Source organism: Streptomyces megasporus, assembly GCF_000718985.1.
GTDB lineage: Bacteria > Actinomycetota > Actinomycetes > Streptomycetales > Streptomycetaceae > Streptomyces > Streptomyces megasporus.
This window is the reverse complement of the sequence record NZ_JODL01000038.1, coordinates 1-56,761: the sequence shown is the minus strand read 5'-3', so window position 1 is coordinate 56,761 and position 56,761 is coordinate 1. Positions and strand designations below refer to the sequence as shown.

Sequence of the window (56,761 nt, the reverse complement as noted above, 5' to 3'; positions counted from 1 at the left end):
CGGCACCCCGGTGTACGACGCCCCCGACCGGGGCCTGGACCACGGCGCGTACGTGCCGCTGGTCGAGATGTACCCGGACGCCGACATCCCCGTGCTCCAGCTCTCGATGCCCACCCTCGACCCCGAGGAACTGCTGCGGCTGGGCCGCAGGCTGGCTCCGCTGCGCGACGAGGGCGTGCTCATCATCGGCAGCGGCTTCTTCACCCACAACCTGCGCGGTCTGACCTGGGGCGCGGCGCCCGACCAGGCCCCGGGCTGGTCGAAGGAGTTCGACGCGTGGGGTGGCGAGGCCCTGGCCCGGGCGGACCTCGACTCCCTGCTGGACTTCGAACACCGGGCTCCGGCGGGCCGGATCGCCCACCCCCGCAGCGACCACTTCGCGCCGCTGTTCGTCACCCTGGGCGCGGGCGAGGACGACCTGGACACCCAGCGCACCGTCATCGACGGGTTCTGGGCCGGGCTGGCCAAGCGCTCGGTCCAGCTCGGCTGACCCCTCCCCGTCCACCGGCCCCTCCCGTCCGCCGGCCTCCTCCGCGACGTCCCCGAGCCGTCCGGAGAAGGCCGGCGCCGTTCAGGAGACGGGCAGCACCACCAGGCGGTCGGGAGCCGCCGGATCGTGGGCGATGGAGTCCCCGGGCAGATGCCAGTGCAGCGCGAAGCGCGCGCCGGCCCGATAGGCCTCCAGCCCGGCGCGGCAGTACGCGACCATGTCGTCGGGCAGCCCGCCCAGCGGGAACCAGCCCAGCTCCGAGCACTTGTCGGGCTCGGCGTTGACCGGCTCTCGCCCCTGCCCCAACCACGCCTCGAAGAACCACCCCATCCGCGGCGCGCCCCGCGGGGAGCGGTGCTGCATCACCAGGGCGACCCTCAACTCCTCCGGCTCCAGCCGCAATCCGATCTCCTCTCGCGTCTCCCGCAGCATCGCCTCCCGCACGTCCTCGCCGTCCTCGGCGTGCCCGGACGGCGCGTGCAACAGCCCGTCGGCGTAACCGGTGCCACGGCGGCGCGCGAGCAGCACCTCGTCGCCGCGCCGCAGGACGAGGTGGACGTCGACGACCTCGCTGTGCCGCCGGTCCTTCCCGGGAATCCTCATGACGGGGATCATCGCACCGGCCACCGACACCCGCCCCCGTCCGTCGAAGCCCCCTTCCTGTGCCTCCGCTCAACGCCTCCTCAAGAGCGCCTTAAAGATCGCCTCCCGGCGCCGGGAGGCGCCGTACCGCCCGGTCGGCGTGGCTAACGTGCCGGTGACCGGAGCTCGTTCGCGAGGCGGGTGCCGCCGGTTCCCTCAACCCCCCGCCGCCCGCCCGCAGTTGGAGGAGAACCCACGATGACCACTCGCCGCAGGACCGCAGCCGCCCTCGTCGCGGTCGGCGCCGCCGCCCTCGCCCTGACCGTGGCGACCGCCCCGCCCGTCGCGGCGCACGGCTCGATGACCGACCCGGTCAGCCGGGTGGCCGCCTGCCACGCGGAGGGACCGGAGAGCCCGACGTCGGCGGCGTGCAAGGCGCTCGTCGCCGCCGGCGGGACCCAGCCGCTGTACGACTGGAACGAGGTCAACATCGGCGACGCCGCCGGACGCCACCGGCAGATCATTCCGGACGGGAAGCTGTGCAGCGCGGGCCGCGAGAAGTACAAGGGCCTGGACCTGCCGCGTGCCGACTGGCCCGCCACCCCGATGTCCGCCGGCGACCGCACCTTCCGCTACCGGGCCACCGCCCCGCACAAGGGCACGTTCGAGCTCTACATCACCAAGGAGGGCTACGACCCGGCCAAGCCGTTGGCCTGGGCGGACCTGGAGCCGGAGCCGTTCGCGAAGGCCACCGACCCCACCCTGGAGGACGGCTCCTACGTGTTCTCCGGCACGGTGCCCGAGCGGTCCGGCCGCCACCTGGTCTACGCCGTCTGGCAGCGCTCGGACAGCCCGGAGGCGTTCTACGGCTGCTCCGACGTCGTCTTCGGCGGCGCGGGCGGCGACGGCGGCGCGGCCCCCGCCGCCCCGACCGAGGAGCAGATCTCCGAGAGCGCGGAGAAGTCCACCGTGAGCCACGACGGGCACGGCGGCGACGAGCCCGGCGAGAAGGAGGCCGCTGCCCGGTCCGTCCACACCGGCGCCGAGGACGGCGCTCCGGCCGGGGCGGAGCGGGCCGGGCAGGACGACGAGCGGGCCGAACGCCGGGAGGCCGCCGCGCCCGGCGACGCCCCGGTGGACGGCGCCACGCCGAACGGCGCCGCCCGCGCCGCCGAAGAGGGCGTCGCCCTCGCCGACACCGGCGGGGACGACGCCACCACCGCCGTCGCGTTGGGCGGCGCCGCGGCCGTCGTGCTGGGCGGGGCCGTGGTGCTGACGACCGCCCGCCGTCGTGCCGCGGGCGGCCGGCACCGCGCCTGACCGGGCGCGCCCCGACCGCGCCGCCGTCGCCCTCTCCTTCCTCCGGGGCGACGGCGGCGCCGCGCGTCCGGCCCCACTGCGCCAAGGCCGTCGATCGGCCCGACGTGCCGCTGGAGGCGTTGGAGGAGCACGACGGCCCTCGGTACGCCGAGAGGCTCCACGGGTGGGGCCGAGCGGTCACTCGACGGGGTGTCAGGAGAAGTAGGACAGGCAGTTCACCCGGCGGGCGTTCGCCGGGTCGAGGGCGTTGGCCGTCAGATGGAAGGTCAGCCGGTCGACCAATGCGATGGTCAGGTGTTCGGAGAGGTCGGCCGCGCACACGTCCTGGAGGAGGATGTTGCGGACGCCCGGCCCGTCGAGGAACTGGGTGCGCCACGGCGTGACGACCTGGTCGTACCGGGTGGCGATCACGGTGTACTCCACTCCGGGCACGGTGTCGCCGCCCGCGTTGAGCCGACGCAGGAAGTCCGAGCCGGCCACCTGGTCCCGCAGGGCGGGGGTGTGCGTGCCCAGCAGGTGCTCCGCCCCGGGGAAGTGGTCCAGCAGCCGGGTGAGTCCGAGCAGGTCGGTGCCGTGGTTGCTGGGCGCGATGCCGACCAGGGCGTTCACCTTCCCGGCCCCGCCGAGGAACTTCAGGTAGTACCGCGGCATCATCCCGCCCTGGGAGTGGCCGACGATGTCGACCTCGTCGGCCCCGGTCGCCTCCAGCACCCGATCGACGTACGTCGACAGCTCCCGGGCCGACTCCTCGATCGGGCCCAACCCGTGGAAGAAGGGCACGCCCGGGAGCCTGCCGTAGTCGAGGGAGAAGACGCACCAACCGCGCGCGACCAGGTACGGGGCCAGCCCGAGCCAGTTGTCGACGGAGTTGCCGAAGGTGCCGTGCACCAACACCACCGGGCGGGGGTGCCGATCGGAGGGCGTGCAGGAGTAGTCGTTCCAGCCGCCACCGGCGGTGGCGGCAGCCGTGGTGCCCGTGGTGGCCGTGATGGCTGTGGTGCTCGTGGTGGCCGTGACGGCGGCCGTGGGGGGTGCGGCCTGGGCTGTCGTGGGAATCAGCGCGGCGGTCGCGGCGAGCGCCAGCGCCGGGATCAGACAGAGCAATCTCGACGGCAATCTTGACAACAGTCTTGACGGCAGTCTTCGTGCACGTTGCCTGGACGACTTCATGAGGCCTCCTCGCCTCGCACTGTTGCGTTCATGTCAACATACTGGCGGGTAGCACAACGGGCCAGACTCCGTGCGGCACTTCCCCGCCGCACGGGGCTCGGACCGCTCTCAGGCCGTCGGCGCCGGCAGGTCCACCAGCCCGGCCAGCGCGGTGCGGTGGCGGCCCGGGGTGCCCAGGGCGATCTGGTCGGCCTTGGCCCTCTTCAGGTACAGGTGCGCGGGGTGCTCCCAGGTCATCCCGATGCCGCCGTGGAGCTGGACGCACTCCTCGGCCGCCCGCACCGCCGACTCCCCGCAGTGGGAGGCGGCCACCGCGACGGCCACGGGGGCGTCCGGGTCGCCCGTGGCGAGGGCGTCGGCGGCGTACCGGGCGGCGGCCCGCGCGCCCACCACGTCCAGCCACAGGTCGGCGAGCCGGTGCTTGAGGGCCTGGAAGGAGCCGAGCGGACGCCCGAACTGCCGCCTGTCCCCGAGGTACGCGACCGTGCTCTCCAGACACCACTCGGCGATCCCGAGCTGTTCGGAGGCGAGCAGTCCGGCGCCGGTGAGCAGCGCGCGCTCCACCGCCGCCGGTGCCTCCTCGGGCCCGGCCAGCCGCCGGGCGGCGGTGCCGGCGAAGGTGACGTCGGCCAGGGGCCGGGTGAGGTCCAGGGAGGTGCGCGGGACGACGGACAGCGCCGCGGCGCTCGCCTCGACGGCGTACAGCCCCGGTCCGTCCCTCCCCTCGGCGGGGACGAGGAGCACGTCGGCGACCGCGGCGTCCGCCACGGAGGTGACCGTGCCGTTCAGGGTGCCCGCGCCGTCGGCCCGCACGGACGTGGGGAAGGCGCCCGTGCCCGGGGCGGTGGACAAGGGCACCGCCAGGGTGGCGGTGCGCTCACCGGAGGCGAGGTCGGCGAGCAGCCCCGCCGTCTCGTCCTCCCCCGGCAGGGCGAGGAGGGCGGCGGTGGCCAGGACGGCGCTGCCGAGGTACGGCGTGGGCGCGGCGGCCCGGCCCAGCTCCTCCGCCACCACCGCGGCCTCGCGCGCCGAGGCCCCGGCTCCCCCGGCCTCCTCGGGCACGAGCAGGGAGGCCGCGCCCAGGTCGCGGGCGAGGGTCCGCCACAGTTTCCGGTCGTACGGTTCGGAGGTCTCGCAGCGGGCCAGCACGCTCTCGTGCGGGCAGCGGTCGGCCAGCAGCGCGCGGACGCTGGAGCGCAGCTCCTCCTCGATCTCCGAGTAGAGAAGGTCGGTCATCGGGCGAGCTCCTTCCAGGGGACGTCCTTGTCGACGCGCGGCTCGGCGGGCAGTCCCAGCACCCGCTCGGCGATGATGTTGCGCAGGATCTCCGAGGTGCCGCCCTCGATGGAGTTGCCCTTGGCGCGCAGGTAGCGGTAGCCGGCCTCGCGGCCGGTGAAGTCCACGGTCTCCGGGCGGCGCATGGCCCAGTCGTCGTAGGCCAGCCCCTCCTCGCCCAGCAGTTCGACCTCCAGACCGCTGAGCTCCTGTGCCAGCCGGGCGAAGGCGAGCTTCATGCCCGCGCCCTCGGGTCCGGGGTGGCCCGCGGCGAGCTGCTGCCGCAGCCGTTCGCCGGTGAGCCGGACGACCTCGGCGCCCACCCAGCCGGAGAGCAGTCGCCGGTGGAGGTCGTGGGTGCGCAGTTCGGGGCGCTCGCGCCAGGTGGCGGCGACCTTGCCGATCATCCCGCCCTCGCGCGGCATGCGCTGTCCGCCGATGGAGACGCGCTCGTTGTTGAGCGTGGTCTGGGCGACCTTCCAGCCCTCCCCGACCCCGCCCAGGCGGTGGGCGTCGGGGATGCGCACGTCGGTGAGGAAGACCTCGTTGAACTCCGCCTCGCCGGTGAGCTGGCGCAGCGGCCGCACCTCGACGCCGGGGTCGGTCATGTCGCAGACGAAGTAGGTGATGCCCCGGTGCTTGGGGACGTCCGGGTCGGTGCGGGCGATCAGGATGGCCCAGCGGGCGTTGTGGGCGCTGGAGGTCCACACCTTCTGTCCGTTGACGATCCAGTCGCTCCCCTCCCCGCCCTCGCGCACCGCGCGGGTGGCCAGCGCGGCCAGGTCGGACCCGGCCCCGGGCTCGCTGAAGAGCTGGCACCACACCTCCTCGCCGGTCCACAGCGGGCGCAGGAAGCGCTTCTTCTGCTCCTCGGTGCCGAACCGCAGGATCGTGGGGGCGGCCATGCCCAGGCCGATGCCGTTGCGGCGGGGGTCGTTGTCGGGGGCGCCTGCGGCGGCCAGTTCGGCGTCGACGACGGCCTGGAGGGAGCGGGGCGCGTCGAGTCCGCCGAGGCCGTGGGGGAAGTGCACCCAGGCGAGCCCCGCGTCGTAGCGGGCGCGCAGGAAGGCCGACCGGCCGCAGGCGGCGGGGTCCGCTTCGGCGAGCAGCGCCCGGGTGCGGCGGCGCAGCTCGTCCGGGTCGGTCACGGGGGCGTTCGCAGGGGGCACGGGATCTCCTTCACGGACCACGACTAAGCGCTTGCTCATCCTCGCGGCATACCGACCGGTACGTCAACGGTTCCCGCGACGCTTCCGCCCGGCCGACCGCGGGCGACGCCGAAGACCGGCGATTTCACCGATGCGGAGCGGCTCCCTCCGACACCACGATGACGGCTGTTCGACCCCCTCCAGGCAACCCCCTACACACCGGGAGAAGACACCCTCATGGAGCCGCAGCAGCACGACGCCGCCCGGACCGCGGGACGGCCCGAACGCGCTTCCCGCCCCACGTCCCGACACCGTCTGGCGAAGCTGGGCGTGGCACTGACCCTGGTCCTCGGCGGCGCGGGCGCCGCCCTGCCCACCGCCCACGCCTCCCAGAACGCCCCCACCGCCGCCTCGGCCGCGGCGGAGAACCCCTACGAGCGCGGGCCGGCCCCCACGGAGCGGAGCATCGAGGCCCTCCGCGGCCCCTACTCGGTCTCCGAGCAGCGCGTCTCGTCCCTGTCGGTGATCGGCTTCGGCGGCGGGACGATCTACTACCCGACCACCACCAGCGACGGCACCTTCGGCGCCGTGGCCGTCTCGCCGGGCTTCACCGCCGACCAGTCCAGCATGGCCTGGCTCGGCCCGCGTCTGGCCTCCCAGGGCTTCGTGGTCTTCACCATCGACACCAACACCCGGATGGACCAGCCCGCCAGCCGGGGCGACCAACTGCTGGCCGCGCTGGACTACCTCACCCAGCGCAGTTCGGTCCGCGGCCGGATCGACAGCAGCCGGCTGGCGGTCATGGGGCACTCCATGGGCGGCGGCGGCAGCCTGGAGGCCGCCAAGGACCGGCCGTCGCTGAAGGCCGCGATCCCGCTCACCCCCTGGAACCTGGACAAGACCTGGCGCGAGATCACCGTGCCGACGTTCATCGTCGGCGCCGACGGCGACACCATCGCCCCGGTGAGCTCCCACGCCGAGCCGTTCTACGAGAGCCTGCCCTCCTCCACGAACCGGGCGTACATGGAGCTGAACAACGCCACGCACTTCGCGCCGAACGTCTCCAACACCGAGATCGCGAAGTACAGCATCTCCTGGTTGAAGCGCTTCGTGGACGACGACACCCGCTACGAGCAGTTCCTCTGCCCGCTGCCGCGGCCGAACCTCCAGATCGAGGAGTTCCGCGGCAACTGCCCGCACTGACGCGGACACCCGGGGCGCGGGACGGGCCCCGGAACGGGTGGCGGTCGCCGTCGGCGACCGCCACCCGCGCGCAGGGGGCCGACCGCGCGTCACCGACCGCGCGGAATGTGACGTGGGACAAAGAAATTGGCACCTCCGCTTTCGGCAAGGCAGGGTAGGAGGGCTGACGCGCAGCGGGACACCCACGATGAGAAGGAGCCCCATGAGAATCGGGATCGTCGGAGCCACCGGTCAGGTCGGCGGTGCGATGCGCCGGATCCTGGCCGAGCGCAACTTCCCGGTGGAGCAGCTCCGGCTGTTCGCCTCGGCCCGCTCGGCGGGACGGACCGTGCCCTGGAAGGACGGCGAGGTCACCATCGAGGACGCCGCCACGGCCGACTACACGGGGCTGGACATCGTGCTGTTCTCCGCGGGCGGCGCGACCTCCCGCGAGCTTGCGCCGAAGGTGGCCGCCGCCGGGCCCGTCGTGATCGACAACTCCTCGGCCTGGCGGATGGACCCCGAGGTCCCGCTGGTCGTCTCCGAGGTGAACCCGCAGGCCGTCGCCGAGCGTCCCAAGGGCATCATCGCCAACCCGAACTGCACCACCATGGCGGCGATGCCGGTGCTGCGTCCGCTGCACGCCGAGGCCGGACTGACGGCCCTGGTGGTCTCCACCTACCAGGCGGTCTCCGGCAGCGGCCTGGCCGGCGTCGCCGAGCTGGACGAGCAGGTCCGCAAGGCGGTCGAGGGCGACGCCACCCGCCTCGCCGTCGACGGCGCGGCCGTGGACTTCCCCGAGCCGGCCACGTACGTGCGCCCCATCGCCTTCAACGTGCTGCCGATGGCCGGCTCCGTCGTCGACGACGGCCGGAACGAGACCGACGAGGAGCAGAAGCTCCGCAACGAGAGCCGCAAGATCCTCGACATCCCGGAGCTGAGGGTCTCGGGCACCTGTGTGCGCGTCCCGGTCTTCACCGGTCACTCGCTCCAGATCAACGCCCGCTTCGAGCGTCCGATCACCCCGCGGCGCGCCCGGGAACTGCTGGAGGGAGCCCCGGGCGTGGTCCTCTCCGACGTCCCGACCCCGCAGCAGGCCGCCGGCCAGGACCCGACCTATGTGGGCCGGATCCGCGCGGACGAGACCGTGGAGCACGGCCTGTCCCTGTTCTGCTCGAGCGACAACCTCCGCAAGGGCGCGGCCCTCAACGCCGTCCAGATCGCGGAGCTGGTCGCGGCCGAGTCCCGCTGAGGACGCTCCGCCGTCCCCTTCCGCCGCCTCGGTGCCCGCCCCGTCCGGGGCGGGCACCGAGGCGGTGTCGAATCCCCGGCAGGAGACCTGCCGGGGATTCTCGGTGCGGGATCGTCGGGGGCTTCCGTCAGCCGAGTCGGACGCCGTGGGCCCGCAGCGCCTCGGTCACCGGCTGGTGGAAGGTCGTGCCGCCGGTGCGGCAGTTGCCGGAACCGCCGGAGGTGAGCCCGTGGGCCGTCTCCCCCGAGAACAGCGGGCCGCCGCTGTCGCCGGGCTCGGCGCAGACGGTCGTCTGGATCAGGTCGTGGACCGTGCCCTGGGGGTAGGTGACGGAGACGCCCGTCGCCACGACCTCTCCGGTGCGGACCCCCGTGGTGCTGCCGCTGCGCCACACCCGCTGGCCGACGATGGGATCGGCCGCCCGGGTGATGGCCTGGCTGGTGCCGTTGTGGAGGTTCACCCGGCTCGGGTGGTCCACTCGGGCGGTGTAGCGCACCAGGGAGTGGTCGTCCCCGGGGAAGCTGCTCGCCACGGTGATGCCGATGTTCCTCCCGCCGCGGCTCGTGGACCAGCCGTCGAGGAGTTCGCCGCAGTGGCCCGCGGTGAGGAAGTACGGCAGGCCGTTCCGGGTGACGTTGAGACCGAGGGTGCAGCGCGCGTTGTCACCGCGCCAGATGGCGTCGCCGCCCGCGACGAAGGGCCTGAACTCGCCCTTGACGCGCTTCAGCACGGCCTTGCCGTCCTGCGCGGCGACCTGCTTCCTCAACGCGCTCAGGGCCTCGCCCTCCACCGAGGAGTCCGCGGAGACGACGACCTTGTTGAGCCGGTGGTCGACGGCGCGTGCGGTGCCGGGGAGGGAGGTGGCGGCGAGGTCCTTCTGCACGGTGCCGAGCCGGGCCAGGGAGTACCGGACGATCCGGGGTTCGGCTCCGGCCTTCCGCGCCTTCTCCGCCGCCTGCTCGCCGAGAACGTTGACCACCAGTTTTCCCGCTCCGGCGTCGTAGTAGGCGCCCGCCATGTCGTCCTTGAGGTCGCCCTCGAGGGACGTGGCCAGCTCGGTGGCGGCGGCGGCCGTGAGGGGTGCCGACGCGGCTCCGGCCGAGGGGGCCGGGTCCGCGCTCGCCGGGACGAGGGCGCCGCACAGGAACGCCGCCGCGCCCGCGCCCGCGGCTGCCGCGCGCCATGCGAATGTCCGTTGGTGCTTCAACTCTGTGCCTCCCGTGGGGGATGGGGCCGCCCGAACCAGGACGGCCCCGGAGGAAAGTCCGGCTCGGTCATCCTTCCTCGCCCGACAGGGCCGCACACACGGAGTCACGTTCCGTGCGCGCCGAGTGAACGTGCCGGTATCGGCCCATCATCCCCGGAGTTCCGCTTACCGGCACGCCGAGCCCGCCCCCGCCCCACCGTGCGCGACGGTCGCGCGGCACGATGAAAACCCCCGCCCGGCGGTTGCCGGACGGGGGTTCGCGCGCTCCGGGGTCGCCCCCGGACCACAGGGACCGGTGAGGATCAGTAGACGCTCACGCCGTAGGCGTTCAGCGCCTCGACGACCGGCTGGAAGAAGGTCGTGCCGCCGGTGCGGCAGTTGCCGGAGCCGCCGGAGGTCAGGCCGTAGGCGGTGGTGCCGTAGTACAGCGGGCCGCCGCTGTCGCCGGGCTCGGCGCAGACGTTGGTCTGGATCATGCCGTAGACGATGTCGCCGCCACCGTAGTTGACGGTGGCGTTCAGGCCGGTGACGCGACCGCTGTGGGTGCCGGTGGTGCTGCCGCGGCGGTAGACGGTCTGGCCCACGGACGGGTTGGCGGCGCGGGTGATGTCCTGGTTGCCGACCTGGCCGGGACGGCTGATGGAGCTGGTGTAACGGACGATGCCGTAGTCGTTGTTCGGGAAGCTGGACCCGGCCGTCGTGCCGAGGGTGGTGGAGCCGTTGGTCCAGGTGGAGGTGCCGTTGGTGCAGTGGCCGGCGGTCAGGAAGTAGTCGACGCCGCTGCTGCTGCGGACGTTGAAGCCCAGCGAGCAGCGCCCGCCGCCGCTGTAGATGGCGTCGCCGCCGGAGATCAGCTTGTTGAACTTGCCCGGGGTGCGCTCGATGCGGATCGCCTCCGCACCGGCCCCGGCCTCCCTCTTGATCTTGGCTATCTCGGCCTTGCTGACCGTGCTGTCCACCGTGACGACCAGGGTGTTGGTCTCCTGGTCGGTGTACCAGGCGGTGCCGGCGACGTCCGCGGTCTTCATCGCCTTGTTCGCCATGGAGACCTGGGCGGCCGGCGACGGGGCGGGCTCGGCGCTCGCCGAGGCGGGGATGGTCAGGGCCGCGGCGGCCACGATCCCGGAGGCCGCGGCGAGGAGACGGATGCGACCGCGTCTGGCCGGACCGGTGTGGGGGGAGGTGCGCTTGATCCTCACTGGTTTCTTCCTCCTGTGAAGGAAACGGGGGGGACCCGCGTTGTGGGGTGCGGGCACGCGCGGCGCCGCCGGGAACTCGCTGTTCGACGCGTTCCTGACAAGCGCTGTGGGGAGTATTCACACGCTGGATCACGGCGCGCAAGAGGTCCGGCGACAAAATGTGGCGCTGAGCGCACCGGTCGCCCCACATATCGGACACCGACCGTCCCCCGCCCTCGTCAACTGCATCCGCAGTCACAACCGCAATTTCCGCAACATCCGTCCTCACCGCAGCAGTTACAGCACTCGCAGCAATTGCAGCAGTCGCCGCAGCCCGAACAGTCGCAGGAGTGACACAGACCCTCGCGTTTGCGCTCCTTCCAGGGGTCGTCGTACTCCTCGCGGCAGCAAACCTGACCGGTGCAGAACAGCACCGACCACACGGCACATCCGGCCAACAACCCCCGGCGACGGCGCGGTGGTTCGGGACGCGGCGGACCCGGTGGGTACGGCGTCCCCGGCAACGGCGCTCCGGGATGCGGCGCTCCGGTGCGGGGCGGGGTGACGCGTCCCTCGGCGAACGACCGCCGCACCGCGTGCCGCACCTCGTGGTCGAGCAGCGCGCGCACCAGGGCCGCGCCCTCCGCGTCCGCGAACTCCACGTCCCGCAGGGCCAGTCGGATGCCGCGCGCCGCGTCGTCGCACAGCCGCCGCACCTCGGGCAGCGGTGTGCCGGTGACGGCTATCGGGTTCCAGGCGCCCGACCGCTCGTCGGCGGCCAGGTCCTCCACCGCGTCCAACAGGTGCGCCAGACGGCCGAAGAACCGACCGGCCTCGGCCAGCGGCGCCGCGTTGCCCGGCCGACCGGCCAGGACGGCGGTGTGGGCGAAGGCCGCGGCGGTCGCGGTCTCGGTGGGCTCGGTGACCGCGAGCAGCGAACCGCCCGGCCCCACGGCCGCCTCGATCGACGGCTGTCGCTCCACGGCCTCGGTCAACACCGTGGTGTCGAAGCCGAGTTCGGCCCCGGTGCGCGCGCCCGCCCGGTCCCAGCCGGCCGCCACCCTGCGCGCCGCCGCCGCCATCGGGCGCCGCGCCAACACCCCGTCCCCGTCGGCGACGTGGTCGCGCACCTTCGCCGAGGCCAACACCAGGGAGACCGTCGCGGCCAGTCGGGCCCCCTCGCCCCGGGCCACGGAGGCGGTGCGCATCCCGCGCAGCGGGCACGGACCCGCGGTGCGCCGCAGACCGTCGAACCCGTCGTTACCGCGCTCGATCTGAGCCTCGGTCAACACCGACACCACGAGTCCGTCGTAGTTGGTGGCGATCCGGGCGAACTGGCCGTGGTCGCCGCGCAACGCCAGGCAGAGACCGCACAGATGGGCCGTCCACGCGGCTCTCGTCCCCTCGTCCAGCCGGTGTCGACACGGCCTGATGATGCCGAACAAGCTCCCCCCGTTCTCTTGTCGCATGAGTGTTCGCCACGATAGCGGGCAACTTCACCCGTATGCCCTCGGTGACCACCCGACCGGCGAGACCGCCGGCCCCGCCCCGCGTCACCCCCCGCGTGCGGCTTCGATGCCCGCTCCGGCACCGCGCTCCCACGCGCCTTGTGCACCAGTACCGTCACGAATCCCGTGCGGAATGGGTAACTGTTTGGCGCGTTGTCAGCATCATGGACGACCATAGGGGTGCGGGCCCCGCGGCGGAGGCACTGCCAAACACGGTGGACCGTGCTTGTGAGAGGAGGCGTCCATGGGATCGGTGCGCAAGGCGAGTGCCTGGCTGGGCCTCGTCGACGACAGCGAGATGCGCTACTACGACGACGAGTATGCCGAGGGCTCCGAGTCCGAGGACGTCCGTGACACCTGGGCCACCGACCCGCGGGTGCGGGTCACCGCGGAGACCGCCCACGGCCAGGGAGCCCGGATCGCCACGATCACCCCGGACGGCTTCGGGGACGCCCGGACCATCGGCGAACTGTTCCGGGACGGCGTCCCGGTCATCATGAACCTCACGGCCATGGAGCCCGCCGACGCCAAGCGGGTCGTCGACTTCGCCGCCGGCCTGATCTTCGGCCTGCGCGGTTCGATCGACCGCGTGGCCACGCGCGTCTTCCTGCTGACCCCCTCCGACTACGAGGTGGTCAGCGGCGTGGACCAGCGCACCGTCGGGGACGGCTTCTTCAACCAGAGCTGAGCACCCCGGCCGGAGCGGACGGCCCGGCGGGCGGGGCCCGAGGGGAGGCTCATCGGAAGGCGTCCAGGCCGGTGAGCGCCTTGCCCAGCACGAGTTGGTGCATCTCCACGGTGCCCTCGTAGGTCAGCACCGACTCCAGGTTCGTGGCGTGCCGCATGACCGGGTACTCCAGGGAGATCCCGTTGGCGCCCAGGATCGTCCGCGCGGTACGGCAGATCTCGATCGCCTCCCGCACGTTGTTGAGCTTGCCGAAGCTGACCTGTTCGGGACGGAGCCGCCCCGCGTCCATCCTCCGCCGCGCACCTCCGGCAGGACGGCGTCGGCGGGCAACCGCACCCCGTCCAGGACGAGTTCGCTGGTGACCGAGGCCCGCAGCGACAGCTTGTGCTTGATCGGCGGCGCGGAGAAGCCCGGGGTGTCGGTCGGCACCACGAAGCCGCGGACGCCATCCGCGGCAGCCACCGCTGCTTCTGCTCCTTCGATCCGTAGCGGTGGATCGCGTACATCGCCAGCGAACCCTGGACGGAGACCAGCGAGCGGATGCCGGAGTCGGCGGCCTCCAACTCCAGGCAGGCCAGCCCGTACTGAACGGCGGACGCGCCCGCACAGCCGTAGCCCTCCAGGGACATGCCCAGGGCGCCGATCGAGCCGAGTTCGCGGGCCAGTTCGCGGATGCCGGGCACCTCGCCACGCTCGTACCACTCGGCGACGTGCGGCAGCACCCGGTCGGCGGCCCAGGAGCGGACAGTGTCGCGCACCGCCAGGTCCTCCGGTTCGAGCAGGTCGTCCAGGCCGAGCGGGTCGGCGGGGTCGAAGGGCGGGGCGGAGCTGGGCATGAGGGCCTCCGGCAGAGCGGTCTTCGCGGTGCGATCTCCGGGTGTCCGCCCGACGTTACGGACGGGCGACGCCGCCGGACAAGAGGGGGCCGTCCTGCCGCCCGGACGGCTCGGCGGTGTTCTCCGTGACGTGCTCGGTGGCGTGCTCTGCGGCGTCCGCGCCGGGCTTCCGGGCCTCCTGCCCGGGGACGTCCTCCCCGTCCCCCGCCGAGGGCTCCACCGTGCGCGGCAGCCGCAGCGCGGCCAGCGCGCCGAGCAGCAGCAGCCCGGCGCTGACCAGCAGCGACACATGGAGGCCGTGGACGAACGACTCCCGCGCCGCCACGCGCAGCGCCTCCCCGGCCGGGCCGCCGAGCCGCTCGGCGATCTCGTACGCCTCCCCCAGCGAGTGCGCGGCGTCCCTCCCGGCGCTCTCCGGCACCCCCGCCACCTGCCGCACCCCCGGGGCGTAGACGGCGTTCATGACGGTGCCCAGGACGGCGATGCCGCACCCCGCGCCGAGCTGGTAGGCGGTCTCGCCGATCGCGGCGGCACCGCCCGCCTGGCGGGCCGGCGCCTCGTTGAGCATCGACTCGTAGGAGCCGAACAGCGTCGTCTCCAGACCGAAGCCGAGCAGGACGAATCCGCCGGCCAGCAGGAGGGGGCGGTCCTGCTCGCCGACCCCGGTCAGCAGCAGCACCGCGGCGGCGGTGAGCACGAAGCCCAGGGCGACCATGGTGCGCGGCCCCAGCAGGCGCAGCAGGCGGGCGCCGGCCAGCCCCGCGGCGATCGCGGCGAGGCTGAGCGGCAGCAGCCGCAGGCCGGTCCGCAGGGGGCTGAGCCCCAGGACGAGCTGGAGGTACTGGGCGGCGATCAGTGCCAGGCCCACCAGCGCCAGCACGGTCAGCACGATGCAGGCAACGGCCGTACCGAAACCGGGCCGGGTCAGGCTGCCGCAGTCCACCAGGGGGTGACGGCGACGGCGCTGGCGGCGCACGAAGAGCGCGAGCAGCGCCACCCCCAGCACGACGGGCCCCACCGTCCCGATGTGGACCACCTCGCCCTCGCCGGCCCGTTTGACGCCGAGGATCAGCGCGCCCAGCCCGGCGGCGGCCACGAGGGCGCCCAGCACGTCCCAGGGGCCGTCCCGCTCCCCGGTGGACTCCGGCAGCAGCCACCGTCCGACGGGGATGCACAGCAGCATCAGCGGGACGTTGACCAGGAAGATCGAGCCCCACCAGAAGTGCTCCAACAGGGCGCCGCCGACCAGTGGCCCGACGGCGGCGCCGACGGCGGCGACCGCGCTCCACACGCCGATGGCCAGCGCCCGCTCGCGACGGTCGGGGAAGACCTGCCGCAGGATCGACAGGGTGGCGGGCATGATCATGGCGCCGCCGACGCCCTGGAGCGCCCGCGCCGCGATCAGCGTCCCGGGGCCGCTCGCGTACGCGGCCAAGGCCGAGGCGAGGCCGAAGGCGGCGTATCCCCCCAGCAGCACCCGGCGCCGCCCCACCCGGTCCCCGAGGGTGCCGAAGAGGATGAGCAGGGACGCGCAGACGAGCGGGTAGGCGTCGACGATCCACAGCAGTTCGGCGGCCCCGGGCCGCAGCGTCTCGGAGACGGCGGGGACGGCGACGTGCAGCACGGTGGCGTCCATCGCCACGAGCAGCAGGCTGGCGCAGAGGACGACGAGCACGGTCCACCGGTTGGCGGGGCCCGTCAGGCCGGACGGAACGCTCCCACGCCCTTTCCGCGCCCTCCTCCGCGTCCGCTCCGCCGCCCTTCGCGGCCTCTGTCGGGGGACGTCCGCCGCCCTGGTGGCTCCGGCCGTGGTCGTCCCGGACATGTACGCACCTCCTGTTGCGCTCGCACCCGTCGCCACCGTGGGGAACGCCGGGACGCGGGGACGGCGTCCGGCCCGGTGCGAGGGGCGAGTGACCCGTTAGCGTACGCGAGTCCTCCGCGCGCTCGCGTGGCCCGCCTCACCTTGACATCATCCCCACATCCGTGCGGGCGCCCGGTCCCGCGGGGGCGGAGAGGTGTGGCCGCGCGGTCCGTGAAGCGCCCCGGGCGGACTCGCGCGAACCGACCGGTTAATGAACGGTTGACTGCGCCCGTCCGCAAGGGAAAAAGAACACGGCAGACCACTCCAATAGCTTCCGGGAGATCTTCGGACGGAAAAGCGGCAGGCCTCTTCGCCACCGGGTTCACCACCGGGAAAAACAGGTCGTGGAAGTCTTGGGCGGAGAAGTTTCCACATCACATAGGCATTACGAATGTCGGTGCCCGGTGCTATGCCGCCCGTCACCGCCTGTAATCTCGATGGAGTGCGTACCGACCGGATCTTCGCCCGCCTGGAACAGGAGCCAGCGCGGCCGCTCGCTCCCCCACCGGGGATGAGCGGCACCCGCAAGGCGCTCTTCTTCACCACGCTGGGGCTCTACGCGGTCATCGTGGCGGCGGTGCTGACCACCTCCCGGCTCGTCCGGCTGGACTGGCAGGTCATGCTCTTCCGCCCTTACAAACAGTGGCCGGAGATACACGCCTTCCTCGACTACTTCGTGGTGCTGGGCCAGCGCGGCCCCACCGCGGTGTTGGTCGCCGCCTGGCTCGGCTGGCGCTCCTGGCGGCAACGAACCCTGCGTCCCCTGCTGGCCCTGGGCACCTCCCTGCTGCTGCTGAACGTGACCGTGGGCGCGGCGAAACTCGGCATGGGCCGCGAGGGGCCGCACTACGCCAACCGCATCGGCGCGAACGAGATGTTCCTGACCGGTGACATATTTCCCTCCGGCCACACCGCCAACGCCGTGGTCACCTGGGGCATCCTGGCCTATCTGGCCACCACGCCGCGGGCACGGCGTTGGCTGTCCGTCGTCGCCGCCGTCTTCGCGCTCGGGGTCGGGGTCACCACCGTCTTCATCGGCACCCACTGGGTCAGCGACGTGCTCCTCGGTTGGACCGCCGGGCTGTTGATCCTGTTGGCGCTGCCCTGGTTCGAGCCGCTCATCACCCGTGTCGAGGCGTATCTGCTGAGTCGCTGGTACCGGTTGCGGGAAGGCTCCGCGCCCGTGTCCGTCCGGCTGTGGCCCTCGGCCGTCGGCCCGACCCGGACCGGGCGGCCCGGCGCCCGGCCGCCGCTCCCGTCCCCCGAACCCGTGCTCTCCGCCCGCTCCTCCGACCGGTCGGGCCGTGCCGGGGACCCCCGCACGCACCACCCCTCCCACGCGGCCCGGCACGCGGCCCGTTCGGAGCGCTCGCCCGTCACCCCCGGCGGCAGCCGCAGACCCCCCGGGGAACGCACGGTGTCCCGCACCGCGCCGCTCGGGCCGCGGAAGTGACCTCGGGACCGGCACCCGGCACCCGGCACCCGGTATCCGGCGCCCGCGAACCGACGCCCGTACGGCGTCGGTTGGACGCCGGGAGCGGCGGAGTCGGTACGCACCCTTCTCCCCCGCGCCACGACGGCCCCCGCCCCCTCCCCTCGTTCCGATCCGGGAGGCGGGCGGGGGCCGTCGGCGTTCGCGTCAGCCCTTCCAACTGCGGATCACGGTGCCGTTCTCGACGGTGAAGTTCAGCCGCCCGGAGAGGTACTCCATGGTGATCACCGCGTCCGGCGGGAGGGCCCGCACGGTGGTCCAACCACGTTCGCGGGCCTGCCGTTCGGCGGTGCGGACGTCGAGCCCGACGTAGGTCTCGGGGTCGTCGTCCGGCGTGTTCGGGGTCGCTGGTACCGGTGCCATGACAGCACCGTACGCCGCCGGTGGAGCAGCCGGAAGTTCCGGCTCGATCGTGGTGTCGTCACGCTTGTGTCACAACTCTCCGGAGTCCCTCGCCCGTTGCCGACGTCACTCGTAAGTGCCCTGTCCGTCACGCGGACTCGACGCCCGGAGCCCCTTCCCCTCGTTTATCCAAGGGAGTTCGGGAGAATCCGCGATCACCCGTCCGACGCCTCGCCGGAAATCCGGTGGCGGGAATTCCGGCGAGTTTCCCCAATTCCCTTTCCGAACACGGAGGTTTGCGCGGGGAACCTCGCGGTACCCGATGTCGGAGAGGAGCCCATGACAGAGAAGACGAACGACGACAGCACACACGCGGTGGAGGACGAACGGCGTCCCCTCTCGCCCGGCGAGGTGCTGCGCACGGCCCGGGCGGAGTTCACCGACCTGACGGGCCTGAGCGCGGAGAGCGTGTCCCGGTTCGAGAGGACCGGGGACGGCTGGGCCCTGGAGGTGGAGGTCCTGGAACTCGAGCGGGTGCCGGACACGATGAGCCTGATGGCCACGTACGAGGTGACCCTCGACGGAGAGGGCCTGCTCACCGGATACCGCCGCCTCCGCCGCTACGAACGCGGTCGGGCCGATTCGTCCCACCGCGGCTGAGAGCCGACACCGGAGAGGAGTGGCTCCCCCATGACCACTGCAGTTCCCGCCCAACGGTCCACCGGGGGTGGAGGCGGCAGCAGCGGCCTCTACGACGTCCTGGAACTCATCCTGGACCGAGGACTGGTGATCGACGCGTTCGTCCGCGTCTCGCTGGTCGGCATCGAGATCCTGAAGATCGACGTACGGGTCGTGGTCGCGAGCGTCGACACGTACCTGAGGTTCGCCGAGGCGTGCAACCGCCTCGACCTGGAGTCCGGCCCCAGGAAGTCGCCCGGTCTGCCGGAGGTGTTGGAGAACGCCACCGAGAGCGGCGCGAACAGCAAGACCAAGGGCGCGCTGGCCGGGGCCGCCGAGACCCTGTCCGACGCCTTCCGCCAGGGCCGTTCCTCCGACGAGGAGGAGGAGGCCGAGCCCCGCAGGCGTCGCGCCGCCGGCCGTCGCAAGGAGGAGAGCGAGTGAGCGTCTACGTCTACGGGATAGCGCGCTCCGACCACCCGGCCCTGCCGGAGAAGGCCCCCGGAGTCGGCGAACCGCCGCGCGAGGTGCGGGTGCTCCGCGAGGGAGACCTCGCGGCGTTGATCAGCGACTGTCCCGAGGACCTGCGTCCCAAGCGGCGCGATCTCATGGCCCACCAGCACGTGCTGACCGAGGCGGGCGGCAAGGGAAGCGTCCTGCCGCTGCGTTTCGGCAGCCTGTCCGAGGACGACGAGACCGTGCGTCGGGTGCTCGCCGACAACGCCGAGCACTACGCGCGGCAATTGGAGGAGCTGGACGGCCGGTCCGAGTACAACGTGAAGGCCGTGCACCGGGAGGAGGAGGTGCTGCGCGTGGTCCTGGCCGAGAACGACGAGGCCCGGTCCCTGGCGGAGCGCAACCGCGCCTCCGGTGGCGGCACCTACGAGGACAAGCTGCGGCTGGGCGAACTCCTGGCGAACGCCGTGCGCGAGCGCGAGACCGAGGACGCCCGGTCGGTCGAGGACGCCCTGGCCCCCCTGGCCCGGCGGAGCGTCCCCGGCCCGGAGGGGTCCGGTTGGCTGGCGAACCTCTCCTTCCTGCTCGACCGCCACGCCTCCGACGACTTCCTGGCGGCCGTCGAGAAGCTGGGCCGGGAGAACCCGCACCTGGACATCCGGGTGACGGGACCGCTGCCGCCGTACAGCTTCGTCGACCAGCCGCCCGCCAAGGCCGCCGCCGGGCAGGCCGCTTTGTGAGGGAGTGAGCGGCCGTGGGTTTGATCGGCGACCTCCTGCTGCTGCCCGCCGCACCGTTCCGCAGCGCCGGATGGGTGCTGCGGCAGGTGGTGGCCGAGGCGGAGCGGCAGTACTACGACCCGTCGGCGGTCCAGCGCGAACTCCACGAGTTGTCGCGGCAATTGGACGACGGACTGATCGACGAGGAGGAGTTCGACCGCCGGGAGGACGAACTGCTCGACCGGCTGCAGGCCATTCGGGAGCGGTACCAGGGAGACCAAGGAGAACAGTGAGATGACGAACCGGTCGGTACTGGCGCTGGCCTTCACCACGGGGTATGCGCTGGGCCGCGTGACGAAGGTCAGACTGCCCCTCGGCGTGGGCGCCGTGGCGCTGGGGAAGCGGCTCGGAGTGGATCCGGAGCGGCTCGGCGAACGGATCAAGGAGAAGAGTCCCGACCTCGCCGGGGTGCCCGACCGACTGCGCGACAACGTCAAGGGGCTCGGCGAGGCCACGGCCGGTGGGCTGGGCTCGCTGACCGGCGGGCTGCGAGACCGCGCCGAGGGCGTGCGCGAGCGGCTCGGCGGAGCGTCCGGGAAGAGCGGCGGGGACGCCGACGCGGACGGCTCGGACGCGGGGAAGTCCGGTGAGAAGGCCGGTGGAAAGGCCGACGGAACGTCCGAGGAAGCCGGAGGGGCTGCGAAGAAGAGCACGGCGCGGCGCTCCCCGGCCAAGAAGGCCACCTCCGGGAAGACCGCCGCCGGAGCCGGAAAGGCCGCCGAGAAGACCGCCGGCACCGCCAAGAAGACCGCCGGCACCGCCGGAAAGTCGACCGGCGCGGCGGCGAAGAAGGCTTCCGCCGGGAAGACGGGCTCGGCGGGAAGGGGGTCCTCCGGGAAGTCGACCGGCGCCTCCGGACGCACGGGAGGCTCCCGCCGTGACTGACGGCACCGACGGACTCGCGAGGGCCGTCGCCGACGGTCCATCCGCCGGCCGCCTCCGGGAGGCGGCCGGCGGCTACGTCCGGGCACAGGGCCGGCGTCTGCTGGCCGCCACCGGACGCAGGCTGGGCGAGACCTCGGCCCGGCTCGACGACACGGAGGGCGGCCCCGGTGCCCACGCCGACGACGCCGCCGTCGTCGGGTTCGTCCTGAAGGAGACCGCGAAGGGCGCCGTGAAGGACACCGTGAAGGGAGCCGTGCGGGACGCCGCCAGGGGTGCCGCCAGGGGTGCCGCCAGGGGTGCCGCCAGGCGGACCGGCGCCGGCTTGGTCGTCCGCGTCGTCCGCCGGCGCGGCAGCGGCGCGGACAGGGCCGTCACGATCGGCGAGTCGATCGACGTCGGCGCCCCGCTGCCCGACACCTACGACCGGTGGGCCCTGCTCCACGAGTCCGACGGGCCCGTTCCGCACTGGCGTCCCAGGATCCTGTGGACCACGCGCGGCTGGCACACCCGCATCACCGAGGAGATCGAGGACGAACGCATCGTCTGGTCCGCGCGCGGGACCGGGGGGACGGCCGAGGGCGTGGCCACCTTCCACGAGCTGGCCGACAACCTGACCCGGGTGCTGCTGGTCCTGGAGTACCGGCCCCGGGGACTGCGCGGGAAGGCCGGGCGCCTCTGGTCCGCTCCGGCCCGCCACGTACGGTACGACCTGCGGCACTTCCGGCGCTCCGTGATGCTGGACGGCGGAAGCCGCGCCGCCGGGGCCGCGTCGGGCCCCGCGCGCTGACGCCCCGTCCCCGCCTCCCCTCCCCCGACGCTTCTCCCCGGCGTCCCTTCTCCAACGCCCCCTCAGCGCCCCTCGCCGTCCCGGCTCCCGCTCCCGCGCCGGCCCGCTTCCGCCGCACGGGCCAGACGGGCCGCCAACTCCGCCACCCGGTCGTTGAGTTCGTCGGGCTCGCGCACCTCGAAGTCGAAGCCCGCCGTCACGATGTGGAAGACCAGCGTCTCCAGGCTGTGCGCCCCGGTCCGCAGCAGACAGGTGTGCTCGTCGACCGGTTCCAGCATCCCGGCCGTGGGCGCGATCCGCTCGGCGGCCCGCTCGACCGGCGCGTGCAGCAGCACCGTGGCCTCGTGGGCGTACACCGCCGTGGAGACGCGCCGGGAGACATAGGCCGCCCAGTCCTGGGCGGGCGGCTCGCGCGGGACGAAACGCGGGCCGTGCGGCGGGGTGAGGGTGACGCGGTCGACGCGGAACGTGCGCCAGTCGGCGCGGTCGACGTCCCAGGCCACCAGGTACCAGCGGTGGCTGTTGTGGACCAGCCGGTACGGCTCGGCGGTGCGTCGGGAGGTCGTCCCGTCGTGCCCTCGGTAGGCGAAGCGCAGTTGTCGGTGGTCGCGGCAGGCGCTCGCCAGCTCGGTGACGGTCCCCACGTCCACCGTGGGGCCGCGGCGGTCGCCGAGCGAGGCCGTGAAGGCGGCGAGGGCGTTCACCTGGCCGCGCAGCCGGTGCGGGAGCACCTGTTCCAGCTTCGCCAGGGCCCGCACCGAGGACTCCTCGATGCCCTCCACCGCGTTGCCCGCCGCCGCGCGCAGCCCGACGGCGACGGCCACCGCCTCGTCGTCGTCCAGCAACAGGGGCGGCAGCCGGGCGCCGACGCCCAGCCGGTAGCCGCCGGCCGTTCCGGTGGTGGAGTGCACGGGATAGCCCAGCGTCCGCAGCCGGTCGATGTCGCGCCGCACGGTCCGCGGGGTGACCCCCAGACGGTCGGCCAGTTCGGCGCCGGACCACTCCGGGTGGGCCTGGAGCAGGGACAGCAGACGCAGCAGACGGGCCGAGGTCTCCAACATGCCGCCGAGTCTGCCGGCGCGCGGTCGGCCGGCGCGCGGACGACCGCTTCCGCGACGGCGCGGTGGAACGCCGTCGCGGAAGCGGTCGGAGGCCGTCAGGCCGGTGGGGCGTCAGGCCGGTGGGGCGTCCCGCTCCACCCGCACCGACAGGTCGTTGGCGCCGGTGTAGTGGGGACGGGCCCACCACTCCCCGTCCTCGCCCGCCTCCTTGCCGGCGACGGGCTGCGCCGGATAGCGCAGGATCTTCTGCTTGTCGGCGATGTCGTCGAGGATGCGGGCGACGCGCACCGGCTCGGCGTCCGCGTCGGGGCGCAGCCACAGGTCCCACTCGTCCCCCGCCTCCCGCTCGCGGACCAGGCCGTCGTACGCCAGCCGCGCCGTGAAACCGGGCTCGTCGGTCGGGGTGACCTCCCCGGCGACGACCGGTCCCGCGGCGCCTCGGGGACGGGCCTCCAGGCGAGCGGTGGGGGCGAGCTCGGCCCCGTACAGCCGCCCCCGCAGGGTCACGCCGCCGTCCGCCGGCCAGATCTCGTGCACCTCGGCGTGCGGCCAGCGCAGCCAGGAACGCACCGAGAGGACCGCGCGCTCATTCATCCCGCCCCACCCCACAACACCCAGGCCGCCAGCCGTGCACGGCCATCGAACCAGATCGCGAAGTGTGACTGGAGTACTAGGCCGCCTGGGCCGCCTGGAACGTCCGACAGCGGCACCAGCGGCAGCCGCACCGACTCCTCCGGGTCGGAGTTGCGCAGCCGCAGCAGCAGAGCGGCGTCCCACCTCTCGGCCGCACCGGGCAGGGCGACGTCGAAGCTGAGGCCGCCCGCGCTGTCCGCGGTGCAGTCGGCGCTCGGCGCGGTGGCCAGGGGGGTGTCGGGCGCGCCGGCGGGTCTGTGGGTGGTCGCGGTCATGCGGTCCTTCCTCCTCTCGTGACGCCTTGACGGGCGCGGACCAGGGTGTCCTTGGTGACGTACGCCCCGCCGAGCAGGGCTCCTCGGGCGCGGTGCAGCGAGGAGCGCACCCGCCCGATGCGGCTCCGTCCGCCGCGTGCGACGAGCTCGGTGAAGAGCGAGGAGTACATCTCGCCGATCCGCGCGGGGTCGTAGCGGGCGGCGTCCGCGATCGCGGCACGGCCCATCCGCAGGCGCAGCTCGTCGTCGTTGATCAGCTCCAGCAGGGCGCCGGCGATGGCGTCGACGTCCCCGGTGGGCACCAGTCGGCCGTCCACCCCGTCGGCGATGATCTCGCCCGGCCCGTGCGGGCAGGCGGTGGCCACCACGGGCAGGCCGCAGCGCATCGCCTCGACGATCGTCATGCCGAAGGACTCCAGGCTGGAGGTGACGGCGGCGATCGAGCCCTTGACCCACTCGGCCTCGATGGGGTGGGCCGGTCCCATGAGGAACGCGTGGTTGTACAGCCCGAGTTCCTCCACCAGCGCCCGCAGCTTGGCCTCCTCGCGACCGCCTCCGTAGAGCCGCAGCCGCCAGTCGGGCCGTTCCTTCACGACCTTGGCGAAGGCCCTCAGCAGCACGTCGTATCGTTTGGCCGGGGCCAGCCGTCCGGCGGCGATCACCCACTTGCCGGTGCCGTCGGAGGGCTCGACCTCCGGGGCGGGCACGCCGTTGGGCACCGCCTGCACCCGTACGCCGGGCAGTCGCATCGTGCGCCGGTAGTCGCGGGCGTCGGCCTCGGTGACGGTGGTGAGCGCGTCCAGGCGCGGGTAGACGCTCCGCAGGGTCATCCGCAGGGGGCGCGGGTGGGTGGAGAGCGTCAGGTGCTCCTGCCCGACCCGCACCGGGCCGGGGCGGGTGTGCAGGGCGATCATCGTGTTGAGACCGGGGCGGGTGCCGACGACGACGTCCGCGTCGGTCTCGGCCAGGTACTCGACGATCCGCCGGTCGGTGAGCGCGCTGTACTTGCGGTGGTTGCCGTCGGCCCGCGGGAACAGCCGGGCCGGACGGGCGTGGTCGGGGTCGTCGCCGTCGTAGTCCGGGCTGTGCTTGCGCAGGTCCACCAGATGGCGGAGTCGCACCCCCGGGTCGAGGTCGAAGACGGGACGGTCACGGTGCCGGAAGATCGACACGATCTCCACGTCGTGCTGCTCCGCGAGCGCGCACGCGAGGTTGAACGTGGTGCGGATCGTCCCACCGATGCCGTACCCGTGATGCAGCAGGAAAGAGATATGCATCCGTCTCCATGTCCCACGGAATCGCGCGGACAAGCCGTTGCCTTGAGGTGCGTTCTGATGTCGCGTTCCCCTGAAAAGACCACCGAAGCCCTCCGGGGGTTGGGCCGGTTCACCGCTCTGTTCCCAAATATTTCGGCCATTGTTGTTGACTTTCGGGAACCGAGCGGGGAGTCCGGCCATCAGGGCTGGTCGGGAGCCTCGGTGGGCGGTCGAGCGGCTCGGGCGCGTTTCCGCTCTTCTTTCGCCTGCGCGCCACCTCCCACCCGCGGCGGAACGCCGGGGCGGACGGTGGCGCCCTGTCAACTGTCGGTGCGCGGTCGACGGCGCCGCGGGGGCGGCGACCGGCGGCGCCGTCCGCCGTGGGCCCGGGCCGCCCCGTCGACCGGGGTCGGGGAAGCTCCGGGTCCCTCGGGGCGGAGTCCGGGAGAGGGACCCGGGACGGCGGGTCCGGTCCGGGGGCGAAGGCGGGTGTGCGGCACCGCTCCACGCTAGGCGCGCGGCACCGTCCGGCCGCCGCAACCGCGCCCGGGCGGGTGCCGCTCCCACCCGGTCGGACGACCGTGTCGCGGCACGCCCGGCCGTCGTCGCCCGGTGTTCCCCTCACTTTCGGGCGGACGGGGGAACGAACCGGCGCGCGCCCCGCCACGCGCATCCGCCCGTGCCCCCGGACTCCCCCCCGGCGCGTGACCACGGTCCGCGGTCGCCCGTTGTGCAGGTGAATCAGAACCGAACGCCAGGAGTTCGCCCGTGTCCCCCATGCTCGATGTCAGCGACGACGTCCGCGCCGAGATCGGCGACGAGGAAGCCGCCCGGCTGCTCGCCGGCGACGGCGCCCCCGGCAGCTACGACTGCACCTCCTGCCGGGCTCCCGGCAACACCGAGCAGGAGCGCACCAGCACGGTGCTCTTCGTCGGCGAGGAGACGGCCGTGCTCGCCTTCGCTCACGCGAGCTGCATCCCGTCCCAGGTCGTCCCGGTCTCCGAGGACCAGCTCAAGGACGCCGTGCGCACCATCACCGCCGACCGGGCCGGCGAGGCCGAGGCGCCCTCCCCCGCCCCGCTCCACGGCGTCCCCGGCCGGTCCGTCGCCGACCTCGAACCCGCCGCCGCGCGCCAGGCCGTCCTCGGGGTGACCTGCGGGCAGGTCCTCGTCGACGACCAGCTCCACCCCGCCCTCGTCGTCGAGCCCACCGCCCCGATCGCCCGACCCGGGTCCGAAGGGTCCGGGGACGAGTTCCTGCCGCTCCTCATCGAGCAGGGCTTCATGCCGGTGAACGACGTCGCCCGGGCGCCCTTCTCCGTCACCGGCTGGTCCGTCCTGCTCGCCATGGGCCGGCTCCACGCCATCCTCCAGCCCGGCGTCGCGGGCGGGCAGCCGACCTCCTGGTGGCAGGCGCACCAGCCGCTGCCGGTCACCGACGACTGGCGGACGGCGGCGAACAGGACCCACACCGTCTTCGTCTACGCCGCCCCGGTCGGCGCCATCGGTCAGCAGCCGCGCGAGGACCTGCTCCGCGAGGCGTTGGAGAAGGCCGCCGCGGGCGGCCTCCTGGTGGCCGCCGCCATGCCGCTGGCGGGCACCTGAGCGTCCGGCGCGTCCGTTTCCCCCGCCCGGGCCCGCATCCGCCGGGCGGCGTGATCGTTGGCAGTGATGTGCAGCCTTACGAACCTTCCCGCACCCACAACGCGCACCTCAACCGCGGCCAGATCCCGGGGATGCGCGCCCCGTACGAGCCGATGTCGAGCCGTTCGGCCACCCCGATCTACGACTCCCTCTACGCCGAGTACCGGCGCCTGTTCCGGGCCCTGCCCGGGGACCGGACCGGTGAGGAGGAGTTCCGCTTCACGGGCTTCGGCACCGGGACGGCCCACTGGAACGGCGGGCGGCGGGTCGGCGACCTCCTCCCCGCCGTCCTGCCGCCCGTCCAGCGGGACGGTCGGCCCTACGACCGGTGATGCCGTGCCCCCGCCTCCGGGGGGCACGGTCGTAGGCGGCCGTACCGGGCTCTCCCCGGTACGGCCGCCCGTCCCGCCGGCGCTCCGCGCGCCTACTTCTTGCGTCCGCGCTTCTCGCGCACCCGCACCGAGAGGTGGATCGGCGTCCCCTCGAAGCCGAACTCCTCGCGCAGCCGCCGCTCGATGAAGCGACGGTAGCCCGCCTCCAGGAAGCCGGAGGCGAAGAGGACGAAGCGCGGCGGGCGGGTGCCCGCCTGGGTGCCGAAGAGAATCCTCGGCTGCTTGCCGCCCCGGATCGGGTGGGGGTGGGCGGCGACCAGCTCCCCGAGGAAGGAGTTCAACCGCCCGGTCGGCACGCGGGTCTCCCAGCCGGCCAGGGCGGTCTCGACCGCCGGCACCAGCTTCTCCACGTGACGTCCGGTGCGTGCCGAGACGTTCACCCGCGGCGCCCACTTCACCTGGCCCAGATCGGTCTCGATCTCGCGCTCCAGGTAGTGGCGGCGCTCCTCGTCGAGGGTGTCCCACTTGTTGTACGCGATGACCAGCGCGCGTCCGGCGTCGACCGCCATCGAGACGATGCGGGTGTCCTGCACGCTGATCGGCTCGCTGACGTCGATGAGGACGATCGCGACCTCGGCCTTCTCCAGGGCGGCGGCGGTGCGCAGCGAGGCGTAGTAGTCCGCGCCCTCGGTGAGGTGGACACGGCGGCGGATGCCGGCGGTGTCGACGAACTTCCACGTCTTCCCGCCGAGCTCCACCAGTTCGTCCACGGGGTCGCGGGTGGTGCCCGCCAGGGCGTCGACGACCACCCGCTCCTCGCCCGCGATCTTGTTCAGCAGGGAGGACTTGCCGACGTTGGGCCGGCCGATCAGCGCCACCCGGCGCGGGCCGCCGAGCGCGGCGCCGAAGGTCTGCGGCGGGGCCTCGGGCAGCACCTTGAGCACCTCGTCCAGCAGGTCGCCGGTGCCCCGGCCGTGCAGCGCGGAGACCGGGTAGGGCTCGCCGAGGCCCAGCGACCACAGCATCGTGGCGTCGGCCTCGCCGGAGGGGCCGTCCACCTTGTTGGCGCACAGCACCACGGGCTTGCCCGTCCTGCGCAGCAGCTTGACCACGGCCTCGTCGGTGTCGGTCGCCCCGACCGTGGCGTCCACGACGAGGACCACCGCGTCGGCGGCCTCGATCGCGAACTCGGCCTGGGCCGCCACGGAGGCGTCGATGCCGAGGACGTCCTGCTCCCAACCGCCGGTGTCCACCACCTTGAAGCGGCGCCCCGCCCACTCGGCCTCGTAGGTGACCCGGTCCCGGGTGACGCCCGGACGGTCCTCCACGACCGCCTCGCGACGGCCGATGATGCGGTTCACCAACGTCGACTTGCCGACGTTGGGGCGGCCGACGACGGCGAGCACCGGCAGCGGGCCGTGCGCGGCGTCCCCGAGCGCTCCCTCGACCTCCTCGGCGGCGAATCCCTCCTGCGCGGCGAGCTCCATGAACTCCGCGTACTCGGCGTCACCGAGCTCACCGTGCCCGTGCTCGTCGCCGACGTGGGTCTGCTCGTTCATGAAGTCCTGTCCTCGTGTACGTGTCGTCCGTGCCCGCATGTCGGGCCTCGTGTGGTCTTCCCGCACGGTTCTCGTGGCGCCGCGGTGGTGCGGGACGGATCGGGCGCGAGGGTCCAGTGTCGCCCAATCGCGTCCCGTCGCCCAATCGCCGCCTAACCGCGTCCGGTGAGGCGGCGGGCGTCGGCCAGGTGGGCGGTCAGCCGCTCGCGGATGCGCGCGGTCGCCTCGTCCAGCGCCGCCCTCGTCCGTCTGCCGCTGCCGTCGCCGGCCTGGAACGCCTCGCCGAACACCACGTCGATCCGGCTCCGCAGCGGCGGCAGCGCGGATATCGCCCGGCTCCGGGACCCGGTGGTCCCCAGGACCGCCACGGGCACGACGGGCGCCCCCGAGCGCAGGGCGAAGTACGCCAGGCCCGAGCGCAACGAGGCGAAGTCGCCCTCGCCCCGGGTGCCCTCGGGGAAGATCCCCAGCACGCCGCCGCGCTCCAGCACGCCCAGCGCCCGGGTGATCGCGGTGCGGTCGGCCACCTCCCGGTCCACCCCGATCTGGCCTATGCCGTGCAGGAAGGGGTCGAGCGGGCCGACGAACGCCTCCTTCTTGATCAGGAAGTGGACCGGTCGCGGCGCGGTGCCCATCAGCACCGGTCCGTCCACGATGTGCGCGTGGTTGACGGCGAGGACGACCGGACCGGCGGCCGGGACCCGCCAGGCGCCGAGCACCCGGGGACGCCACAGCCCCCGTATCACCGCGATCCCGATGCGGCGTCCGGCCGCGGCGCCACGCGCGCCGGGCGCCCCGGGCACGGCGGACCGACCCGGGGCGCCGCCCCGCATGGAGTCCGCTCCGCTCACCTGGCCTGCTGCTTCTCTTCGATCAGGGTGACCACGCACTCCACGACCTGCTCCAGGGTCAGGTCGGTGGTGTCCACCTCGACGGCGTCGTCCGCCTTCTTCAGCGGGGAGGTCTTGCGGGTGGAGTCGGCCGCGTCCCGCTTCAGCAGCGCCTCGCGGGTCGCGTCCAGGTCCACCCGGCCGCCGTCCCGGCCCTTCAGCTCGCCGCCGCGGCGGGCCGCGCGGGCCTCGGGCGAGGCGGTGAGGAAGACCTTCAGGTCGGCGTCGGGCAGCACGGTGGTGCCGATGTCCCGTCCCTCGACGACGATGCCGGTCGGCGCGGCGGCGGCGATGGCGCGCTGGAGCTCGGTGATCCGGGTGCGCACCTCGGGCACGGCGCTGACCGCGCTGACCGCGTCGGTGACCTCCTGGGTGCGGATCGGGCCGGAGGCGTCCGCGCCGTCCACGGTGATGGTCGGGTCGGCCGGGTCGGTGCCGGAGAGGATCTCGGGCCGGTCCGCGGCGGCGGCCACGGCGGCGGCGTCCCGGACGTCGATGTCGTGGTTCAGCATCCACCACGTGATCGCGCGGTACTGCGCCCCGGTGTCCAGGTAGTTCAGGCCCAGTTTCGCCGCCACGGCGCGGGAGGTGCTGGACTTGCCCGTGCCTGAGGGGCCGTCGATGGCGACGATGACGGGGGCCGGGGCGTCCGGGGACACGGAGGTCGCCTGCCGGGAGGTTGCTGCCACGGTGTCGGGCACCTTTCTCGAACTGCTCGGAGCACGGGTCGTGAAGGGGCACGGGACGCCGGCGCGGGCTCGCCGGTCGGATGCCTTCCCGCCCCCGCACCAGGCTACCGGGGACCCGGACCCCCTACTGCTGCCGGATGGTCCAGCCCCGCTCCCGCAGCGCCGCCGCCAGGACGGGGGCCACGCTCGGCTCGACCATGAGCTGGACGTGGCCCGCCTGCTGGGCGGTGGCGTGCTCGATCCGCACGTCCTCGATGTTGACCCCGGCCCGTCCGGCGTCGGCGAAGATGCGGGCCAGCTCGCCCGGACGGTCGCTGATGAGGACGGCCACGGTCTCGTAGACGGCGGGGGTCTGCCCGTGCTTGCCCGGAATCCGGGCGCGGCCGTTGTTGCCGCGGCGCAGCACGTCCTCGATGCCCGCCGCCCCGCCGGCGCGCTCGGTCTCGTCGGCGGACTGCAGGGCGCGCAGCGCCCGTACGGTCGTCTCCAGGTCGTCGGCGACGGCGGCCAGGATGTCGGCGACCGGTCCGGGGTTGGCGGAGAGGATGTCGATCCACATGGCCGGGTCGGAGGCGGCGATCCGCGTCACGTCGCGGATGCCCTGGCCGCACAGCCGCACCGCCGTCTCGTCGGCGGCCTCCAGCCGGGCGGCCACCAGGCTGGAGAGCAGTTGCGGGGTGTGCGAGACCAGGGCGACGGCCCGGTCGTGGGCGTCGGCGTCCATCACCACGGGGACGGCCCCGCACACCGCGACGAGTTCCAGGGCGAGGTTGAGCACCTCGGTGTCGGTCTCGGCGGTCGGGGTGAGGACCCAGGGGCGGCCCTCGAAGAGGTCGGCGCCGGCTGCCAGCGGGCCGGAGCGCTCGCGTCCGGCCATCGGGTGCGTGCCCAGGTAGGTGGTCGGGTCGCAGCCCAGCGCCTCGACCTCCCGCCGGGGGCCGCCCTTGACGCTGCCGACGTCGATGCAGGCCCGCGCGGCCTTCCGCCGCTGCACGTCGGCGACGGCGGCGGAGATGTACGCGGGCGGCACGGCGACCACGGCGAGGTCCACCGGCCCCTCGACGGGGTCCTCGGTGCCGGCGCCCAGCGCGGCCGCGGTGCGGACCCGCTCGGTGTCCTGGTCCTCCAGGTGCACTCGCACCCCGCGCCCGGCCAGGGCCAGCGCGACGGACGTGCCGATGAGTCCGGTGCCGATGACGAGCGCTGTGTTCACTGGGCGATGTCCTTGCGCAGAGCGGCGGCGGCGCCCAGGTAGACGTGGGCGATCTCGGCCTTGGTCAGATCGGTCTCGGCGTGGGCGAGGACGCGGACCACGCGCGGCATGGCGCCCGCGACGTCCAGCTCCTGCGCGCAGATCAGCGGCACGTCCACGATGCCGAGCTTGCGGGCCGCGACGGCCGGGAAGTCGCTGTGCAGGTCGGGGGTGGCGGTGAACCAGACGCTGATCAGGTCGTCGGCCGTCAGGGAGTTGCGTTCCAGGAGGGCGGTGACCAGCTCCGCCACCTTCTCCCGCATGTGCTCGGCCTCGTCCCGCTCCAACTGCACGGCGCCCCGCACCGCTCGTACCGCCACCTGCTCACTCCCCGCGTCCGTGCTGTCTCTGTCGCTGTCTCTGTCGTCGCTGTGGCCGCTGTCGTGCCGCTGCCCCGACCAGCCTATGCGCGTCCGTTCCCGACACGCTGCCGCCGCCCGTCCTGCGAGACGGGCGGCCGTGTCGCCGGGGCGTCCGGCCGGGTGGCGGTGACATGCCGGAATCACGGTGGACGGCCCGGCGAAGGAGCAGTTCCCCTGGGAGCCGGAGCGGTTCTGCGCACTGGGGCCGCGGGCCAACCCCACCGTCCTGGAGTGCCTCCACCACCGCGTCGAGGAGGGTGGGCAGGTGGGCGCACACCTCGCCGGCGCGCATCAGGTGGATACCGGTGAGCGGCGCCCGGAAGGTGTACAGCAGCGGTTTGAGTTCCCCGGTCCTCCCGTACAGCCGCCACTGGGTGCTGGCGAAGCCCCGGTAGTGGTGGGCGTGGTGCCGGGTGAGCACGGCCGGCGCGAGGGCGACCGACTCGGCGTGCGTGTCGGTGGTGCGCACCACCAGCGGGGACAGGAACTGCTCCAGGACGTAGCCGTTGCGGCGGAGCATCAGTCGGGCGAACTTCCGCAGGTCGTGGGTGACCAGGTCCATCTCGACGCAGTCGCGTTCCCACATCCGCGAGTCGGTCTCCTCGTCCGCCCGCAGCCCGATCAGGTCCCTCCCCCACGGGCAGCAGGTGGGCCCCGCGCAGGTCGATGTCGGAGTCGCGGGAGGGGAAGCCGTACAGGTGCGCCCCGGAGACGGTCGCGAAGACCGTCGGCCGACGCTCCTCGGCGAGGACGGGACGCAGGTCGGGGAGGCCGACGGTGCTCGGTTCGATCACGCCGCCCGTTCTGCTGGGCGGCCGACGGCCCCGGCCGGGGGATTCCCCTGGCCGGGGCCGTCGGGGGCGGCTCGGTCCGGCGCGGTCGGCCTAGAGACCGACCTCCTGCATCAGCATGCCGACCTCGGTGTTGGTCAGGCGGCGCAGCCAGCCGGACTTCTGGTCGCCCAGCGCGATGGGACCGAAGCGGGTGCGGACCAGCTTGTCGACCGGGAAGCCGACCTCCGCGAGCATGCGGCGGACGATGTGCTTGCGCCCCTCGTGGAGGGAGACCTCGACGAGGTAGTTCTTGCCGGTGTTCTCCACGACCTTGAAGTGGTCGGCGCGGGCGTAGCCGTCCTCCAGCCGCACGCCCTCCTTGAGCCGCTTGCCCAGGTCCCGCGGGATGGGGCCCTGGATGGCGGCCAGGTAGGTCTTCGTCACGCCGTAGCGGGGGTGGGTGAGCCGGTGGGCCAGCTCACCGTGGTTGGTGAGCAGGATCAGGCCCTCGGTCTCGGTGTCCAGGCGGCCGACGTGGAACAGTCGGGTCTCGCGGTTGGTGACGTAGTCACCCAGGCACTGGCGGCCCTCGGGGTCCTCCATCGAGGAGACGACCCCGGCGGGCTTGTTGAGCGCGAAGAACAGGTAGGACTGGGTGGCGATCGTCAGACCGTCGACCTTGATCTCGTCCTTCTCCGGGTCCACGCGCAGTCCCTGCTCGGTGACGATCTTCCCGTTGACCTCCACGCGCCGCTGGTCGATCAGCTCCTCACAGGCGCGGCGCGAACCCATCCCGGCCCGGGCCAGGACCTTCTGGAGCCGCTCGCCCTCCGGCTCGCCGAAGGTCTTGGGCAGCTTCGGCGCCGGCTTGGCGTGCCGGGCCCGGTTGCGCTCCTCGATCTGGGCCTCGTACTCGCGGGGGCGCGCCGGGACGGTCCGCTTGCGTCCGTCCCTGGCTCCCGCCTTGGGGCCGGTCTTGGGACCACCCTTGGGGCCGCCCTGCCCCCTGACTCCCGCCTTGGGACCACTCTTGGGGCCGCCGCCCTGTCCCCTGAGTCCCTTGGGGCCGCCCTGTCCCTTGGCTCCCGCCTTGGGACCGCCGCCCTGTCCCCTGGGCTTGCCGGGACCGTCGCCCGTGCCCACGTCGTAACGACGTTCCTCGGGACGGGGACGGCCCGCGCGCCGCTGCCTGTCGTCGCGGCTGTTGCCCGCGCCCCGGTAGTTCCGGTTGCTGTTCCTGCCGCTGCTTCGCATCAAGGTTTCCGTCTAATCTGTCTCTACGTCGGGCTGTCTCTTCGACCTCTACGACGTCGGGGAATCGCCGCTGTCGTCCACGTCGAACGACGGCACGCCCTCCTGGCTCTCGGCCTCGACCGCGTCCGCCTCGGGGAGGAAGGGCGCCAGTTCCGGAAGTTCGTCCAGGCCGCGAAGGCCCATCCGCTCCAGGAAGTAGTTCGTCGTCCTGTACAGGATCGCACCTGTCTCGGGTTCCGTGCCCGCCTCCTCGATCAGACCGCGTTGGAGGAGTGTGCGCATGACCCCGTCGCAGTTCACCCCGCGCACGGCCGAGACCTTGGAGCGGCTGACCGGTTGACGGTACGCGACCACGGCCAGGGTCTCCAGGGCGGCCTGGGTGAGCCGGGCCTGCTGGCCGTCCAGGACGAAGCCCTCGACGGCGTCGGCGTACTCGGGTCGGGTGTAGAACCGCCAGCCGCCCGCGACCGGTCTCAGGTCGAAGCCGCGGCCCTGCCGGGTGTACTCCTCGGACAGTTCGCGCAGCGCCACCGCGATCTCCCGGCGGGGACGTCGGAGGACCCTGGCGAGGTGCTCCTCCGTGGCGGGCTCGTCGACGACCATCAGGACCGCCTCCAGGGCGGGCTTGAGGTCGAGTTCGGCGACGGTGGAGGAGCCCGCGGGCGGTGGGGCCTCCTCCGGCCGCTCCTTCCGCCTCCTCCTCGCCGCGCCCACCGCGCCCACCGCGTCCGTCGCGTCCACCGCGTCCACCGCGTCCACCGCGTCCGTCGGGCCGCCGGCCTCCCCGGCTCCTCCGGCGTTCTCGGCTCCCCTGTCCCCGGTGCCCGGGTCCGTGTTCATCTCCGGTCGTCCTTCCGTCGCCGTCCCCACCACCGTCCCGCCACCGCCCCCACCGCTGTCCCCCTACCGTCGCCTCCCACCGTCCTCCGCGTCGAACTCGTCGGTGACCAGCGGCCGGGTCCCCTCCCCGCCGCTCCAGCGCACGGTGAGCGTACCCAGGGCCTCCTCCTGGTCGAGGACGACCGCGCGCTCGCGGTACAGCTCCAGCAGCGCCAGGAAGCGGGCGACGACGGTGAGGGTGTCGGGCGCGTCCTCGGTGAGCTCCGTGAAGGTGGCCTCGCCCCGCTCCCTCAGCAGCGTCACCACGATCTCGGCCTGTTCGCGGACGCTGACCAGCGGGGCGTGGATGTGGTCGACGTAGACCTGCGGTTCCGGCTTGGGCTGCATCGCCTTCACCGCCAGGCGGGCGAAGCCCTCGGGGCCGATGCCGAGGACGACCTCGGGCAGCAGCGCGGCGTGGTGCGGCTCCAGGCCGACCGTACGGGGGTGGCTGCGGGCCTCGACGGCCATGCGCTCGTCGAGGACGGCGGCGACCCGCTTGTAGGCGCGGTACTGCAGCAGCCGGGCGAAGAGCAGGTCGCGCGCCTCCAGCAGGGCGAGGTCGGCCTCGTCCTCGACCTCGGCGGCGGGCAGCAGCCGGGCGGCCTTGAGGTCGAGCAGGGTGGCGGCGACGACCAGGAACTCGGTGGCCTGGTCGAGGTCCCAGTCGGGGCCCATGGCGTGGATGTGGGCCATGAACTCGTCGGTGACCTTCGACAGCGCCACCTCGGTGACGTCCAGTTTGTGCTTGGAGATGAGCTGTAGGAGGAGGTCGAAGGGCCCCTCGAAGTTGTCCAGGACGACCTTGAAGCGGCCGTCGTCCGGCTCGCCGCCGGCCTCCGCGCCGGCCCGGGAACCGTCGTCCGGGCCCTTCCCCTCCTCGGACTCCCGCTCGGGCGGTGGTTCCGTCGCGGGGGTCGTCTCGGAGACGACCGGTTCCGGTTCGGGAGGCGTGTCCGCCTCGGGAGGCGTTTCCGGCGCGGGGGCCGGGACCGGGGCGGACGGCGCCGTCCCCGGCCCCCGGCCCAGCGGGCGTCGTCGGGGAGGCCGGGGGTTCGGCGCGTGGTCGTCGGCGGTCGGCATCGCGGGGCAGGCTACCGCCCCGCAGGTCAGCGACCGCGCAGGCGGCGCACGAGAATGCTCGCGTCGCCGCGCGCCTCCAGGTCGGCGAGGACCACGGCGACCGCCTCACGGACGATCCGTCCGCGGTCCACGGCCAGGCCGTGCTCACCGCGGAGCACCAGCCGGGCGTGTTCGAGGTCCATCAGCTCCTCGGCGGAGACGTAGACCGTGATCTTCTCGTCGTGGCGCTCGCGGCCGCTGGGGCGCCGGGGGACGACCCGGCCGCGCCGGTGCGGCGGGGCCGCCGCGGTGGAGCGGCTCCTGACCTGGCCGCGGCCGGCCGCGGTGGACCGGTCGGCCGGCTGGGCCGCCGCGCCCTGCCCCGAACGTCCGCCCCTTCCCGGTGCCTGGCCGGGCACCGGGGCCTGCCGGGGCTCGCGTCCGCCGTGGCCGTCGGTGCCGGCGGCCAGGGTGTCGGCGGCGCTCTCCGCGCCGTCCCGGCCGTCTCCCGCGGGGGCGTGCTCGTCCGTGGGACCGGACGCGCCCGCCGCCGCGGGGAGTCGGGGCGCGGAGGAGGCGTCGCCTCCCGAGTGCTGCTGGGGGGTCGAGGGCTGGACCGGGGACCCCCCGGTGGAGCGGAACAGTTCGTCGGCTGCCGGGAGACTCACTCGGCGTGGCACCGGGCGAGCACCTCCCTGGCGAGCTGGCGGTAGGCGGCGGCGCCGACGGAGTTGGAGGCGTACGTGGTGATCGGCTCGCCGGCGACCGTGGTCTCCGGGAAGCGGACCGTGCGCCCGATGACGGTGTGGTACACGTTGTCGTCGAACGCCTCCACGACGCGCGCCAGCACCTCACGGCTGTGCACGGTGCGCGAGTCGTACATCGTCGCCAGGATGCCGTCCAGCTCCAGGTCGGAGTTGAGCCGCTCCTGGACCTTCTCGATCGTCTCCGTCAGCAGCGCCACACCGCGCAGCGCGAAGAACTCGCACTCCAGCGGCACGATCACCTTGTGCGCGGCGGTGAGGGCGTTGACGGTCAGCAGGCCGAGGGACGGCTGGCAGTCGATGATGATGAAGTCGTAGTCGGGCAGCAGCGGTTGGAGGGCGCGCTGGAGCGTCGACTCGCGGGCCACCTCGCTGACCAGTTGCACCTCGGCGGCGGACAGGTCGATGTTGCTGGGCAGCAGGTCCATGCCCGCGACCGCCGTCTTCAGCAGCACCTCGTCGGGTGACATGCCCCGCTCCATGAGCAGGTTGTAGACGGTCAGGTCCAGCTCCATCGGGTTGACGCCGAGGCCGACCGAGAGCGCGCCCTGGGGGTCGAAGTCCACGAGCAGCACCCGGCGGCCGTACTCGGCGAGCGCGGCGCCCAGGTTGATGGTGGAGGTGGTCTTGCCGACCCCGCCCTTCTGGTTGCACATCGCGATGATCTTCGCCGGACCGTGTTCGGTGACCGGGCCGGGGATCGGGAAGTACGGCAGCGGGCGGCCCGTGGGACCGATGCGCTCACGGCGCTGTCGAGCGGCGTCGGGCGCGAGGGTGGCCGCGTACTCGGGGTCGGGCTCGTACTCCGCGTCGGGGTCGTAGAAGTGCCCCTCGGGGAGTTCGTCGTACCGGGGGTCCACGTGGGGACCGCCGCCCGGGTGGTCGGCGGCCATGGTGTTCTTGTGACCGTCCGTGCTCTGATGGGCTGTCATGCTCGCCTGGTTCTGGTGGGCTGCGAAAGTCTGGACAGCGACGGAGCCGACGGCACTGAGTCCCGAGGGGCCCTGGCCCCGCGGAGGCGTTCCTGGTTGACCACCCCCGGGAGTAAATGTCGACTCATTCACAAGTCGTCTTACCTCCTTGGTGACCAGGAAACTTCTAGACAGATCAGCGTGGCACCATGCCGATGATTGGCGACTCTATGGCGTGTCGGTGGTCCTCAGCAACACAATCCGCCGGAGAAGGCCTGATGTGTCGGCCACCTTGTACCCGTCTGTCAAGGGGTTCATGGCCCCGCACACGGAGTCTTATGGGGGCGCGAAACGACCAAAGGACCATGTTCACGACGAGTTGACCCCACGTTGACCAGGCCCGTCGGCTCCGCCTCCCGTCCCACCGGCCGCCTCCGAGCGGTCCCGGGGTCGGCCGGTGACACGATGGTCGTCATGTTGACTTGTGGCGTTGACTCGTGGCGTTGACGTTTCGGTTGACGTTTCGCGTCCTGTTCATATGACGACTTGTCAACCGAGCAGTGAACCCGGCTCGCGTGCCGTCAGCCCGTGCGCCTCGGCGACCGGGCCGTAGGTGATCTCGCCGTCGTGGACGTTGAGCCCCCGGGCGAGGGCCGGGTCGCGGCGCAGGGCCTCGCGCCAGCCGTGGTCGGCCAGTTCCACCACGTACGGCAGCGTGGCGTTGGTGAGCGCGTACGTCGAGGTGCTCGGCACCGCGCCGGGCATGTTGGCGACGCAGTAGAAGACCGAGTCGTGGACGGTGAAGGTCGGCTCCGCGTGCGTGGTGGGACGCGAGTCCTCGAAACAGCCGCCCTGGTCGATGGCGATGTCGACGAGGACGCTTCCGGACCTCATCCGCGACACCAGGTCGCCGGTGACCAGCTTCGGCGCCCGGGCGCCGGGGATCAGCACGGCCCCGACGACCAGATCCGCCTCCCGGACGGCCTTGTCCAGTTCGTACGCGTTGGAGGTGACCGTCCGGACGCGGTTGCCGAAGATCCGGTCGGCCTCGCGCAGCTTGCGCACGTCCTTGTCGAGCAGGGTGACGTGGAAGCCCATGCCCACCGCGACCTGGGTGGCGTTCCAACCGGCGACGCCGCCGCCGATGACGACGGCCCGGCTCGCCGAGACGCCCGGCACCCCGCCGGGCAGCACGCCGCGACCGCCGGCCGGGCGCATCAGGTGGTACGCGCCGACCTGCGGGGCGATCCGGCCGGCCACCTCGGACATCGGCGCCAACAGCGGCAGCGTGCCGTCCGCGGCCTGCACCGTCTCGTAGGCGATGGCGGTGGTGCCGGAGCGCAGCAGGGCCTCGGTGCAGTCGCGGGACGCGGCCAGGTGGAGGTAGGTGAACAGCACCTGGTCCTTGCGCAGTCGGTGGTACTCCTCGGCGATCGGCTCCTTGACCTTCAGCAGCAGGTCGGCGTCGGCCCACACCTCGTCGGCGGTGTCCAGCACGGTGGCGCCGGCCTCGACGTACTCGCGGTCGTCGATGGAGGAGCCCACTCCGGCGCCCCGCTCGACGAGGACCCGGTGGCCGCCGCGCACGAGTTCGTGGACACCGGCCGGGGTGATGGCCACGCGGAACTCGTTGTTCTTGATCTCTCGGGGGATGCCGACCTTCACGTCGATCACGGTCCTTGTCTCAGAGGGTCGCGGAAGGGACCGGGGCACACACCATCACATCACCACAGGAAGCGAATAACGGATGTGACGGGACAGCCGCAGCTTGACCATTCTAATGAAGGATTTTCCGCTGTCCAGCCTTGCAAAATGCCAGTTTTCTGGCTGGTTATCGGCCATTTCTTAGGTCAACTCCCCTCGGGTGGCGCGACCGGGAAGCTCGTCGCCGAGCCGCCGCGCCCACCGCAGGGCCTCGCGGCGGGTGCGCGCCGCCTCCTCGACGCGGCCCGCGCGCTCCTGCGCCCTCGCGACCTCCTCCAACGCCCTCGCGTACCCCCGCCCGTCCTTCAGCCGCCGACAGGCCGCCGCGGCGGCGCGCCACGCGCGCAGGGCCTCCTCCCACTCCCCTTCGCCGAGGTGCTCGGCTCCGATCCGGCCGTGGAGCCGGGCCTCGGCCACCAGGTCGCCGCGGGTCTGGCACAGGGCCAGCGCCCGGCCGTACCAGTCGGTCGCCCGCGGCCGGTCGCCCAGACCGGCGTAGGTGTCCCCGAGGGACTCCATGGCCCGTACGGCCGCCCCGGTGCCGCGCCCGCCGGCGGCGCGGGCGGCCTCCAGCGCGGCGCGGTGGCGCGTCAGCGCCTTCCGCGGCCGACCGGCGCGGGCGTCGAGGTCCCCCAGGGCGAGCAGGGCCGCCGCGTGTTCCCCGTACAGGCCGCGGCGCCCGGTGACCGTCGACAGCAGTTCGTGCAGACGGTACAGCTCGGGCGCGGCCTCCTCGGGCCCCAGGTGCGCGCTCAACGCCCGGATGAGGGCCGCGACCAGACGCCGGGCCAGGGTGTCCAGCTCCCCGTCGTCGACGGCCGCCGCGGCGGCGGCGCGCAGAGCCGGCAGCCGGGAGTCGAGCCACGCGGCGGCGGCGGGGGACGTGGCGAAGCGCAGGGCGCGCGGCAGCCCCGCCATCTCCTTGCGCGCCGGCGAGCCGGGCGGCTCGGCGGCGGCCCGACAGGACTTCAGCAGCCGCACCGCCCGCTCCAGCATCCGGGCGCGCGCCAACCGCACCTCGGCGGGGCTCTCCGACTCCCTCACCAGGACGGCCAGCAGAGGGGCGAGACAGCCGGGGACCTCGTACTGCCCCGGAACGACGGTGGTGCGCAGCAGGCCGAGCCGGACGAAGCCCTCCAGCGTGGCCGCCGCCGCGTCCATCGGGCATCCCGCGAGGGCGGCCGTGGTGTGGGCGTCGACGAGCCCGGCCGGGGCGAGCGCCAGCAGGCGCAGGGTACGGGCGATCGACGGCGGCAGCGAGTCGTGCACCAGCAGCAGGGCGCGGACCAGCGGCCGGGCGGCCGGAGCCGGGTGCGTACGGGGGCGGGGCACACGGCCGGCGGGCCCCCGTGAGCCGGCGCTCTCCGTCTCGCCGGGAAGGGTGTCGGGAAGATCGCCGAAGCGCCGCACGGCCTCGGCGACGGACGCCGTGGGGTGGGCCGCCAGCCAGCCGCCGACCAGGACGAGCGCGGCGGGCCGTCCACCGCACGCCTCGACCAGGCACTCGGCGGCACGCGGGTCCACGGTGACGCGCGGGGTCTCCCCGGCGCACCGGGCCAGAAGGGCGACGGCCGAGTCGGTGTCGAGCCCGTCGAGGACGCAGGGCCGCACGTCCGGGACGCCGGTCAGCGGCCCTCGGGAGACGGCGAGGACGAGGCAGTCCCGGCCGTCGGGGAGCAGGTCCTTCACCTGCTCGGGACCGGCCACCTCGTCCAGGAGCAGCAGGGCGCGGCGGCCGGCCAGGGCGGCGCGCAGCGCGCCGGCGAGTTCGTCCCCCTCCGCCCCGGCGGGGGCCGGACGGCCGAGGGCGCGGAGCAGGTCGCGGGCGGTGCGCTCGGTGGGGACGGGGGTGCCGTCCGGGTCGGTGAGCCGGGCGCGGAGCACGCCGTCGGGGTGGTCGGCGGCCACCTGCCGGACGAGTTCCTCCGCCAACGCGGTGCGGCCCGAGCCGGGCCGGCCCGCGATCAGCAGCACACGGCCGCGGGGGGCGGGACGGCCCGCGCGGGTGTGCGGCCCCGCGCGCCCGATGTCGGCGCGGAGTTGGGCCAGTTCGCGTCGCCGTCCGACGAAGCCGTCGGACCCGTCCGCCGCCGGGGCCGTGTACGGGGTCGGCCCGCCGGTGTGCACCGCCTGATCCGTCACGGAACGAGGGTAGATCACCGCGCCGGGCCCGTTCCCGCGCCGATGCCGGGGCCGCGGTGCCCGTCCCCGGCGCCGCGGCCCGTCGCTCCTCGGTCGCTCACGCGTCGACTCCTCCGGCCGACCTCTCGGGCCGACTCCTCGGCCGGCCCCCGCTCACCCCTCGAACGGCCGGGCGGGCCAGGGGGCGTCGGCCGGGCGCAGGGTGTCCAGGCCCTCGCCCGCGCGGGCGGCGGTCAGCGCCAGGACGCCCGTCGCCAGGCAGTTGTTGTGCAGGTCGCCGGCGAGGACGCCGCGCACCAGGTCGGCCAGCGGAACGCGGGCCACCTCCATGTCGGCCTCCTCGTCCAGGACCTCGAAGCGCTCGCCCTCCGCCTCGGACAGCCCGCGGGCCAGGAAGATCCGCACCGCCTCGTCGCTGCCGCCCGGCGAGGTGTACATGTCGATCAACACCCGCCAGTCCTCCGCCTCGACGTGCGCCTCCTCGTACAGCTCGCGCCGGGCGGCGTGCAGCGGGTTCTCGCCGGGGACGTCGAGCAGCCCGGCGGGGATCTCCCAGAGCTTGTGCCGCACCGGGTGGCGGTACTGGTTGATCACCAGCACCCGGTCCCGTTCGTCCAGCGCGAGGACGGCGACCGAGCCGGGGTGCACCTGGTAGTCGCGGGCGGCGACGGAGCCGTCCGGCATCACCACGCGGTCGGTGCGCACGCTGGTCTTGCCACCGGTGAACGGCGTCTCGGAGGCGGTGACCCGCCACTCCTGCGGGGTGTCCCGCGGGTGTCCGTCCGTCCCTGCCACGCTCAGACCTCCTCGCGCTCGCGCACGGTGCCCGCGCCCTGCCGCTCGACCGCGGCCTTCACCAGACCGGCGAAGAGCGGGTGCGGACGGGTGGGCCGGGACCGCAGCTCGGGGTGGGCCTGGGTGGCGACCAGGTAGGGGTGGACCTCGCGCGGGTACTCGACGAACTCCACCAGCTTGTTGTCCGGGGAGGTGCCGGAGAAGACGAGCCCGGCCTTCTCCAACTCGGCGCGGTAGGCGTTGTTGACCTCGTACCGGTGGCGGTGGCGCTCCTCGACGTACGGCTCGTCGCCGTAGACCTCGCGCACGATCGAGCCCTCGGCGAGCTTGGCCGGGTACATCCCCAGCCGCATGGTGCCGCCCAGGTCGCCCTCTCCGGCGACGATGTCCAACTGCTCCTCCATGGTGGAGATCACCGGGTGGGGGGCGGCCTGGTCGAACTCGGTGGAGTTGGCGCCCTCGATGCCCGCCAGGTTGCGGGCGGCCTCGATCACGATGCACTGCAGGCCCAGGCACAGGCCCAGCAGCGGAACGCCGTTCTCGCGGGCGTAGGTGATCGCCGCCACCTTGCCCTCGACGCCGCGCTCGCCGAAGCCGCCGGGGATGCAGATCGCGTCCACGTCGCCGAGCTGCTTCCGCGCGCCGCCGGGGACCCGGCAGTCGTCGGAGGTGACCCACTTGATCTTCACCCGGGCGTTGTTGGCGAAGCCGCCCGCGCGCAGCGCCTCGGTCACCGACAGGTAGGCGTCGGGCAGGTCGATGTACTTGCCGACCAGCGCGACGGTCACCTCGTGCGCGGGCTGGTGGACGCGGCGCAGCAGGTCGTCCCACTGGGTCCAGTCCACGTCCCGGAAGGCCAGGCCGAGACGGCGCACCACGTAGGCGTCCAGGCCCTCGCCGTGCAGGACCTTGGGGATGTCGTAGATGGAGGGGGCGTCCTTGCAGGCCACCACCGCGTCCTCGTCCACGTCGCACATCAGCGAGATCTTGCGCTTGATGGAGACGGGCACGTCCCGGTCGGCGCGCAGCACGATCGCGTCGGGCTGGATGCCGATGTTGCGCAGGGCGGCCACCGAGTGCTGGGTGGGCTTGGTCTTCAGCTCCCCGGAGGGGCCGATGTAGGGCAGCAGCGAGATGTGGACGACGAAGACGTTGTCGCGGCCGACCTCGTGCCGCACCTGGCGCACGGCCTCCAGGAAGGGCAGCGACTCGATGTCGCCGACGGTCCCGCCGACCTCGGTGATCACCACGTCCACGTCGTCGGTGGCCATCCGGCGGATGCGGTGCTTGATCTCGTTGGTGATGTGCGGGATGACCTGCACGGTGTCGCCGAGGTACTCGCCGCGCCGCTCCTTGGCGATGACCGTGGAGTAGATCTGGCCGGTGGTGACGTTGGCGGACCCGTCGAGGTCGACGTCGAGGAAGCGCTCGTAGTGGCCGATGTCCAGGTCGGTCTCGGCTCCGTCGTTGGTGACGAACACCTCACCGTGCTGGAAGGGGTTCATCGTGCCGGGGTCCACGTTGAGGTACGGGTCGAGCTTCTGCATGGTGACCCGCAGTCCTCGGGCCTTCAGCAGCGCACCCAGGCTGGAGGCGGTGAGACCCTTGCCGAGCGAGGAGGCGACACCCCCCGTGACGAAGAGGTGCTTGGTCGTCATGGATTTGGGCGGCATGGCCAAGAGGGGGCTCCCGTGGTCGCGAGGTGACGTGCGCTCCGGCTCCCCGGCCGGTTGGGAGGGGGTGCCGTCGCTGCGGTTCGGGGGTTGTTGTGCCCTCCGCTCCACGGGCTACCAGGGTATCAGCGGCGAACACGGACACCGAAGCACGTCGGCGTCACCGCGCGGACCATGGCACAGTGTCCGTCGAGGGGCCGTCGCGGCCGCCCGAAGCCCGCCGATCCCCGGAACGTGGTCACCCGGAGGGCCCCGACGCCCCTATGGTGACCTCGGCGCGGATCACCCGACCGCGTCGTATCCTGCTCAGACTGTCCGCGTGGGCCCTTCACGCGGCAGGACGGAAGACCGCACGTCCCACGGGGCGTAGCCGCAGTTCGACTGGAGATGCTCGTGGCCGGGCGCATCGAGGATTACGCACTCATCGGGGACATGCAGACAGCCGCCCTGGTCTGCCGGGACGGATCGGTGGACTGGCTGTGCCTGCCCCGGTTCGACTCCCATGCCGTCTTCGCCGGACTCCTCGGCACCGAGGACCACGGCTTCTGGCGGCTGGGCCCCGCGCACCCCGCCGGGCAGGAACCGCCCGCCTCCACCCGCCGGCGCTACCGGGGCGACTCCCTGATCCTGGAGTCCGAGTGGGACACCCCCCGCGGCACCGTCCGAGTGATCGACTTCATGCCGCCGCGCGAACACCACGCGCCGCAGCTCGTGCGGATCGTGGAGGGGGTCAGCGGCCGGGTCCCGATGCGCTCCGCGCTGCGGATGCGGTTCTCCTACGGGCAGATCGTGCCGTGGGTGCACAAGGTGGACGGCCGCACCGTCGCCGTCGCCGGCCCCGACTCCGTCTGGGTCGACAGCGATGTCGACACCTACGGCGAGAACCTGACCACCTACGCCGACTTCACCGTCGCGCCGGGCGACCGGATCGCGATCACCATCAGTTGGCAGCCCTCCCACCAGAACCCCCCGCCGCCCGCGGAGCCGGAGGCGGCGCTGGCGACGACCGAGGAGTTCTGGCGCGACTGGGTGAGCCACTGCACGTACCACGGCCCGTACCGGGAGGCGGTGGTCCGCTCCCTGATCACGCTCAAGGCGCTCACCTACGCTCCGACCGGCGGCATCGTGGCCGCGCCCACCACCTCGCTGCCCGAGGAGATCGGCGGCGTGCGCAACTGGGACTACCGCTTCACCTGGCTGCGCGACGCGGCGATCACCCTGTCGTCGCTGCTGCGCACCGGCTACCGCGAGGAGGCCCAGGCCTGGCGGGAGTGGCTGCTGCGGGCGGTCGCCGGCGACCCGGAGAACCTGCAGATCATGTACGGCATCGCCGGCGAGCGCGAGCTGGGCGAGACGGAGCTTCCCTGGCTGCCCGGCTACGAGGGATCGGTGCCGGTGCGGGTCGGCAACGGCGCCGCCGGTCAGCTCCAGCTCGACGTCTACGGCGAGACCATCGAGGCCCTCCACCTGGCCCACATGACCGGGCTGGCCCGCAACGACTACGCCAGCCTGCTCCAGATCAAGCTGATCGGCTACCTGGAGGACCACTGGATGGAGCCGGACGAGGGGATATGGGAGGTGCGCGGCCCGCGCCGGCACTTCGTCCACTCCAAGGTCATGGCGTGGGTCGCGGTGGACCGCACGATCCGGCTGATCGAGTCCGGCGACGTGGACGGGCCGCTGGAGCGGTGGCGCGAGCTGCGCGACGCGATCCACCGCGACGTGTGCGAGAAGGGCTACGACCCCGAGCGCAACACCTTCACCCAGTCCTACGGGTCGAAGGAGCTGGACGCCTCGCTGCTGATCATCCCGCAGGTGGGCTTCCTGCCCCCGGACGACAAGCGGGTCATCGGCACCATCGAGGCCATCCAGCGCGAGCTGTCCACCCCGGACGGCTTCGTGCTGCGGTACCCGACCTCGGGCGAGGAAACGGGCGTGGACGGCCTGGCGGGCGACGAGGGCGCGTTCCTGGCCTGTTCGTTCTGGCTGGCCGACGACCTGGCGATGATCGGCCGGGTCGAGGAGGCGCGCCAACTCTTCGAGAAGCTGCTCTCCCTCCGCAACGACCTGGGGCTGCTGGCCGAGGAGTGGGACTCCCGACTCCAGCGCCAAGTGGGCAACTTCCCCCAGGCGTTCAGCCACGTGCCCCTGATCGACACCGCCCTGCGGCTGACGGCCTCCGGAGCCTACGGCGGCTGAGTCTCGACGCGTCCGCCCGGCCCGTTCGGGGTCGGGCGGACGTCTCACCGCGTTGTGAAAGCGCTCTCAGAAGTGGTCTGCGCACCGCTCGCCGTGGGGAGTAGCGTCGGTACTCCGCGAGAGAAGGAGTTTTTCGCCGTGCACGGTCCCAGACCCACACTCGAAGCGGTCGCCGCCCACGCCGGGGTCTCCCGAGCCACCGTGTCACGCGTGGTCAACGGGGGCGCGGGCGTCCGCAAGGCCCTGCGCGAGCGGGTCGAGGCATCGGTGGCCGCGCTCGGTTACGTGCCCAACAGCGCGGCGCGCAGCCTGGTCACCCGCCGTACGGGGGCCGTCGCCGTGGTGATCGCCGAACCCGAGACGCGGGTGTTCTCCGATCCCTTCTTCGCCCAGCAGTTGCGCGGCATCAGCCGTGAGCTGTCCTCCTGCGACACGCAACTGCTGCTCCTGTTGCTGGAGGGGCGCGCGGACTACGACCGCGTGGGACGCTACCTGGCGGGCGGGCACGTGGACGGGGCGCTGATGTTCTCGCTGCACCGCGACGACCCGCTGCCGTCGATGGCGCACGCCTCCGGCCTGCCCACGGTCTTCGGCGGCCGGCCGGGCTGGCCCGGGGCGGAGGACGACCCCGAGCTGCTGTATGTGGACACCGACAACCGCGGCGGCGCCCGGCAGGCGGTGGAGCACCTGCTGGAGCGGGGGCGGCGGCGGATCGCCGTGATCACCGGCCCGTTGGACCAGACCTCCGCCCAGGACCGGCTCGACGGCTACCGTGACGCCCTGGGCGTGGCCGAGGCCGACCCTGCCCTGGTCGCCCACGGGGACTTCACGGCCGAGGGCGGCGAGCGGGCCATGGCCGAGCTGCTGGACCGCTCCCCCGACCTGGACGCCGTGTTCGCGGGCAGCGACCTGATGGCCTCGGGGGCGCTGCGAACCCTGCGCGCCCGGGGACGGCGGGTGCCCGAGGACGTCGCGGTCGTCGGCTACGACGACCTGGAGCCGGCCGCCTGGGCCGTCCCGCCCCTGACCACCGTGCGCCAGGACGTCCAGGACATGGGCCGGATGATGGCCGGCCTGCTGCTGCGGCGGCTCGGGACGCCCTCGAACGGCACGCACCCGGACACGCCCCTGACGCCGGTGATCACCCCGGCCCGGCTGGTGATCCGCGACTCCAGTTGACCCTCCGCCCGCCCCCGGGCGGCCCCGGGCGCCGGGCCGCCGCCGACCGCACCGGGGCGGGCGCCGGTCAGGCCCCCAGCGTCAGCTCGTCGTACACGCTCAGCACCTGGGCCACCGTCTCGTCCTCGTTCGGCCAGGTGGCCGCCTGGGCCCGTCCGGCCGCGGCCAGGGACCGACGGCGCGCGGGATCGGCCAGCAGGTCGGTCACCGCGCCGGCCAGCGCGTTCGCGTCGCCGTAGGGCACCAGCAGCGCGGCGTCGCCCACCAGCTCCGGCAGACCGCCCACCGCGGTCGCCACCAGCGGGACCCCCGCCCGCAGCGCCTCCTGGGCCACCACCGCTCGTCCCTCCCAGCGTGTCGGCAGCACCGCGACGTCGGCGGCGGCGAGCAGTTCCAGCGCGTCCCCGCGCCGCCCCAGCAGCCGTGCGGGCAGTTCCTCGTCGTCGATGCGGCGCTGGAGCGCGGGCCGGGCGGGCCCCTCCCCCGCGACGGCCAGCAACGGCGGCGGCTCGAGACCGCGCCAGGCACGGGAGGCGGTCAGCAGGGTGCCGAACCCCTGGTGGGCGTCGAGACGGCCGAGCGCGAAGATCAACGGCCGCCCGGTGACGCCGAGTTCGGCGCGGGTCTTCTCCCGCTCCCCGTGCGCGCCGTCCGCCGGGCGCGGCGCACCGGCCGGGTCCGCGCGCGGCACGGGGACGGTCACCGGGGCGAGACGGGCGTCGCGGGCCCCGTGGCGACGGGCCCGGTCCACCAGGTCCGAGGTGGTGCCGAACACCACCCGCGCGGCCCGCACCACCCGACGTTCCAGCACCCACAGCAGCCGCGCCCGGGTGCCGGCGGACCGGGCCCGGGCGTGCCAGGTGACCACCAGCGGCGTCCGCCGACGGCGCCCGTACAACGCCGGGACGGCCAGCGCCCCGGCCCGCAGTCCATGGGCGTGCACCACGTCGGCGTCCCCGCACACCACGCGCAGCGCCACGGCCGTCTCCGGGTCCGCGCGAGCGCACAGGGAGACGAAGCGGGCGCCGACGCCGGTGAAGTCGTACGCCGGTTCCGTGGCGCTCGGCGCGCAGACCGTCACCCGCACCCCCCGGGCCACGAGCCCGGCCGCCAGGGAGCGCACGTGCGCGCAGGTACGGGCGTTGCCACTGCCGACCACCTGCACCACGTGCAGGGATTCCTGACCGCTCGGCGGAACCGGTGTGCTGCTCACGACAGGGACGGGGCTCCTGGCTCGTGGGGGTGCGGACGGCGCGGCCGCTCGGGACGATCGGACGCGGGGTGCCGTGGCCCCGGCCCGGACCGCGGGTCGCGCACACGGCGGCGCACGGCGCGTACGGCACACGGGCGGCGCACGGCGGTGTGCTCCGTCCAGGATGCCAGGTCCGACCCTCGCGGGGCGTCACACCGTACGGGTGAAAGCGACGGCCGGGCGCGTGGCGGCACAACGGCGCCGGTCAGATGCCGGTGCGGGCCGCCTCCAGCAGCTCCTCGGCGTGGGCGCGGGCGAGTTGCGACTCCTCGTGGCCCGCCAGCATCCGGGACAGCTCGCGCACCCGGTCCTCGCCCCGGAGCGTCTTCACGCCGCTGCGCGTCACCGACCCGTCGGAGGTCTTCTCCACCACCAGGTGCCGGTCGGCGAACGCCGCGACCTGCGGAAGGTGGGTGACGACCACGACCTGCGCCGACTTCGCCAACCGGGCCAGGCGACGCCCGACCTCGACCGCCGCCTTCCCCCCGACGCCCGCGTCCACCTCGTCGAAGAGGTAGGTCGGCACCGGGGCGGCGCCCGCGAAGACCACCTCGACCGCGAGCATGACGCGGGACAGCTCACCGCCCGAGGCGCCTTTGGCGATCGGGCGGGGGTGGGCCCCGGGGTGCGGGGCGAGCAGCAGCTCCACCTCGTCCACGCCGTGGGGACCGAAGGTGACGAGCCGTCCGTCCACCTCGATGCCCGACCTCTCGTCGGAGGTCTCGTGCTGCCGCAGTGCGACGGTGACGCGGGCGTGGGGCATGGCGAGTTCGGCCAGTTCGGCGGTGACCGCGTCGGCGAACCGCTCGGCCGCCTCCGCCCGGGCCCGGGTCAACCGCCGCGCGAGGTCGGAGAGTCGGGCGCGGAGCGCGTCGCGTTCGGCGGTCAACTCCGCGATCCGGTCGTCGTCGCTGTCGAGTTCGGCGAGTCGGGCGGCGCTCTCCTCCGCCCAGGCCAGCACGGCGGTGATGTCCTCGCCGTACTTGCGGGTCAGATGGGCGAGCGCGGCCCGCCGCTCCTCGACGGCGGCCAGCCGCAGCGGGTCGGCGTCCAGGTCGTCGGCGTATCCGGCCAGCTCCCCGGCCACGTCCGCCAACAGGATGCCCACCTCGCCCAGCCGGTCGGCGAGGGCGGCCAGCGCCGGGTCGTGCGCCCGTACGGCCTCCAACGCGCGCTGGGCGCCCGCGACCAGGGCGCCGGCGTCCACGGCCTCGGGATCGGCCGGGTCCCCGACCAGCGCGCCGTGGGCGGTGGCGGCGGCGGACGCCAGGGCCTCGGCGTGGCCCAACCGCTCGGCCTCGGCGGCCAGTTCGACGTCCTCACCCGGGCGGGGCTCGGCGGCGGCGATCTCCTCCAGACCGAAGCGCAGCAGGTCGGCCTCCTGCGCGCGCTCACGGGCGCGCGTGGTCAGCTCCTCCAGTTCGGCGGAGACCGCGCGCAGCCGCCGGTACGCCTCGGTGTAGTCGGCCAGCGGCGCGGAGACCGCCTCCCCCGCGTACCGGTCCAGTGCCTGGCGCTGTCGGGCGGGGCGCAGCAGCCCCTGCTGGTCGGTCTGCCCGTGCACCGCGACCAGGTCCTCGCCCAGCTCCGCCAGCAGCCCGACGGGCACCGCGCGCCCGCCGACGTGGGCGCGGGAGCGGCCCTCGGCCGAGATCGTCCGGCTGACGAGCAGGTCGCCGTCGTCCAGTTCCGCGCCCGCCTCCTCGGCCCGGCGCGCCGCGGGCGCGCCGGGCGGCAGCACGATCCGCCCCTCCACCACGGCGGCCTTCGCACCCACCCGTACCAGAGCGGCGTCCGCCCGCCCGCCGAGCAGCAGCCCCAGGCTGGTGACGACCATGGTCTTGCCCGCGCCGGTCTCGCCGGTCACCGCGGTGAAGCCGGGGGACAGCTCGACGACGGCGTCGTCGATCACACCCAGGGCTCGAATCCGCATCTCCTCCAACACGGGTACGACCATACGAGGTCCCGTGGCCGGTTCCCCACCCGCGGTCTCCGCCGGTGTCCCCTCCCGAACCGGTGTGCCAGTGGTGTGCTAGTGCGGCGCTCCGCGCCATCCGGCCACCGGGAGCGCGAACTTGGCCACCAGGCGGTCGGTGAAGGAGGCGTGGTGGAGCCGGGCCAGCCGCACCGGCACCTCGCCGCGCCGTACCTCCACCCGGGCGCCGGCGGGCAGCTCCACGCTGCGCCGCCCGTCGCACCACAGGACGCCGCCAGGGGTCTCCGGCTGCACCTCGACGGCGAGGACCGACTCGGGGGTGGTCACCAGGGGCTTGGCGAACAGGGCGTGGGCGCTGATGGGCACCATGAGCAGCGCCTCGACCTCCGGCCACACCACGGGCCCGCCGGCGGAGAAGGCGTAGGCGGTGGAACCGGTGGGCGTGGCGCACACGACGCCGTCGCAGCCGAAGCGGGAGACCGGGCGGCCGTCGACCTCCGCGACGACCTCCAGCATCCGCTCGCGGGCGGCCTTCTCCACCGACGCCTCGTTCAGCGCCCAGTCGCGGTGCACCACGCCGCCGTTGTTGCGGACGAGCACGTCGATGGTCATCCGCTCCTCGACCTCGTAGGAGCGCTCGACGACCCGGTGCACGACCTTGTCGAGGTCGTCGCGCTCGGCCTCGGCGAGGAAGCCGACCCGGCCGAGGTTGACGCCCAGCAGCGGCACCCCCGAGGCGCGGGCGAGCTCCGCGCCGCGCAGCAACGTCCCGTCCCCGCCGAGGACGACGAGCAGCTCACAGTCCTCGTCGACGCCCTCGTCGGCCTCGACGACCCGCACGGACGGCGGCAGCGTCAGCTCGGCCGCCTCCTCGGCGGGCACGCGCACGCCGATGCCGTTGTGCAGCAGCCCTTGGACGACGAGTTCGGCGCTGCGGACCGCGGCCTGGCGGCCGGTGTGGGTCAGCAGGAACACGGTGCGCTCGGTGGTGCCGGTGCTGTCGGTGTTCCGCATGGTCACTGGGGGCCCTCCGCCACGGCTCGGTCGACATCGGCCGGGTCGAGTTCGGGCGCCCCGGCGCGCAGCCACAGGAAGTACTCGACGTTACCGGAGGGACCCGGGAGAGGACTGGCGGTCACCCCGAGCACGCCGAAACCCAACTCGGCGGCCCGGCCGGCGACGGTGCGGACCGCCTCGGCGCGCAACTGCGGGCTGCGCACCACCCCTCCGCTGCCCAACCGTTCCCTGCCCACCTCGAACTGCGGCTTGACCATCAGCACGAGGTCGGCGTCGGGTGCGGCGCACCGCGCCAGGGCGGGCAGCACCAGGCCGAGCGGGATGAAGGACAGGTCTCCGACGACGAGGTCCACCGGCTCGCCGCCGATCTCCTCCAGGGTCAGGTCCCGGACGTTGGTGCGGTCCTTCACCACGACCCGTTCGTCGTTCCGCAGCGACCAGGCCAGTTGTCCGTAGCCGACGTCGACCGCGACGACCCGCGCGGCTCCGGCGCGCAGCAGCACGTCGGTGAAGCCTCCGGTGGAGGCGCCGGCGTCCAGGGCCCGCCGCCCCGCCACGGTCAGCCCGCGCGGGGTGAACGCCGCCAAGGCGCCGGCCAGCTTGTGACCGCCGCGCGAGACGTAGCCCGGGTCGTCGGTGTCCTCGACCACCACGATGGCCGCGCCGGTCTCCACCTGGGTGGCGGGCTTGGTCGCGGTGGCGCCGCCGACGGTGACACGTCCGGCGGCGATGAGCTCACGGGCGTGTTCGCGTGAACGGGCCAACTCGCGACGCACCAGTTCCGCGTCGAGCCGGCTGCGCCGGCCGCGCTGGTTTCGTGACGCTGCCACGTGCGGTTCAGCTCCCGGTGTCGTGTGGCGCGCCGGGCACGGGCGGCCCGGGCTGCCGGTCGAGCGCGGTCAACGTGTCGCGCAGTCCGCGGTGCACATCCTCGTACACCTCCGGATGGTCGCCGACGGCGAGGTGGTCGACGTCCGTCAGGCGGCGCAGTCCGGCGTCGACCCCGGGGTGCCCGGTGGGGGTCGTCCCGACGCCCAGGGGCCGGGCGTCGCCCGCGGCGGGGCGCTCCTCGTGCGGCGGCCCCTCGGGGGGCCCCGAATCCGCCTGCGCTTCCGGTTCCGGCACCGTGCCGGACGACATCGACTCGTCCATGGTCACGACGCTACCGCGCCCGCGTTCCGCCGCGGTGAGGGGCACTCCCTGCGGTACCGTCGGGAGGGATGGCGACCACAGAGCAGTGCCGGGCCGCGCTGGAGCGGCTGGCGAGGAACCTGGCGGAGGCGGACGACGACGTCCGCGGCGCGGCCGCGGTGGAACGCTCGGTCAGTTGCCGGCTCACCGACCTGGACATCACCTTCACCGGCAGGCTCGTCCACGGACGCATCGAGGACCTGACCGCCTCCCCCGGGCCGCCGACGGAACGTGCCCAGATCAGACTGACCATGACCGGTGACGACCTCGTCTCCATGGTGGAGGGCAGGCTGGACTTCGCCCACGCCTGGGCGCGGGGCCGGGTCAGGCTGGAGGCGGGCCTGCGGGACCTGCTGCGGCTGCGCTCGCTGCTCTGAGCCCGCCGCTCCGAGCCCTCCGGTCAGCCCGCCCGGAGCCCGCCGCCCGAAGGACATCGCGGTGCCGCTCCTGGCGGCACGGCGGCCGTGGCGCCAGGTGGTGGCCGTGGAGGCGTGACAGGACGGCACCCCGGAAGGGACCACGGGAGGCTCCGGGCGCGGGGACCGGCCACGGGGGTCACAGCCCGAGGGTGGCGAGCGCCTTGTCCGTCCCGGCCCGGCACACGCCCTCCCCGGCCGCCGTCCAGGCGGCTGCGCACAGAGCCCGCAGCCCGTCCAGCCGGTCGCCGCCCCGGCCCTCCAGCAGCAGTTCGCCGTCCCGCACCGAGGCCGTCCAGCCGCCGCACGAGTACCCGCCGCCCGGCGCCGCCACCGGCTCCGGGTGGGGACGGTGCAGTCCCCGCAGGTCGGCCGCCACATACGTCGGCCGGTGTTCGGGGCGTGCCGCGAGCAGTTGCGCCGTGTCCGTCACGCCGGTCAGCACCAGCAGCGAGTCCACACCGCCCGCGTACGCGCCCTCGATGTCCGTGTCCAGCCGGTCGCCGACCACCAGCGGCCGCTCGGCGCCCGTCCGCAGGATCGTCTCGCGGTGCATCGGCGGCAGCGGCTTGCCCGCCACCCTCGGCTCCGGCGCCGGGCGCATCCACCGGGTGGCGATCCGCACCGCCTCCACGGCCGCGCCGTTGCCCGGGGCGATGCCCCGCCCGCTGGGGATGGTCAGGTCCGTGTTGGACGCGAACCACGGCAGCCCTCGGCCCACCGCGATCGCCGCCTCGGCCAGACGTCCCCACGGCATCTCCGGTCCGCCATACCCCTGGACGACCGCCACCGGGGCGTCGTCCGCCGACTCCACCGGCTCCAGGCCGCGTTCACGCAACGCCACCACCAGACCCTCGCCGCCCACGCACAGCACCCGCGAGCCGGCGGGCAGGGCTTCGGCGATCATCCGCGCCACCGCCTGCGCCGAGGTGACCACCTCCTCCGGCTCCGCGGGCACTCCGAGCCGCGTCAGGTGCTCGGCGACGGTCCGAGGGGTGCGCGCGGCGTTGTTCGTCACGTACGCCAGGCGCATTCCGGCTCCACGGGCCTCCCGGAGCGACTCGACCGCGTGGACGACCGCCTCACCGCCCGCGTAGACCACACCGTCCAGATCGAGCAGCGCCGTGTCGTACTCCTCGGCCGGTGGACGTCCGCAGCCCCGGGGCCGGGTGCGGATCGGGCGGTGGGGGTCGGTCGGGGAGTCGGTCATCGTCTTCTCGCTCCTCGTGTTCACGGGCACCTCCCCCGATCATCTCTCACCCCCTCACCGCGGCATAACATGCACCAATGCTGCGAACTCCGGGCCCCGACCACCCTCCGAGCGGCCTCCATCTCGCTCCCTTCCGCGGCCTGCGCTACGCCCCCGACCGGGTCGGCAGCCTCGCCGCCGTGACCTCGCCCCCGTACGACGTCGTGGTCCGACCCGACGGGCTGCACCACCTCCAGACCGCCGACCCGTACAACATCGTCCGGCTGATCCTCCCCGAGGCGACCGACCCCGCCGCCCGCCACCGACAGGCCGCCGCCACCCTGCGCCGCTGGGAGGAGGAGGGCGTGCTCGTCCGCGACCGGCACCCGGCGCTGTACGTCTACGAGCAACGCCGGGGGGACGTCCTCCAGCGCGGGCTGATCGGAGCCCTCCGGCTGACCCCGCCGGACGAGGGCGTGGTCCTCCCCCACGAGGACGTCATATCGGAGGTCGTCGAGGATCGCGCCGCCCTGATGCGCGCGACCGCCGCCAACCTCGAACCGCTGCTGTTGTCGTACCAGGGCGACGGCACCGCCACCGGCGCCACGGCCGTCGTCGAACGCGCGGTCGGCAAGGTCCCGTTGCTCTCCACGACCACCGAGGACGGCTTCTCCCATCGGCTCTGGGCGATCACCGACCCGGACGAGCTCGCCAAGGCCGACCACGACCTCTCCCGGCGCCAGGCGCTCATCGCCGACGGCCACCACCGCTGGGCCACCTATCTGCGGCTCCGCGCCGAGCGGACCCCTGGTGCCGGAAGCGGCGGCTTCCGGGAGGACGGTTTCCGGGACGGCGGCTTCTGGGACCACGGCCTGGTGCTGCTGGTCGACACCGCCCGCTACCCGTTGAGAGTGCAGGCCATTCACCGGATACTCCCCCACCTGCCGCCGGCCGACGCCCTCTCCCGGCTGGACGGCGCCTTCCGCGTCCACCCCGTCGACGGCCCGCTCCCGAACGCCCTGCGCGCCCTGGAGGCCACCCCCGGAAACGCCTTCCTGCTCACCGGGGACGGCGCCTTCCACCTGCTCCACGATCCCGACCCGGCCCTGGTCGCGCGCACCGTCCGCGACGACCGTCCGGAGGAATGGCGCCGGTTGGACGCCACGGTGTTGCACTCCACCCTGCTGGACGCCGTCTGGCGCGTCCCGGACCGCTCCTCGGAAATCGGTTATCTCCACGACGCGACGGCGGCCGTGGAGCAGGCGGAACGCCTGGGCGGCTCGGCCGTGTTGATGCGCGCGGTCGTGGAGGAGACCGTCCGCGACCTGGCCCGCCAGGGCGTCACCATGCCCCGCAAGTCCACGTCCTTCGGCCCCAAACCGGCCACCGGGCTGGTGCTGCGCGCCATGGAGAGGGGTGAGCGCGGGCGCTGAGAACGACGAAGGGCGGGGCCCGGTTCCGAAGAACCGGGCCCCGCCCTCGTCGAGGCGTGCCTCAGCGCTCGCCGTCTTCCGCCCCGCCGTCTTCCGCCCCGCCGGCATCAGGGCCGCCGGCCTCGGGGCCGTCCCGGTCCTCCGACTCGTCCTCCCGGTCGGCGTCGGGGTCGAGGGCGTCCAGGAACTCCACCCCGTCCAACTCGGCCAGCCGGTCGGAGGCGTCGGTCGTCCCGCCCTGGTCGGCCTCCATGGCCTTCGCGAACCAGTCGCGGGCCTCGTCCTCACGGCCGACGGCCAGGAGCGCGTCGGCGTACGCGTACCGCAGTCGCGCCGTCCACGGCTGCACGGAGTTCGAGGCCAGTTCGGGACTCTGGAGCGTGACCACGGCCGCCTCGGCCTGCCCCATGTCGCGTCGTGCTCCGGCCGCGACCAGCCGCATCTCCACCTGCCCCGCCTTGTCCAGCTTCTGCACCTCGGGCTCGCCGGCCATGGCGAGGGCCTTCTCCGGCCTGCCGAGACCACGCTCGCAGTCGGCCATCAGCGGCCACAGGTGGACGGAACCGGTCATGCGTCGGGCAGCGCGGAACTCGGCCAGTGCCTCGGCGTACTTCTCCACTCCGTAGGCGGCGAACCCGGCGGCCTCGCGCACCGCGGCGACGCGGGAGGCCAGCCGCAGCGCGACCTTCGCGTAGCCGTAGGCCTTCTCCGGCTCCTCGTCCAGCAGCTTCGCCGCCATCACCAGGTTCTTGGCGACGTCCTCGGCGAGCGTCTTGGGCAGGCTCTTGAGCTCCTGCCGAACCTCCTTGTCCAGCTCCTCACCGGTGATGTCCTCCGGGATCGGCAGCCGCTCGATGGGCTCCCGATCCTGACCGCGATCACGGTCACGGTCGTCACGCCGGTAGCCACCGCGCACGTCTTCCCGACGTCCGCGGTACCCACCCCGTTCGTCACGTCCCCGGCCTTCACCCTGGCCGTACGGGCGCCGCCCGCTCCAGTCGTCGCGGTGCCCACCACGGGGGCGGTCACCTCGGCTTCCGTGGCCGCCTCGGCGGTCGTCACGGCCCTGCGCCGGGCGGCCGTAGGAGGGGCGGTCGCCCCGTCGGTCGTCCCGACCGTACGAAGGCCGGTCACCACGTCGATCATCGCGACCGTACGAAGGCCGGTCACCACGTCGATCATCGCGACCGTAGGAGGGCCGGTCCTCCCGACCGTGCGACGGGCGGCCGTAGGAGGGCCGGTCACCGCGCCGATCGTCCCGGCGGTCGTCTGTCACGACGGAAGCTCTGCCGGTCGTCACGGCCGTACGAAGGCCGGTCGCCTCGGCGGTCGTCACGGCCCTGCGCCGGGCGGCCGTAGGAGGGGCGGTCGCCCCGTCGGTCATCCCGACCGTAGGAGGGGCGGTCGCCCCGTCGATCATCGCGACCGTAGGAGGGCCGGTCCTCCCGACCGTGCGACGGGCGGCCGTAGGAGGGCCGGTCACCGCGCCGATCGTCCCGGCGGTCGTCTCGCTCATCCCGCCGGTCATCCCGCCGGTACGAGGGCCGCTCCCCCCACCGATCACCACGCCGATCATCACGACGATCATCACGACGGAAACCACCGCCGCGCCTCTCGTCGCCACCGTGACGTCGCGGCCTGTCGGACCGCTCGGACCCACCGGGCCTTTCCTCAGGTGAGTTGGACATCGACGTGGCTCCTGTCTTGGGGTAATACACGTTCATTTCCGCGCACCGATCGACTCGATGCGTTCCAGGCTGATGGCTAAAAGAAAAGGGCCCTTGGTCCCAGCGTGCACGCTGGGACCAAGGGCCCTCACGATTTGTTCGGCGGCGTCCTACTCTCCCACACGGTCCCCCGTGCAGTACCATCGGCGCTGAAGAGCTTAGCTTCCGGGTTCGGAATGTAACCGGGCGTTTC

General features: G+C 73.6%; 51 protein-coding genes, 1 rRNA gene and 3 pseudogenes (1 of these 55 cut by a window edge). 18 read left to right on the top strand and 37 right to left on the bottom strand.

All coding sequences use genetic code 11. The annotated features are described in order from the left end of the window. Window positions 1–490 carry the 3' portion of a dioxygenase family protein gene (locus tag IF47_RS0124430; RefSeq protein ID WP_031511149.1) on the top strand. The gene continues 278 nt to the left of window position 1, outside the view, so only the last 490 of its 768 coding nucleotides appear in the window; the start codon falls outside the window, past its left edge; it ends in the stop codon at window positions 488–490. A gap of 81 nt (window positions 491–571) precedes the next feature. Here IF47_RS0124430 and IF47_RS0124425 read toward each other — a convergent pair. Continuing rightward, window positions 572–1,072 (bottom strand): annotated as a pseudogene (locus IF47_RS0124425) (NUDIX hydrolase); the annotation flags it as partial. Window positions 1,073–1,330: 258 nt separating this feature from the next. Between IF47_RS0124425 and IF47_RS0124420 the strand changes: the two are divergent. Then, window positions 1,331–2,392, top strand: coding sequence for a lytic polysaccharide monooxygenase auxiliary activity family 9 protein (locus tag IF47_RS0124420; RefSeq protein WP_031511147.1), 1,062 nt, complete (start codon window positions 1,331–1,333; stop codon window positions 2,390–2,392). 192 nt (window positions 2,393–2,584) lie between these two features. Here the strand turns inward: IF47_RS0124420 and IF47_RS0124415 are convergent, their stop codons facing one another. The 3 genes from IF47_RS0124415 to IF47_RS0124405 all read right to left on the bottom strand — a co-directional run bounded on the left by IF47_RS0124415 (window position 2,585) and on the right by IF47_RS0124405 (window position 5,985). Next, window positions 2,585–3,562 (bottom strand): esterase/lipase family protein, encoded by a 978-nt coding sequence (locus IF47_RS0124415; protein ID WP_051718188.1) that lies wholly within the window; start codon window positions 3,560–3,562, stop codon window positions 2,585–2,587. A gap of 108 nt (window positions 3,563–3,670) precedes the next feature. After that, window positions 3,671–4,798, bottom strand: a complete 1,128-nt coding sequence (locus IF47_RS0124410; RefSeq protein WP_031511145.1) for an acyl-CoA dehydrogenase family protein — start codon at window positions 4,796–4,798, stop codon at window positions 3,671–3,673. Beyond that, window positions 4,795–5,985: an acyl-CoA dehydrogenase family protein gene (locus IF47_RS0124405; protein ID WP_031511144.1), complete on the bottom strand. Its 1,191-nt coding sequence runs from the start codon at window positions 5,983–5,985 to the stop codon at window positions 4,795–4,797. Before IF47_RS0124405 ends, IF47_RS0124410 begins: the two co-directional genes overlap by 4 nt. Window positions 5,986–6,222: 237 nt before the next feature. Between IF47_RS0124405 and bdeA the strand changes: the two genes are divergently transcribed. Continuing rightward, complete coding sequence (gene bdeA / locus IF47_RS0124400; protein WP_106982645.1) at window positions 6,223–7,188, top strand: bis(hydroxyethyl) terephthalate hydrolase; 966 nt, start codon at window positions 6,223–6,225, stop codon at window positions 7,186–7,188. A gap of 202 nt (window positions 7,189–7,390) precedes the next feature. Then, window positions 7,391–8,419, top strand: a complete 1,029-nt coding sequence (locus IF47_RS0124395; RefSeq protein ID WP_031511142.1) for an aspartate-semialdehyde dehydrogenase — start codon at window positions 7,391–7,393, stop codon at window positions 8,417–8,419. 127 nt (window positions 8,420–8,546) lie between these two features. Here the strand turns inward: IF47_RS0124395 and IF47_RS0124390 are convergent, their stop codons facing one another. The 3 genes from IF47_RS0124390 to IF47_RS0124380 form a co-directional block, all read right to left on the bottom strand. Further along, window positions 8,547–9,626, bottom strand: a complete 1,080-nt coding sequence (locus IF47_RS0124390) for a S1 family peptidase (protein ID WP_031511141.1) — start codon at window positions 9,624–9,626, stop codon at window positions 8,547–8,549. Between the two features lie 302 nt (window positions 9,627–9,928). Further along, on the bottom strand, window positions 9,929–10,825 hold the full coding sequence (locus IF47_RS0124385; protein WP_031511140.1) for a S1 family peptidase: 897 nt from the start codon (window positions 10,823–10,825) through the stop codon (window positions 9,929–9,931). 218 nt (window positions 10,826–11,043) lie between these two features. After that, a complete protein-coding gene (locus tag IF47_RS0124380; RefSeq protein ID WP_211257265.1) occupies window positions 11,044–12,249 on the bottom strand; it encodes a DUF5685 family protein in 1,206 nt (401 codons plus the stop codon). 307 nt (window positions 12,250–12,556) lie between these two features. Between IF47_RS0124380 and IF47_RS0124375 the strand changes: the two genes are divergently transcribed. Then, on the top strand, window positions 12,557–13,000 hold the full coding sequence (locus IF47_RS0124375) for a cell division protein SepF (RefSeq protein ID WP_031511138.1): 444 nt from the start codon (window positions 12,557–12,559) through the stop codon (window positions 12,998–13,000). A 49-nt stretch (window positions 13,001–13,049) separates the two neighbouring features. On the opposite strand, the pseudogene IF47_RS28215 reads toward IF47_RS0124375, so the two are convergent. Both IF47_RS28215 and IF47_RS0124365 read right to left on the bottom strand, forming a co-directional pair. Further along, window positions 13,050–13,836: pseudogene (locus IF47_RS28215) on the bottom strand (acyl-CoA dehydrogenase family protein). Window positions 13,837–13,891: 55 nt separating this feature from the next. Further along, entirely contained in the window at window positions 13,892–15,661 is a 1,770-nt protein-coding gene (locus IF47_RS0124365; RefSeq protein ID WP_078592085.1) for an MFS transporter, read from the bottom strand. A gap of 481 nt (window positions 15,662–16,142) precedes the next feature. Here IF47_RS0124365 and IF47_RS0124360 point away from each other — a divergent pair, with 481 nt between their 5' ends. Further along, window positions 16,143–17,153, top strand: a complete 1,011-nt coding sequence (locus tag IF47_RS0124360) for a phosphatase PAP2 family protein (protein WP_031511136.1) — start codon at window positions 16,143–16,145, stop codon at window positions 17,151–17,153. Between the two features lie 186 nt (window positions 17,154–17,339). Here the strand turns inward: IF47_RS0124360 and IF47_RS0124355 are convergent, their stop codons facing one another. Then, window positions 17,340–17,555: an I78 family peptidase inhibitor gene (locus tag IF47_RS0124355; protein ID WP_031511135.1), complete on the bottom strand. Its 216-nt coding sequence runs from the start codon at window positions 17,553–17,555 to the stop codon at window positions 17,340–17,342. 318 nt (window positions 17,556–17,873) lie between these two features. On the opposite strand from IF47_RS0124355, the gene IF47_RS0124350 reads away from it, so the two are divergent. Genes IF47_RS0124350 through IF47_RS0124325 form a run of 6 tightly spaced genes read left to right on the top strand, consistent with a single transcriptional unit; the run spans window position 17,874 to window position 21,119 of the window. Then, window positions 17,874–18,194, top strand: coding sequence for a gas vesicle protein GvpO (locus IF47_RS0124350; protein ID WP_051718186.1), 321 nt, complete (start codon window positions 17,874–17,876; stop codon window positions 18,192–18,194). 30 nt (window positions 18,195–18,224) lie between these two features. Further along, a complete protein-coding gene (locus IF47_RS0124345; RefSeq protein ID WP_031511133.1) occupies window positions 18,225–18,656 on the top strand; it encodes a gas vesicle structural protein GvpA in 432 nt (143 codons plus the stop codon). After that, window positions 18,653–19,408, top strand: a complete 756-nt coding sequence (locus tag IF47_RS0124340; RefSeq protein WP_031511132.1) for a GvpL/GvpF family gas vesicle protein — start codon at window positions 18,653–18,655, stop codon at window positions 19,406–19,408. Before IF47_RS0124345 ends, IF47_RS0124340 begins: the two co-directional genes overlap by 4 nt. Before the next feature lie 14 nt (window positions 19,409–19,422). Further along, window positions 19,423–19,680 carry a gas vesicle protein GvpG gene (locus IF47_RS0124335; protein WP_031511131.1) on the top strand — a complete coding sequence of 86 codons (258 nt, stop codon included), beginning with the start codon at window positions 19,423–19,425 and terminating at the stop codon, window positions 19,678–19,680. 1 nt (window position 19,681) lies between these two features. Continuing rightward, on the top strand, window positions 19,682–20,332 hold the full coding sequence (locus IF47_RS0124330) for a hypothetical protein (protein ID WP_031511130.1): 651 nt from the start codon (window positions 19,682–19,684) through the stop codon (window positions 20,330–20,332). Then, complete coding sequence (locus tag IF47_RS0124325; protein WP_051718185.1) at window positions 20,325–21,119, top strand: SRPBCC family protein; 795 nt, start codon at window positions 20,325–20,327, stop codon at window positions 21,117–21,119. Before IF47_RS0124330 ends, IF47_RS0124325 begins: the two co-directional genes overlap by 8 nt. Before the next feature lie 62 nt (window positions 21,120–21,181). Here IF47_RS0124325 and IF47_RS0124320 read toward each other — a convergent pair whose 3' ends face one another. The 4 genes from IF47_RS0124320 to IF47_RS0124310 all read right to left on the bottom strand — a co-directional run bounded on the left by IF47_RS0124320 (window position 21,182) and on the right by IF47_RS0124310 (window position 24,365). Beyond that, a complete protein-coding gene (locus IF47_RS0124320) occupies window positions 21,182–22,180 on the bottom strand; it encodes a helix-turn-helix transcriptional regulator (protein ID WP_037733281.1) in 999 nt (332 codons plus the stop codon). Window positions 22,181–22,291: 111 nt separating this feature from the next. Next, a complete protein-coding gene (locus IF47_RS28210; RefSeq protein ID WP_051718184.1) occupies window positions 22,292–22,774 on the bottom strand; it encodes a hypothetical protein in 483 nt (160 codons plus the stop codon). Further along, a complete protein-coding gene (locus tag IF47_RS28960; RefSeq protein ID WP_051718183.1) occupies window positions 22,771–23,088 on the bottom strand; it encodes a hypothetical protein in 318 nt (105 codons plus the stop codon). Before IF47_RS28960 ends, IF47_RS28210 begins: the two co-directional genes overlap by 4 nt. After that, window positions 23,085–24,365 (bottom strand): glycosyltransferase family 4 protein, encoded by a 1,281-nt coding sequence (locus IF47_RS0124310; protein WP_031511127.1) that lies wholly within the window; start codon window positions 24,363–24,365, stop codon window positions 23,085–23,087. Before IF47_RS0124310 ends, IF47_RS28960 begins: the two co-directional genes overlap by 4 nt. A 756-nt stretch (window positions 24,366–25,121) precedes the next feature. Here IF47_RS0124310 and IF47_RS0124305 point away from each other — a divergent pair. Next, window positions 25,122–25,949 (top strand): hypothetical protein, encoded by an 828-nt coding sequence (locus IF47_RS0124305; protein ID WP_031511126.1) that lies wholly within the window; start codon window positions 25,122–25,124, stop codon window positions 25,947–25,949. Between the two features lie 68 nt (window positions 25,950–26,017). Continuing rightward, window positions 26,018–26,320 (top strand): hypothetical protein, encoded by a 303-nt coding sequence (locus tag IF47_RS0124300; RefSeq protein ID WP_245641222.1) that lies wholly within the window; start codon window positions 26,018–26,020, stop codon window positions 26,318–26,320. A 92-nt stretch (window positions 26,321–26,412) separates the two neighbouring features. Here the strand turns inward: IF47_RS0124300 and der are convergent, their stop codons facing one another. The 15 genes and pseudogenes from der to IF47_RS0124225 all read right to left on the bottom strand — a co-directional run bounded on the left by der (window position 26,413) and on the right by IF47_RS0124225 (window position 43,029). After that, window positions 26,413–27,879, bottom strand: coding sequence for a ribosome biogenesis GTPase Der (der, locus tag IF47_RS0124295; protein ID WP_031511124.1), 1,467 nt, complete (start codon window positions 27,877–27,879; stop codon window positions 26,413–26,415). Between the two features lie 152 nt (window positions 27,880–28,031). Continuing rightward, window positions 28,032–28,712 (bottom strand): lysophospholipid acyltransferase family protein, encoded by a 681-nt coding sequence (locus IF47_RS0124290; RefSeq protein WP_051718182.1) that lies wholly within the window; start codon window positions 28,710–28,712, stop codon window positions 28,032–28,034. A gap of 14 nt (window positions 28,713–28,726) precedes the next feature. Further along, window positions 28,727–29,458 (bottom strand): (d)CMP kinase, encoded by a 732-nt coding sequence (gene cmk, locus IF47_RS0124285; protein WP_078592083.1) that lies wholly within the window; start codon window positions 29,456–29,458, stop codon window positions 28,727–28,729. Between the two features lie 124 nt (window positions 29,459–29,582). Further along, window positions 29,583–30,671, bottom strand: a complete 1,089-nt coding sequence (locus IF47_RS0124280; protein ID WP_031511121.1) for a prephenate dehydrogenase — start codon at window positions 30,669–30,671, stop codon at window positions 29,583–29,585. Further along, a complete protein-coding gene (gene aroH, locus IF47_RS0124275; protein WP_031511120.1) occupies window positions 30,668–31,030 on the bottom strand; it encodes a chorismate mutase in 363 nt (120 codons plus the stop codon). The genes IF47_RS0124280 and aroH overlap by 4 nt, the downstream gene beginning before the upstream one ends. 283 nt (window positions 31,031–31,313) lie before the next feature. Beyond that, window positions 31,314–31,863 (bottom strand): annotated as a pseudogene (locus tag IF47_RS28205) (nucleotidyltransferase domain-containing protein); the annotation flags it as partial. 93 nt (window positions 31,864–31,956) lie between these two features. Further along, window positions 31,957–33,099, bottom strand: coding sequence for a pseudouridine synthase (locus IF47_RS0124265; RefSeq protein WP_031511119.1), 1,143 nt, complete (start codon window positions 33,097–33,099; stop codon window positions 31,957–31,959). A gap of 48 nt (window positions 33,100–33,147) precedes the next feature. Then, window positions 33,148–33,813 carry an SMC-Scp complex subunit ScpB gene (gene scpB, locus IF47_RS0124260; protein ID WP_037733287.1) on the bottom strand — a complete coding sequence of 222 codons (666 nt, stop codon included), beginning with the start codon at window positions 33,811–33,813 and terminating at the stop codon, window positions 33,148–33,150. Between the two features lie 189 nt (window positions 33,814–34,002). After that, window positions 34,003–35,061: a segregation and condensation protein A gene (locus IF47_RS0124255; RefSeq protein WP_031511117.1), complete on the bottom strand. Its 1,059-nt coding sequence runs from the start codon at window positions 35,059–35,061 to the stop codon at window positions 34,003–34,005. 26 nt (window positions 35,062–35,087) lie between these two features. Beyond that, a complete protein-coding gene (locus IF47_RS0124250; RefSeq protein WP_031511116.1) occupies window positions 35,088–35,708 on the bottom strand; it encodes a hypothetical protein in 621 nt (206 codons plus the stop codon). Beyond that, a complete protein-coding gene (locus IF47_RS0124245; RefSeq protein ID WP_078592081.1) occupies window positions 35,705–36,868 on the bottom strand; it encodes a ParA family protein in 1,164 nt (387 codons plus the stop codon). Before IF47_RS0124245 ends, IF47_RS0124250 begins: the two co-directional genes overlap by 4 nt. 396 nt (window positions 36,869–37,264) lie before the next feature. Beyond that, window positions 37,265–38,380 (bottom strand): alanine dehydrogenase, encoded by a 1,116-nt coding sequence (gene ald, locus IF47_RS0124240; RefSeq protein ID WP_157840042.1) that lies wholly within the window; start codon window positions 38,378–38,380, stop codon window positions 37,265–37,267. A gap of 180 nt (window positions 38,381–38,560) precedes the next feature. Further along, entirely contained in the window at window positions 38,561–40,561 is a 2,001-nt protein-coding gene (locus IF47_RS0124235) for a tetratricopeptide repeat protein (RefSeq protein ID WP_078592088.1), read from the bottom strand. A gap of 153 nt (window positions 40,562–40,714) precedes the next feature. Further along, a complete protein-coding gene (locus IF47_RS0124230) occupies window positions 40,715–41,356 on the bottom strand; it encodes an NUDIX domain-containing protein (RefSeq protein WP_031511112.1) in 642 nt (213 codons plus the stop codon). A gap of 2 nt (window positions 41,357–41,358) precedes the next feature. Then, window positions 41,359–43,029, bottom strand: coding sequence for a CTP synthase (locus IF47_RS0124225; RefSeq protein ID WP_031511111.1), 1,671 nt, complete (start codon window positions 43,027–43,029; stop codon window positions 41,359–41,361). A gap of 393 nt (window positions 43,030–43,422) precedes the next feature. Between IF47_RS0124225 and IF47_RS0124220 the strand changes: the two genes are divergently transcribed. Together IF47_RS0124220 and IF47_RS0124215 are read left to right on the top strand one after the other, a co-directional pair. Then, entirely contained in the window at window positions 43,423–45,228 is a 1,806-nt protein-coding gene (locus IF47_RS0124220; RefSeq protein ID WP_031511110.1) for a glycoside hydrolase family 15 protein, read from the top strand. Between the two features lie 138 nt (window positions 45,229–45,366). Further along, complete coding sequence (locus tag IF47_RS0124215) at window positions 45,367–46,407, top strand: LacI family DNA-binding transcriptional regulator (protein ID WP_031511109.1); 1,041 nt, start codon at window positions 45,367–45,369, stop codon at window positions 46,405–46,407. 67 nt (window positions 46,408–46,474) lie between these two features. Here the strand turns inward: IF47_RS0124215 and IF47_RS0124210 are convergent, their stop codons facing one another. From IF47_RS0124210 to IF47_RS0124190, 5 genes are all read right to left on the bottom strand, one after another. Then, window positions 46,475–47,620, bottom strand: a complete 1,146-nt coding sequence (locus IF47_RS0124210; protein WP_078592080.1) for a glycosyltransferase family 4 protein — start codon at window positions 47,618–47,620, stop codon at window positions 46,475–46,477. Between the two features lie 244 nt (window positions 47,621–47,864). After that, a complete protein-coding gene (gene recN, locus IF47_RS0124205) occupies window positions 47,865–49,616 on the bottom strand; it encodes a DNA repair protein RecN (protein ID WP_031511107.1) in 1,752 nt (583 codons plus the stop codon). A 75-nt stretch (window positions 49,617–49,691) separates the two neighbouring features. Continuing rightward, entirely contained in the window at window positions 49,692–50,609 is a 918-nt protein-coding gene (locus IF47_RS0124200; protein ID WP_031511106.1) for an NAD kinase, read from the bottom strand. Between the two features lie 2 nt (window positions 50,610–50,611). Continuing rightward, entirely contained in the window at window positions 50,612–51,442 is an 831-nt protein-coding gene (locus IF47_RS0124195) for a TlyA family RNA methyltransferase (RefSeq protein WP_031511105.1), read from the bottom strand. A gap of 7 nt (window positions 51,443–51,449) precedes the next feature. Then, entirely contained in the window at window positions 51,450–51,764 is a 315-nt protein-coding gene (locus IF47_RS0124190; RefSeq protein ID WP_031511104.1) for a hypothetical protein, read from the bottom strand. A 68-nt stretch (window positions 51,765–51,832) separates the two neighbouring features. Between IF47_RS0124190 and IF47_RS0124185 the strand changes: the two genes are divergently transcribed. Then, window positions 51,833–52,180: a sterol-binding protein gene (locus IF47_RS0124185; protein ID WP_031511103.1), complete on the top strand. Its 348-nt coding sequence runs from the start codon at window positions 51,833–51,835 to the stop codon at window positions 52,178–52,180. A gap of 178 nt (window positions 52,181–52,358) precedes the next feature. Here the strand turns inward: IF47_RS0124185 and IF47_RS0124180 are convergent, their stop codons facing one another. Then, a complete protein-coding gene (locus IF47_RS0124180; RefSeq protein WP_031511102.1) occupies window positions 52,359–53,429 on the bottom strand; it encodes an HAD hydrolase-like protein in 1,071 nt (356 codons plus the stop codon). A gap of 77 nt (window positions 53,430–53,506) precedes the next feature. On the opposite strand from IF47_RS0124180, the gene IF47_RS0124175 reads away from it, so the two are divergent. Next, a complete protein-coding gene (locus IF47_RS0124175; RefSeq protein ID WP_037733277.1) occupies window positions 53,507–54,841 on the top strand; it encodes a DUF1015 family protein in 1,335 nt (444 codons plus the stop codon). Between the two features lie 61 nt (window positions 54,842–54,902). Here the strand turns inward: IF47_RS0124175 and IF47_RS0124170 are convergent, their stop codons facing one another. After that, window positions 54,903–55,688: a tetratricopeptide repeat protein gene (locus tag IF47_RS0124170; protein WP_051718193.1), complete on the bottom strand. Its 786-nt coding sequence runs from the start codon at window positions 55,686–55,688 to the stop codon at window positions 54,903–54,905. 977 nt (window positions 55,689–56,665) lie between these two features. Then, window positions 56,666–56,761, bottom strand: a 5S ribosomal RNA gene (gene rrf / locus IF47_RS28955); the annotation flags it as partial.

What these genes read in the sequence shown, in the direction of transcription:
- IF47_RS0124395 (WP_031511142.1), top strand. Translation starts at nt 7,391, where the DNA reads ATGAGAATCGGGATCGTCGGAGCCACCGGTCAGGTCGGCGGTGCGATG.
- IF47_RS0124410 (WP_031511145.1), bottom strand. Translation starts at nt 4,798, where the DNA reads ATGACCGACCTTCTCTACTCGGAGATCGAGGAGGAGCTGCGCTCCAGC.
- IF47_RS0124265 (WP_031511119.1), bottom strand. Translation starts at nt 33,099, where the DNA reads ATGCGAAGCAGCGGCAGGAACAGCAACCGGAACTACCGGGGCGCGGGC.
- IF47_RS0124175 (WP_037733277.1), top strand. Translation starts at nt 53,507, where the DNA reads ATGCTGCGAACTCCGGGCCCCGACCACCCTCCGAGCGGCCTCCATCTC.
- IF47_RS0124305 (WP_031511126.1), top strand. Translation starts at nt 25,122, where the DNA reads ATGCTCGATGTCAGCGACGACGTCCGCGCCGAGATCGGCGACGAGGAA.
- IF47_RS0124345 (WP_031511133.1), top strand. Translation starts at nt 18,225, where the DNA reads ATGACCACTGCAGTTCCCGCCCAACGGTCCACCGGGGGTGGAGGCGGC.
- IF47_RS0124355 (WP_031511135.1), bottom strand. Translation starts at nt 17,555, where the DNA reads ATGGCACCGGTACCAGCGACCCCGAACACGCCGGACGACGACCCCGAG.
- IF47_RS0124415 (WP_051718188.1), bottom strand. Translation starts at nt 3,562, where the DNA reads ATGAAGTCGTCCAGGCAACGTGCACGAAGACTGCCGTCAAGACTGTTG.
- IF47_RS28210 (WP_051718184.1), bottom strand. Translation starts at nt 22,774, where the DNA reads ATGAATGAGCGCGCGGTCCTCTCGGTGCGTTCCTGGCTGCGCTGGCCG.
- bdeA (WP_106982645.1), top strand. Translation starts at nt 6,223, where the DNA reads ATGGAGCCGCAGCAGCACGACGCCGCCCGGACCGCGGGACGGCCCGAA.
- IF47_RS28960 (WP_051718183.1), bottom strand. Translation starts at nt 23,088, where the DNA reads ATGACCGCGACCACCCACAGACCCGCCGGCGCGCCCGACACCCCCCTG.
- IF47_RS0124350 (WP_051718186.1), top strand. Translation starts at nt 17,874, where the DNA reads ATGACAGAGAAGACGAACGACGACAGCACACACGCGGTGGAGGACGAA.
- IF47_RS0124255 (WP_031511117.1), bottom strand. Translation starts at nt 35,061, where the DNA reads ATGCCGACCGCCGACGACCACGCGCCGAACCCCCGGCCTCCCCGACGA.
- IF47_RS0124320 (WP_037733281.1), bottom strand. Translation starts at nt 22,180, where the DNA reads ATGTTGGAGACCTCGGCCCGTCTGCTGCGTCTGCTGTCCCTGCTCCAG.
- IF47_RS0124290 (WP_051718182.1), bottom strand. Translation starts at nt 28,712, where the DNA reads ATGCGGGGCGGCGCCCCGGGTCGGTCCGCCGTGCCCGGGGCGCCCGGC.
- recN (WP_031511107.1), bottom strand. Translation starts at nt 49,616, where the DNA reads ATGGTCGTACCCGTGTTGGAGGAGATGCGGATTCGAGCCCTGGGTGTG.
- IF47_RS0124375 (WP_031511138.1), top strand. Translation starts at nt 12,557, where the DNA reads ATGGGATCGGTGCGCAAGGCGAGTGCCTGGCTGGGCCTCGTCGACGAC.
- IF47_RS0124200 (WP_031511106.1), bottom strand. Translation starts at nt 50,609, where the DNA reads ATGCGGAACACCGACAGCACCGGCACCACCGAGCGCACCGTGTTCCTG.
- IF47_RS0124365 (WP_078592085.1), bottom strand. Translation starts at nt 15,661, where the DNA reads ATGTCCGGGACGACCACGGCCGGAGCCACCAGGGCGGCGGACGTCCCC.
- der (WP_031511124.1), bottom strand. Translation starts at nt 27,879, where the DNA reads ATGAACGAGCAGACCCACGTCGGCGACGAGCACGGGCACGGTGAGCTC.
- IF47_RS0124420 (WP_031511147.1), top strand. Translation starts at nt 1,331, where the DNA reads ATGACCACTCGCCGCAGGACCGCAGCCGCCCTCGTCGCGGTCGGCGCC.
- IF47_RS0124180 (WP_031511102.1), bottom strand. Translation starts at nt 53,429, where the DNA reads ATGACCGACTCCCCGACCGACCCCCACCGCCCGATCCGCACCCGGCCC.
- IF47_RS0124185 (WP_031511103.1), top strand. Translation starts at nt 51,833, where the DNA reads ATGGCGACCACAGAGCAGTGCCGGGCCGCGCTGGAGCGGCTGGCGAGG.
- IF47_RS0124190 (WP_031511104.1), bottom strand. Translation starts at nt 51,764, where the DNA reads ATGGACGAGTCGATGTCGTCCGGCACGGTGCCGGAACCGGAAGCGCAG.
- IF47_RS0124310 (WP_031511127.1), bottom strand. Translation starts at nt 24,365, where the DNA reads ATGCATATCTCTTTCCTGCTGCATCACGGGTACGGCATCGGTGGGACG.
- IF47_RS0124330 (WP_031511130.1), top strand. Translation starts at nt 19,682, where the DNA reads ATGACGAACCGGTCGGTACTGGCGCTGGCCTTCACCACGGGGTATGCG.
- IF47_RS0124225 (WP_031511111.1), bottom strand. Translation starts at nt 43,029, where the DNA reads ATGCCGCCCAAATCCATGACGACCAAGCACCTCTTCGTCACGGGGGGT.